The organism is Enterococcus sp. DIV0806c (genome assembly GCF_051710905.1).
Taxonomy (GTDB): domain Bacteria; phylum Bacillota; class Bacilli; order Lactobacillales; family Enterococcaceae; genus Enterococcus_B; species Enterococcus_B mundtii.
The window spans coordinates 1,075,001-1,132,671 of the sequence record NZ_JBIOLO010000001.1; the positions used below are offsets into that span (position 1 = coordinate 1,075,001).

47 protein-coding genes, 2 tRNA genes, 5 pseudogenes and 1 riboswitch (2 of these 55 running past the window's edge) are annotated in these 57,671 nt (G+C 37.6%); of the genes and pseudogenes, 36 read left to right on the plus strand and 18 right to left on the minus strand.

The genetic code is table 11. The features are described from left to right. Window positions 1-37: transfer RNA gene (locus IGK77_RS05095), tRNA-Gln, on the plus strand; it begins 35 nt to the left of the window's first position. A 17-nt stretch (window positions 38-54) separates the two neighbouring features. Next, window positions 55-138: transfer RNA gene (locus tag IGK77_RS05100), tRNA-Leu, on the plus strand. A gap of 169 nt (window positions 139-307) precedes the next feature. Here the strand turns inward: IGK77_RS05100 and IGK77_RS05105 are convergent. Further along, window positions 308-1,819: a helix-turn-helix domain-containing protein gene (locus IGK77_RS05105; RefSeq protein WP_071868038.1), complete on the minus strand. Its 1,512-nt coding sequence runs from the start codon at window positions 1,817-1,819 to the stop codon at window positions 308-310. A gap of 593 nt (window positions 1,820-2,412) precedes the next feature. Here IGK77_RS05105 and IGK77_RS05110 point away from each other — a divergent pair. Both IGK77_RS05110 and IGK77_RS05115 read left to right on the plus strand, forming a co-directional pair. Continuing rightward, window positions 2,413-3,261 carry a discoidin domain-containing protein gene (locus IGK77_RS05110; RefSeq protein ID WP_074801817.1) on the plus strand — a complete coding sequence of 283 codons (849 nt, stop codon included), beginning with the start codon at window positions 2,413-2,415 and terminating at the stop codon, window positions 3,259-3,261. 3 nt (window positions 3,262-3,264) lie between these two features. Next, a complete protein-coding gene (locus IGK77_RS05115; RefSeq protein WP_074801819.1) occupies window positions 3,265-4,938 on the plus strand; it encodes a hypothetical protein in 1,674 nt (557 codons plus the stop codon). Between the two features lie 181 nt (window positions 4,939-5,119). Here the strand turns inward: IGK77_RS05115 and IGK77_RS05120 are convergent, their stop codons facing one another. After that, window positions 5,120-6,175, minus strand: coding sequence for a LacI family DNA-binding transcriptional regulator (locus IGK77_RS05120; RefSeq protein WP_071868035.1), 1,056 nt, complete (start codon window positions 6,173-6,175; stop codon window positions 5,120-5,122). A 545-nt stretch (window positions 6,176-6,720) separates the two neighbouring features. On the opposite strand from IGK77_RS05120, the gene IGK77_RS05125 reads away from it, so the two are divergent. From IGK77_RS05125 to IGK77_RS05150, 6 genes are all read left to right on the plus strand, one after another. Next, window positions 6,721-8,508, plus strand: coding sequence for a DUF2264 domain-containing protein (locus IGK77_RS05125; protein ID WP_074801823.1), 1,788 nt, complete (start codon window positions 6,721-6,723; stop codon window positions 8,506-8,508). A gap of 11 nt (window positions 8,509-8,519) precedes the next feature. Next, on the plus strand, window positions 8,520-9,653 hold the full coding sequence (locus IGK77_RS05130; RefSeq protein WP_143073263.1) for a glycoside hydrolase family 88 protein: 1,134 nt from the start codon (window positions 8,520-8,522) through the stop codon (window positions 9,651-9,653). A 35-nt stretch (window positions 9,654-9,688) separates the two neighbouring features. Further along, window positions 9,689-10,954, plus strand: coding sequence for an ABC transporter substrate-binding protein (locus tag IGK77_RS05135; RefSeq protein ID WP_074801828.1), 1,266 nt, complete (start codon window positions 9,689-9,691; stop codon window positions 10,952-10,954). Between the two features lie 218 nt (window positions 10,955-11,172). Then, window positions 11,173-12,069, plus strand: a complete 897-nt coding sequence (locus IGK77_RS05140) for a carbohydrate ABC transporter permease (protein ID WP_074801831.1) — start codon at window positions 11,173-11,175, stop codon at window positions 12,067-12,069. A gap of 13 nt (window positions 12,070-12,082) precedes the next feature. After that, a complete protein-coding gene (locus IGK77_RS05145; protein ID WP_074801835.1) occupies window positions 12,083-12,919 on the plus strand; it encodes a carbohydrate ABC transporter permease in 837 nt (278 codons plus the stop codon). Between the two features lie 12 nt (window positions 12,920-12,931). Continuing rightward, window positions 12,932-13,600 carry a DUF624 domain-containing protein gene (locus tag IGK77_RS05150; protein WP_071868031.1) on the plus strand — a complete coding sequence of 223 codons (669 nt, stop codon included), beginning with the start codon at window positions 12,932-12,934 and terminating at the stop codon, window positions 13,598-13,600. A gap of 152 nt (window positions 13,601-13,752) precedes the next feature. Here the strand turns inward: IGK77_RS05150 and IGK77_RS05155 are convergent, their stop codons facing one another. After that, entirely contained in the window at window positions 13,753-14,973 is a 1,221-nt protein-coding gene (locus IGK77_RS05155; RefSeq protein ID WP_074801838.1) for an MFS transporter, read from the minus strand. Window positions 14,974-15,463: 490 nt separating this feature from the next. Here IGK77_RS05155 and IGK77_RS05160 point away from each other — a divergent pair, with 490 nt between their 5' ends. The 7 genes and pseudogenes from IGK77_RS05160 (at window position 15,464) to IGK77_RS05190 (ending at window position 19,212) form a co-directional block, all read left to right on the plus strand. Then, entirely contained in the window at window positions 15,464-15,841 is a 378-nt protein-coding gene (locus IGK77_RS05160) for a hypothetical protein (protein ID WP_071868029.1), read from the plus strand. Continuing rightward, window positions 15,838-16,086, plus strand: a pseudogene (locus tag IGK77_RS05165) (lipase); the annotation flags it as partial. The gene IGK77_RS05160 and the pseudogene IGK77_RS05165, both read left to right, overlap by 4 nt. Window positions 16,087-16,111: 25 nt before the next feature. After that, window positions 16,112-16,534, plus strand: coding sequence for a hypothetical protein (locus tag IGK77_RS05170; protein ID WP_074801841.1), 423 nt, complete (start codon window positions 16,112-16,114; stop codon window positions 16,532-16,534). Window positions 16,535-16,592: 58 nt separating this feature from the next. After that, the gene (locus tag IGK77_RS05175; RefSeq protein ID WP_074801843.1) at window positions 16,593-16,994 is read left to right on the plus strand and encodes a hypothetical protein; all 402 of its coding nucleotides are present in this window, start codon (window positions 16,593-16,595) and stop codon (window positions 16,992-16,994) included. Continuing rightward, a complete protein-coding gene (locus IGK77_RS05180) occupies window positions 16,991-18,238 on the plus strand; it encodes a lipase (RefSeq protein ID WP_074801846.1) in 1,248 nt (415 codons plus the stop codon). The genes IGK77_RS05175 and IGK77_RS05180 overlap by 4 nt, the downstream gene beginning before the upstream one ends. Window positions 18,239-18,247: 9 nt before the next feature. Next, a complete protein-coding gene (locus IGK77_RS05185) occupies window positions 18,248-18,553 on the plus strand; it encodes a hypothetical protein (protein ID WP_074801849.1) in 306 nt (101 codons plus the stop codon). Between the two features lie 395 nt (window positions 18,554-18,948). Continuing rightward, a complete protein-coding gene (locus IGK77_RS05190) occupies window positions 18,949-19,212 on the plus strand; it encodes a hypothetical protein (protein ID WP_010735819.1) in 264 nt (87 codons plus the stop codon). Between the two features lie 207 nt (window positions 19,213-19,419). Here IGK77_RS05190 and IGK77_RS05195 read toward each other — a convergent pair whose 3' ends face one another. The 4 genes from IGK77_RS05195 to celB all read right to left on the minus strand — a co-directional run bounded on the left by IGK77_RS05195 (window position 19,420) and on the right by celB (window position 23,570). Beyond that, on the minus strand, window positions 19,420-20,022 hold the full coding sequence (locus tag IGK77_RS05195) for an alpha/beta hydrolase (protein WP_074801852.1): 603 nt from the start codon (window positions 20,020-20,022) through the stop codon (window positions 19,420-19,422). 20 nt (window positions 20,023-20,042) lie between these two features. After that, entirely contained in the window at window positions 20,043-21,020 is a 978-nt protein-coding gene (locus IGK77_RS05200) for a ring-cleaving dioxygenase (protein WP_074801854.1), read from the minus strand. Between the two features lie 252 nt (window positions 21,021-21,272). After that, window positions 21,273-21,995, minus strand: coding sequence for a GntR family transcriptional regulator (locus tag IGK77_RS05205; RefSeq protein WP_023519447.1), 723 nt, complete (start codon window positions 21,993-21,995; stop codon window positions 21,273-21,275). Between the two features lie 303 nt (window positions 21,996-22,298). Then, window positions 22,299-23,570 (minus strand): PTS cellobiose transporter subunit IIC, encoded by a 1,272-nt coding sequence (gene celB / locus IGK77_RS05210; RefSeq protein ID WP_010735815.1) that lies wholly within the window; start codon window positions 23,568-23,570, stop codon window positions 22,299-22,301. A 153-nt stretch (window positions 23,571-23,723) separates the two neighbouring features. Here celB and IGK77_RS05215 point away from each other — a divergent pair, with 153 nt between their 5' ends. Together IGK77_RS05215 and IGK77_RS05220 are read left to right on the plus strand one after the other, a co-directional pair. Beyond that, on the plus strand, window positions 23,724-25,121 hold the full coding sequence (locus IGK77_RS05215; RefSeq protein ID WP_074801858.1) for a glycoside hydrolase family 1 protein: 1,398 nt from the start codon (window positions 23,724-23,726) through the stop codon (window positions 25,119-25,121). 202 nt (window positions 25,122-25,323) lie between these two features. Further along, complete coding sequence (locus tag IGK77_RS05220) at window positions 25,324-25,764, plus strand: universal stress protein (RefSeq protein ID WP_010735813.1); 441 nt, start codon at window positions 25,324-25,326, stop codon at window positions 25,762-25,764. Between the two features lie 173 nt (window positions 25,765-25,937). Here IGK77_RS05220 and IGK77_RS05225 read toward each other — a convergent pair whose 3' ends face one another. After that, window positions 25,938-27,233, minus strand: a complete 1,296-nt coding sequence (locus IGK77_RS05225; protein ID WP_438713035.1) for an ISL3 family transposase — start codon at window positions 27,231-27,233, stop codon at window positions 25,938-25,940. A gap of 202 nt (window positions 27,234-27,435) precedes the next feature. Between IGK77_RS05225 and thiD the strand changes: the two genes are divergently transcribed. The 6 genes from thiD (at window position 27,436) to IGK77_RS05255 (ending at window position 32,015) form a co-directional block, all read left to right on the plus strand. Beyond that, entirely contained in the window at window positions 27,436-28,251 is an 816-nt protein-coding gene (gene thiD / locus IGK77_RS05230) for a bifunctional hydroxymethylpyrimidine kinase/phosphomethylpyrimidine kinase (protein WP_074801230.1), read from the plus strand. A gap of 318 nt (window positions 28,252-28,569) precedes the next feature. After that, on the plus strand, window positions 28,570-29,352 hold the full coding sequence (locus tag IGK77_RS05235) for a hypothetical protein (RefSeq protein WP_074801227.1): 783 nt from the start codon (window positions 28,570-28,572) through the stop codon (window positions 29,350-29,352). Further along, window positions 29,342-30,097, plus strand: a complete 756-nt coding sequence (locus tag IGK77_RS05240) for a hypothetical protein (RefSeq protein WP_074801223.1) — start codon at window positions 29,342-29,344, stop codon at window positions 30,095-30,097. The genes IGK77_RS05235 and IGK77_RS05240 overlap by 11 nt, the downstream gene beginning before the upstream one ends. Beyond that, complete coding sequence (locus IGK77_RS05245) at window positions 30,076-30,819, plus strand: hypothetical protein (protein WP_074801219.1); 744 nt, start codon at window positions 30,076-30,078, stop codon at window positions 30,817-30,819. Before IGK77_RS05240 ends, IGK77_RS05245 begins: the two co-directional genes overlap by 22 nt. Before the next feature lie 10 nt (window positions 30,820-30,829). Beyond that, a complete protein-coding gene (locus IGK77_RS05250) occupies window positions 30,830-31,489 on the plus strand; it encodes an ATP-binding cassette domain-containing protein (protein WP_071866329.1) in 660 nt (219 codons plus the stop codon). Continuing rightward, window positions 31,476-32,015: a DUF4352 domain-containing protein gene (locus tag IGK77_RS05255; RefSeq protein WP_143073255.1), complete on the plus strand. Its 540-nt coding sequence runs from the start codon at window positions 31,476-31,478 to the stop codon at window positions 32,013-32,015. The genes IGK77_RS05250 and IGK77_RS05255 overlap by 14 nt, the downstream gene beginning before the upstream one ends. 183 nt (window positions 32,016-32,198) lie before the next feature. Here the strand turns inward: IGK77_RS05255 and cls are convergent, their stop codons facing one another. Next, on the minus strand, window positions 32,199-33,650 hold the full coding sequence (cls, locus tag IGK77_RS05260) for a cardiolipin synthase (protein ID WP_074801213.1): 1,452 nt from the start codon (window positions 33,648-33,650) through the stop codon (window positions 32,199-32,201). Window positions 33,651-33,986: 336 nt separating this feature from the next. Between cls and IGK77_RS05265 the strand changes: the two genes are divergently transcribed. Together IGK77_RS05265 and IGK77_RS05270 are read left to right on the plus strand one after the other, a co-directional pair. Then, the gene (locus IGK77_RS05265) at window positions 33,987-36,653 is read left to right on the plus strand and encodes a cation-translocating P-type ATPase (RefSeq protein ID WP_010735810.1); all 2,667 of its coding nucleotides are present in this window, start codon (window positions 33,987-33,989) and stop codon (window positions 36,651-36,653) included. 202 nt (window positions 36,654-36,855) lie between these two features. After that, a complete protein-coding gene (locus tag IGK77_RS05270) occupies window positions 36,856-37,578 on the plus strand; it encodes a class I SAM-dependent methyltransferase (RefSeq protein WP_074801210.1) in 723 nt (240 codons plus the stop codon). A 30-nt stretch (window positions 37,579-37,608) separates the two neighbouring features. On the opposite strand, the gene IGK77_RS05275 is transcribed toward IGK77_RS05270, so the two are convergent. Then, window positions 37,609-38,766 carry a hydroxymethylglutaryl-CoA synthase gene (locus IGK77_RS05275; RefSeq protein WP_071866334.1) on the minus strand — a complete coding sequence of 386 codons (1,158 nt, stop codon included), beginning with the start codon at window positions 38,764-38,766 and terminating at the stop codon, window positions 37,609-37,611. 455 nt (window positions 38,767-39,221) lie between these two features. Between IGK77_RS05275 and IGK77_RS05280 the strand changes: the two genes are divergently transcribed. The 4 genes from IGK77_RS05280 to IGK77_RS05295 all read left to right on the plus strand — a co-directional run bounded on the left by IGK77_RS05280 (window position 39,222) and on the right by IGK77_RS05295 (window position 46,202). Then, the gene (locus IGK77_RS05280; protein WP_438713039.1) at window positions 39,222-41,660 is read left to right on the plus strand and encodes a hydroxymethylglutaryl-CoA reductase, degradative; all 2,439 of its coding nucleotides are present in this window, start codon (window positions 39,222-39,224) and stop codon (window positions 41,658-41,660) included. A 393-nt stretch (window positions 41,661-42,053) separates the two neighbouring features. Then, window positions 42,054-42,221, plus strand: a riboswitch (M-box (ykoK) riboswitch). Between the two features lie 84 nt (window positions 42,222-42,305). Continuing rightward, on the plus strand, window positions 42,306-43,451 hold the full coding sequence (locus IGK77_RS05285) for an FtsW/RodA/SpoVE family cell cycle protein (protein ID WP_071866336.1): 1,146 nt from the start codon (window positions 42,306-42,308) through the stop codon (window positions 43,449-43,451). After that, the gene (locus tag IGK77_RS05290; protein ID WP_074801205.1) at window positions 43,441-44,580 is read left to right on the plus strand and encodes an FtsW/RodA/SpoVE family cell cycle protein; all 1,140 of its coding nucleotides are present in this window, start codon (window positions 43,441-43,443) and stop codon (window positions 44,578-44,580) included. The genes IGK77_RS05285 and IGK77_RS05290 overlap by 11 nt, the downstream gene beginning before the upstream one ends. Window positions 44,581-44,600: 20 nt before the next feature. Further along, window positions 44,601-46,202 carry a phosphatase PAP2/LCP family protein gene (locus tag IGK77_RS05295; protein WP_074801202.1) on the plus strand — a complete coding sequence of 534 codons (1,602 nt, stop codon included), beginning with the start codon at window positions 44,601-44,603 and terminating at the stop codon, window positions 46,200-46,202. 122 nt (window positions 46,203-46,324) lie between these two features. Here IGK77_RS05295 and IGK77_RS05300 read toward each other — a convergent pair. The 4 genes and pseudogenes from IGK77_RS05300 to IGK77_RS05315 all read right to left on the minus strand — a co-directional run. Beyond that, a pseudogene (locus IGK77_RS05300) lies at window positions 46,325-46,567 on the minus strand (hypothetical protein); the annotation flags it as partial. A gap of 122 nt (window positions 46,568-46,689) precedes the next feature. Next, a pseudogene (locus tag IGK77_RS05305) lies at window positions 46,690-47,065 on the minus strand (hypothetical protein); the annotation flags it as partial. A gap of 254 nt (window positions 47,066-47,319) precedes the next feature. Next, window positions 47,320-47,565 (minus strand): hypothetical protein, encoded by a 246-nt coding sequence (locus IGK77_RS05310; protein WP_074801196.1) that lies wholly within the window; start codon window positions 47,563-47,565, stop codon window positions 47,320-47,322. A 22-nt stretch (window positions 47,566-47,587) separates the two neighbouring features. Then, on the minus strand, window positions 47,588-48,439 hold the full coding sequence (locus tag IGK77_RS05315) for an aldo/keto reductase (protein ID WP_010735800.1): 852 nt from the start codon (window positions 48,437-48,439) through the stop codon (window positions 47,588-47,590). A gap of 159 nt (window positions 48,440-48,598) precedes the next feature. On the opposite strand from IGK77_RS05315, the gene IGK77_RS05320 reads away from it, so the two are divergent. Further along, complete coding sequence (locus IGK77_RS05320) at window positions 48,599-49,603, plus strand: nucleoid-associated protein (protein ID WP_019723512.1); 1,005 nt, start codon at window positions 48,599-48,601, stop codon at window positions 49,601-49,603. A gap of 129 nt (window positions 49,604-49,732) precedes the next feature. On the opposite strand, the gene IGK77_RS05325 is transcribed toward IGK77_RS05320, so the two are convergent. After that, entirely contained in the window at window positions 49,733-50,089 is a 357-nt protein-coding gene (locus IGK77_RS05325; protein WP_029594083.1) for a YxeA family protein, read from the minus strand. 241 nt (window positions 50,090-50,330) lie between these two features. On the opposite strand from IGK77_RS05325, the gene IGK77_RS05330 reads away from it, so the two are divergent. The 3 genes and pseudogenes from IGK77_RS05330 to IGK77_RS05340 form a co-directional block, all read left to right on the plus strand. Then, complete coding sequence (locus IGK77_RS05330) at window positions 50,331-52,214, plus strand: glycosyltransferase family 2 protein (RefSeq protein ID WP_074801193.1); 1,884 nt, start codon at window positions 50,331-50,333, stop codon at window positions 52,212-52,214. 407 nt (window positions 52,215-52,621) lie between these two features. Continuing rightward, the gene (gene tuf / locus IGK77_RS05335; RefSeq protein ID WP_019723509.1) at window positions 52,622-53,809 is read left to right on the plus strand and encodes an elongation factor Tu; all 1,188 of its coding nucleotides are present in this window, start codon (window positions 52,622-52,624) and stop codon (window positions 53,807-53,809) included. 320 nt (window positions 53,810-54,129) lie between these two features. Then, window positions 54,130-54,519 (plus strand): annotated as a pseudogene (locus IGK77_RS05340) (Fic/DOC family protein); the annotation flags it as partial. A 154-nt stretch (window positions 54,520-54,673) separates the two neighbouring features. Here IGK77_RS05340 and tnpB read toward each other — a convergent pair. Both tnpB and tnpA read right to left on the minus strand, forming a co-directional pair. Next, window positions 54,674-55,816, minus strand: a complete 1,143-nt coding sequence (tnpB, locus tag IGK77_RS05345) for an IS200/IS605 family element RNA-guided endonuclease TnpB (RefSeq protein ID WP_438713041.1) — start codon at window positions 55,814-55,816, stop codon at window positions 54,674-54,676. A 16-nt stretch (window positions 55,817-55,832) separates the two neighbouring features. Continuing rightward, complete coding sequence (gene tnpA / locus IGK77_RS05350; RefSeq protein WP_071866345.1) at window positions 55,833-56,237, minus strand: IS200/IS605 family transposase; 405 nt, start codon at window positions 56,235-56,237, stop codon at window positions 55,833-55,835. Between the two features lie 163 nt (window positions 56,238-56,400). Between tnpA and IGK77_RS05355 the strand changes: the two are divergent. Continuing rightward, window positions 56,401-56,618, plus strand: a pseudogene (locus IGK77_RS05355) (protein adenylyltransferase Fic); the annotation flags it as partial. Between the two features lie 75 nt (window positions 56,619-56,693). Here IGK77_RS05355 and mprF read toward each other — a convergent pair. Further along, window positions 56,694-57,671 carry the end of a bifunctional lysylphosphatidylglycerol flippase/synthetase MprF gene (gene mprF, locus IGK77_RS05360; RefSeq protein WP_071866346.1) on the minus strand. The gene runs 1,608 nt beyond the window's last position, so only the last 978 of its 2,586 coding nucleotides appear in the window; the start codon falls outside the window, past its right edge — the gene reads right to left on this strand; it ends in the stop codon at window positions 56,694-56,696.

A 57,671-nucleotide genomic window follows, 5' to 3' on the forward strand; every position in this document is an offset into this window, starting at 1 on the left:
ACTCCCTCATGCGTTGGTTCGAATCCAGCTACCCCAGTTTTTATCTATTTATTTGCCGGCGTGGCGGAATTGGCAGACGCGCTGGACTCAAAATCCAGTGATCTCACGATCGTGCCGGTTCGACCCCGGCCGCCGGTATTTTGGCACTAACGTAGTCTATACGTTGGTGCTTTTTTCTTTGTTAGACGTTATCGGCATTGAGGCATATATACGAACGGATAATATACGCCAGGAAAAATACCCATTGAATTATTTGAAATCTCAAAATAATTCAATGGGTATTTTTTATAAATAAATATCCAAGTGATTAAAAATAGCCTGTATAGTTTGTTGTGGAAGTGGCTGAATTTAAATGGGTGATTCTATCCATTAGAAGTGTCCAATCCTCTTGTGTAGGAATATTAGGCAAACGGTGAATCGGACATGGGAAATCTTCGTTCACATGTAGATCATAGTTGCAGATGATCAGGTTGGCTTGATGATCATTGATTTCTTTTTTTGTCACTGGTTGTTCAATCAAAAATTTGACTGAGATTTGTCGCAAGAAGAGTAATTCTGCTTCTTGAATAATATAATCGTCCATCGAGGGGCAACTTTGTAGTGCTACGATGACCCTCAGAGGTTGTTGTGACTTGATCCTTAAAATCGTTGCATGGAACGTGGTTAGGCTAGCTGCTAAGTGATCAAGATGTGTGAACTCAAACATCGGATGGACTTTTAATCGCTCTAAATGCTGAAGCCAAAGGTGAAAAAGCTCTGGGTATTTTTCTTTCATTAAATCAATCAAAGCTACAGAAGTCATTTCATATGACGGGCTCATCTTTGAGAGTAATCTTGTATTGATCAAGAAGGCTTCGATTTTGTCTAAAGCACCATTATCCAGCATCTGTTTTGGAAAAACCTGTAATAAAAAACGTTGGACTGCATCGACCACCACTGCATCTTCTTGACAACGGAAGGCGTAGGTTCGTTCTTCATCTAATCCTTGCCCATTTGAATAAGAAACACAATGTAAAAAAACGAGATACAGCCATAGTGATTCTGATTCAGGAATCGTTAGCTTGAAGAGTGAAGAATAATAGGAGGCAATCAGAGGTTCAATCAGTTGGTAGCCTCGATTTTTTTTGACTAAATCAATGGTGCTAGTGTTAAAGTGACAAAAGTTTTTAGACTGCCCTCTAACTTTAGCAATCGATAACCAAAGCGAAAAACGAAAATGGCTAAAATGCAGGAAAGTTATCCCACTTTTTCGACCATGAGCGATAATTGATTGCGCGTGTTGATTGCTATCAGAATCGATGATTTGACTATCACCAAAGCTTGAATAAAAAGAAAAGAGTAAAAAACGAATATCTTCTTCTTTGCCAATAAAAGTGAGCGGGCCGGTTGCTATCGATATGCGATACTCTTTCAGTACTTCATTCATATGACGAATGATATTGAAAATTGAACTACGAGAGATCATCAAGTGGTCTGATAATTGTTCTGTACTATACGTTTTGTTATGAAGCAATAGGTCCATCATCCGATAAATGGTTGTATCTTTAGCTAGTATAGTAATGACTGAATCGACAGAGATTTCTTGAGGATCTATTTGTAAGAATCCTTGTTCATTGTAAGTAATCTGAAAGTCAATCGTAGGTAAGGAATGATTGATAATATCGATATCTTTTCGTAAAGTTGGTTTTGATGTTCCTAACTTTTGTGATAGATCACTAAGGGTTAAATTTTTACTTTGGTGCGTACGTATAAACTGTAGTAAGTTATACTGTCGTTTGAATTGATTATCTAATTGTAATGTCATAGGTAAATTATTCATGAGAGGAACCTTTCTTTAAGACAAATATAGAATTTGAAAATAAGTACACTTTAGAAGATGAAAATATAGTTATTACTAATAGTGTATTAGTTATTTAAAATTTAATCAATCTTTTTATCATTATTTTCACATTTTTATTTAACTGTTGTCTATGAGCGATGATTCAATTGGCTCTTTTATATATTATCTTTGATAATGCTTATTTTTGAGCGATTAAACTCATTTGTAAATTAGATGAAATATTATTTTAAATAGATAAATCGTTATGTTGAATCTCATTTTAATTAAATTTAATAATGAATGTAATTGATTTTATGTAATTTTAGTTAGTGATAAGAAGTTATTTATTTGTTTAATCTAATCTTATTTTAAATAAAACCTTATTTTATGAATGCAAATATGTAGTGAGATATTCAGTTGGTAAGACTGAGTTTTAGTAGTAGCAAGTTTCATTCTGAATTTATTAGAAATGGAAATAGTATTTCTAACTAAATAACGAAAATTAAATTACTAAATATTTAGTAAAATAAATCGTTTTCTTTTCTTACCAGTCACGTTATAATAGATAAAAATGATCACTAGGGGATAGTGAAATGGCGAAGTTAACATTAGCGATTTATGATAAAGAAAGAGTTCCAAGAAAAAGTTTTCAAGGAGAAGAAGAAATAGAAAAAGAGTTGGTTGTGACAGCAGAAAATTTTGTGCATTTGTCTATGAGAAAGTTTGAGTACCAAGAAGGAGATCAAATCGTTGTCGAAATGGATGAGTCTGGGAGGTACTTATGGGTCAAACTAGATGAAACTTTAGAAAGTTCACTGATCTATCTACCGGGAAATAAATGGACCTATGAAGTTTCATTTCATTCCAATCGTATCAAAGCCAGACCGGAGACTCGTTTTTCTGGGGGACGTCATTATATGAGTGTTCGTTGTGCTTCTGAAGAGGAAGTGAAGATGTATCGTAATTTAGCATTGAATCCGCATGATCAAAAAGAAGAAACCGGTGCGTATCCACATGCGAGTGCAAATGTGGAAACGAGGAATGATGCCACTTTCTTTTCGTGTAATGCGATCGATGGCGTATACGCGAATCATTCTCATGGTTCATACCCATTTCAATCTTGGGGCATCAATCAGCAAGCTGATGCAGCTTTGACGATTGATTTTGGTCGAGAAGTTCAATTGGATAAAGTTGGCTTTACATGGCGAGCAGATTTTCCCCATGATAGTTACTGGACGAACGTGACGATTCAGTTTGATGATGGAACAAGTGAAACGTTTGCGACCGAAAAAACAGCTCAACCACAATATTTTTCATTTAGTGCAAGAAAGACCAAAGCTATTCGCTTTTGTGATCTTATTCAAGCGAATGACCCGTCGCCGTTTCCTGCATTGACGCAAATTGAACTGTGGGGCATGAATGACCAGCCGATGAAAGGATAAGCAATGAAAAAATACTTTTTGATGCAACTGTTGGAAGCCAAAAAAGAGTATCTTACGAATAAAGTAGTTCCTGAGTTGCCAGTATCGGGATATAGAGAGTTTTTGACGACTGGAGAGCGATTGGTTTTTGAGAAGGCTTACTTTGCAAGACGTAAACATGCTACTGTCTTGGCGTTGTCCTTATTGCAAAAAAAAGAAGCCAAAGTAGTTGAAGGGTTAGAACAAGTTTTATGGGAGATCTGCAATGAGTATAGTTGGAGTTTACCAGCTCATTTACCAATTGAAGCGAATCACTTTCGTGTGGATGCACCGACATGGATCGATTTATTTGCAGCTGAGACAGGACAAATGTTAGCAGAGATAGTCAAGCTGTTTGAGAAAGAATTATCTGAGCTCTTGACGTTTCGAATCCGGTCGGAAATCGATCGACGACTCTTCGTTCCTTTTGTAACAAACACATGGCCGTTTGAATCATTTGAAAACAATTGGAGTGCGGTTGTAGGTGGTTCGATTGGTATGGCTGCCTTGGATATACAAGAAAAAGGCGATGAATTACAAGCGGAGATATTGAGGAAGGTAGATCGTTGTATGGCCTCTTATTTACGAAGTTTTGGTATGGATGGCGCATGTGAGGAAGGCGTCAGTTATTGGGCATACGGATTTGGTTATTATATTTATTTTGCAGAAAAGTACCAACAAGTTTATGATGATGACCGCTATCTGTTGGGTGATAAAGTGAAAAAAATCGCGGCTTTCCCTAATTATGTGATGCTCGCTGAAACAGAGGCTATACCGTTTTCCGACTACCACCCAGCGGATTTACCAAGTGGATTATTGAGTTTCTGTCAGGAAAGGTTTCATGTCGCCATTCCCGAAGTTGAGAGAATCAATGATTTAGATTTTGATCATTGTTATCGTTTTGCCCCTTTATTACGTAATTTACTCTGGTCAAACCAGCATATTTTGAATGATCAAAACGAAATCATTCATTATTTTGAGGATGTGGCATGGGGCGTTCTTAGATCTCCGAAAGAAAATCTGGTCTTTGCAGCAAAGGGAGGACGAAATGATGAAAGCCATAATCATATAGATATTGGTCATTTCGTATTTGGTACGAGAGAAGACTTATTTCTTACCGATCTTGGGGCGGGAGAATATACAAAAGATTACTTTGATGAAAAAACACGTTATCTTTTCTTAGTGAACAGCGCGCTTGGGCATAGCATACCTATCGTTGCGAACAGTTACCAATTACCTGGAGCTGTTTCAGCGGAAGATACGAGTTTTCAATCAACGAGAACTGGTGGAGTCTTCAAGACCGAATTGGCTTCCACGTATCCTTCGCAGATAGGACTACGCCAGATGGATCGGACAATAGAAGTGGATCGTTCGAAACGACAACTTGTTTTGAGTGATGCATTTACATTCGAAAAAGAAAATCAGTTAGTTATTGAAAATTTTATAACGACAAATCCAGTGGAAGTTATAGGAAAAACGGTATGTATCACAGGAGAAAAAGAAAAGTGTGAGATGTATTTTTCAAAACCTGTGCAGTTGATCAGAGAAAGTTATTTCGATCACTATGGCCAAAAAAATGAAGCTACGCTGATCCAAGCGACTTATCAGTTGCTGAAAGAAGAAACAATCCAGATCGAGATTGTGATCAAAAGTAAATGAGGACACGTGATTATCAGCGATAAGCGTGCGCCTTGTTTAATGGAATAAGGTAGTGACACACACATCCTCGCAACCGAATAAATGGTGTTTCAGAAGCAATTCCTTCGTAAATAAGCTAGAAAACCCAAAAGTTTTAAAAATTCGGGTTTTCTAGCTTATTTATCGGAAGTTCATCTATCTATCATGAGTTCTTTTTATTTGGTGGGGTAGTTGAGCCACGGACGATTAATTCTGTATCTAATAGGATTCGTTTCGCAATACCAGGGGAGTGGATACGTTCGTGTAAAAGATTGATGCCTGTTTCGCCCATTTCCTCTGTATAAGCTCTGACCGTTGAAAGGGGTGGCGTGATGTAGCGAGAAATCGATAAATCATTGATACCCATCACGCTAATGTGTTTAGGTACTTGAATCTGATGAGCATTCAATGTATGGATGATACCGATAGCAAAAGCATCATTTGCGGCTAAAATGGCAGTCGGTAGATCGTCTTGCCATTGTGCTAAGGCTTTTTCTGTCAGTGATTCACTCGTTTTGACGTCAAGAGAACTATTTTCTTTTACGAAAAAATAATTTTCGTCGAATAGCTGATGATGTTTCATCATATCGATATACGTATTAGTCGTTGGTGTTTTGTAGGTTCGATACCCGTAGAGATTGGCACTTTCTTCTGCGCCGATATAGGCAATCTTTTTATGTCCTAAATCTAAGAGATGAGTAAGTGCGACTTCAGTGGCTTGACCAAAATCAGTATTGACACAGTCATAATCGTGAAAAGGAAAATTTGATCCGACGACGCATAGATTTGGCGCAGTAGTATTTAATTCATCAATTTTTTCTTGCGTGAATTTACCGATTGCTAAGATGCCATCGACTGCTTGGATTTGATGTTGTTCGTTTTGGGAAAAGTTAATGACGTGATAGCCAAGTTCCACCGCACGTTTTTCGGCAGCTAAACGAATGGACATGTAATAAATATCTTCTAGTTCTTCGTCACTCGTGCGCCAAGTAATCAAACCAAGGACACCTTTTTTTTTCAACAGTTCATTAGCTGAGTGGGAATTACCATTTTTTTTTGCTTTCTTTTTATATTTAGTGTAGTTCAGCTTTTCTGCAATTTCGAAAACTTTACGTTTGGTTTCTTCTGTTGCTGAGAGTGTATCATCATAATTTAAAACGCGTGAAACAGTAGAAATCGATACGCCTGCTTCCTTTGCGATGTCGGTGATCGTCGCCATAAGCTACCTCCGGATAATAGACTTTATTAATTATAGTATAGGTAATTTCAGTAAAAAGGCAAGTAAAAATATTTATTTTTTACCAAAAAAAATGTTGACTTTTTACTAATTTTAGGTAAAATTTAGTAAAAGAAAACGATTTCATTAGGAGGGGAGCCAAATCAAACGATTTCTCTTCGGATTACAATTCATTTTTATCGTTAGTTTTTGTACAGGATGTCAAATAAATAGCCGACAACAAGAGAAGGCTTTTGAAAATCAAATCAAAGAAGAAATCCAGCAAAAGGCGCGTGTTTTTACTGAAAAAGAATATCAGTCAGCAGAGGTTCCATTGCATCAGTGGGTAAAAATCGAAGGAAAAATTATACGATCAGATGGTCAAGAACAAATAGAAAAAGGCGATCGTTTTATTCTGAGAAGTGGTTCAAGTGATTACCAAGTATTCAATGAACAAGCAACAACAATCAATGTGGGCGATGAAGTGATCGTTTACGGAGAATATTATGGGTTTATCAAAGGATTTTTAATTGAAAGGGAGAATATACATGCAACAATTTCGTACAAAAAAACAATGGCAAGAAAATTTTCGCCAGTTAATGGCACCGTTACGTCCTTATTACAAAAATCAACCGGGGAAATTAAAACTAGGAACACATGGCACCGTCTATTCAGAGGCAACAAGAGAAGTTGAAGCATTTTTACGACCACTCTGGGGATTTGGTCCTTATCTGGTCGACGAAGATGATGCTGAATTAGCATCTGATTATCTGAAAGGAATCGTTGCAGGGACTGATCCACAGAGTGATGAGTATTGGGGGACAATAACAGACTATGACCAGTTGATTGTCGAGATGGCTTCAATAAGTACGACGTTGCTCTTGAATCCTGAAAAAATCTGGGGACGTTTAACTTCGATGGAACAGACGAACTTGGCAGAATGGTTATTCACAGTGAATTCGCGTAAGATACCTAAAAATAATTGGTATTTTTTCCGTATCTTGGTGAATATCGCATTGAAAAAATGTGGCAAATCCTATTCACAGCAACAAATCGATCAAGATTTTGAAGTGATCGAGCATTTTTACAATGACAATGGTTGGTATTTTGATGGGGCAGATACGCAATATGATTACTACGTCTCATTTGCGATCCATTATTACAGCTTAGTATATGCCCATTTTATGGCAGAGGAAGATCCAGTCCGCACAAAACGGATCAAAGAGCGGGCCGTTCTTTTTGCTCAAACATTTAAATATTGGTTTGATGCGAATGGCGAAGCATTACCTTTTGGTCGTAGCTTGACATACCGCTTTGCCCAAGCGAGCTTTTTCAGTGCCTTGGTGTTCGCGGATGTGGAAGCACTCCCTTGGGGTGAGATCAAAGGATTGCTTAGTCGTCATTTAGAAAACTGGATGGATAAAGAGATTTTCTCGACAGATGGGCTTCTAACTGTTGGATATCATTATCAAAATCTAGTGTTTGGAGAAGGGTATAACGGACCGGGTTCTCCTTATTGGGCAATGAAGAGTTTTCTCTTATTGGCTGTACCTGATGATCATCCGTATTGGCAAGCAGAAATATGTCCACTACAAATTGAAGAAAAGACGCTAGCGTTGCCGGAAAGTAAAAATTTTTACCAATACAATCATTCATTGACGCATCTTCAAGCTTTCCCAGCTGGGCAGTTTGTCAATCAGCAAAGCTTCCCACATGCCAAATATAGTAAATTCGTCTATTCGACACGTTTCGGTTTCAGTGTCCCAAAATCTGATTATTGGTATTACGAAGGTGCTTACGACAGTACGTTAGCTTTGGCAAAAGATGGTCATTATTTCCGTCCGAAAGGGTTAGACCTAGATTTTTCTGTTCTACCTGATCGTATCATCCATGAATGGTCTCCGTGGGAAGACGTCAAAATCTATTCCACGATCGTTCCATTGGAAAACTGTCACGTCAGAGTCCATGAAATTGACACAACTGCTCCTATACAAGCACATGATGGAGGTTTTAGTGTCCCTCTCGAACAGACTTTACCAAAAGGAGATGCGTTAAGTATCGAAGCAAAAACAAGTATCGGAATATCGAAGATCGAAGGAATCATCGGATATGAAAAAGCAGATGTCGTGCGAACGGAACCAAATACGAATCTCTTTTACCCACGTACGATGTTACCTTTTGTCTCAGCTGAGATCTCCTCAGGCAAACACTTGCTTGTATCCCTTGTTTCAGGGACTTTACCTGGTGAAACAGTGATCCAGCCAGTTATTGAGCAAAAAGGACAAAAATTACTGATCCAACAAAAGAATCAAACGATCGAACTAACGATTAGATAATGGAGGTAGGAATGACACAATTTGATTGGTTGACACATGAAATTGATTTTGTAACTAATAAAGTCAAAAAAAATCTGACACTTTTTCAAGATACCGTACCACCTGCTGCGAGCGTAGACCTTGTCTACGTTCCAGAGGAGAACACGGATTGGACAGCTAGTTTTTGGATAGGGATGCTCTTCCTAGTAAAAGAACTGACGAATGACCAAGCGGTTGATGCAACGATCGAAAAACAATTGGTATCTTTTCGTCAACGCCTTGAAAATGACATTGCGCTTGAAACGCACGATATCGGTTTTTTGTACACACTCTCAGCAGTCGCTGATTATCAAGTGAACCGACGGGAATCTTCAAAAGAATTAGCAATTCAAGCAGCGGATCGGCTGATGAAGCGTTATGACGTTAATACACAGATCATTCAAGCTTGGGGAGATTTAAAGGATGAGCACCAACGTGGACGTATGATCATCGATTGTCTGATGAACTTACCGCTTCTGTATTTTGCATCTAATATGACGGGAGAGAGCAGTTATAAAGAAGCTGCCTATGCCCATGCCAAACAAACACAACGTTACATCGTTCGTGATAATTTTACGACATACCATACGTATTATTTTGATCCGAAAACTGGCAAAGCAATCGGTGGTAAGACACAACAAGGGTTTTCAGATGATTCTTGTTGGGCGCGTGGGCAAGCATGGGGAATCTATGGCTTTACACTGAGTTATAATCATACAGGTGATTACACGTTTTTAGAAACAGCCAAAAAACTAGCTGACTATTTCATCGACTGCTTACCAGAAGACACTATCTGTTATTGGGATTTAGTATTTCATGATGGCAGTGGTGAAGAAAGAGACACTTCCGCTGCGGCAATCGCAGTGTGTGGTTTATTGGAACTGGCGAAGCAACTGCCATTAAGCGATCCGAAAAAAGAATATTATCAGACTGTTGCTATCGCAATTATGAAAACGTTATCAACTAATTATACAAGTGTGGATTCGCCACAATCGAACGGCTTGTTACTTGAAGGAGTCTATGACAAAAAATCAAATAAAGGAGTGAAGGAGTGCATGATCTGGGGGGATTACTACTATGTAGAAGCCCTGATAAGACTGAAAAAAGTTTGGTACAGTTACTGGTAAAAAACTAAGATGAAAGAAATGGAGGGAATTGGAATATGAAGTTTTGGAAAAAAAGTTTAGTTGCTGGATTACTTGTTAGTGGGGGGCTATGGTTGGGGGCCTGCGGAAATGAAAACCAAGCACAAGATCAAACGGATGGAATGGTGTTGACGGTCAGTACGTGGAATTATGATACTACGCCAGAATTTGACAAACTTTTTCGGGCATTTGAAAAGGAAAATCCAGGGGTAACGGTGAAACCAGTCGATATTGCTTCAGATGATTATGATACGAAATTGACCACGATGTTAGCCAGCGGAGATTCGACAGACGTGTTGACGATGAAAAATCTCTTGTCTTATTCAAATTATGCATTAAGAGATCAATTGGTGGATCTATCTTCACATATCAACGACTTAGACACGGCTCCTGCTGTAGAGACCTATGAGATGTATGACATTGATGGGAAAACGTATGCACAACCTTATCGTACCGATTTTTGGGTACTTTATTATAACAAAAAGTTATTTGATGAAGCAGGGTTACCTTATCCAGATAATTTGACTTGGGAAGAATACGAAGACTTGGCGAAAAAACTTTCAAAACCAGAAGAGCAAGTATACGGTGCTTACCAACATACTTGGCGCTCGACTGTCCAAGCGATTGCTGCTGCGCAAAATAATAAAAATCTGGTCGAGCCAGATTATGGATTTTTAGGTGCGTACTATGACCGTGTATTGCGGATGCAAGAAGACCAAGCACAGATGGACTTTGGTACAGCTAAATCAACGAATGTGACCTATCAATCTCAATTTGAAAACTCCAAGGCAGCCATGATGTACATGGGTTCTTGGTACATGGGCGCATTATTGACAAATATTGATGCTGGAACAACAGATGTGGAGTGGGGGATTTCTCAAATGCCACAAAATGAAAAAGGAAAGGAAATCCAAACATTTGGGTCACCAACAGCCTTTGCGATCAATAAGAACTCGAAACAACAAGAACTAGCGCAAAAGTTCCTTGATTTTTGTTCGGGTGAAGCGGGAGCTAAAGTGTTAGCAGAAGTAGGTGTAGTACCTTCTTATCGCACAGATGCGATCAATGAGTTGTACTTTAGCCGTAAGGGAATGCCAAATGACGAAGTCTCACAAACAGCTTTCACGCCAGAGAAGATCGCCATTGAGTTTCCAGTGGATGAAAACGGACCAGCTATCGATAAGATTTTACAAGAAGAACATGAACTGATTTTAGTAGGAGACGAAACACCAAAAGAAGCAGTTGGTAATATGGAAAAACGAGTAAAACAAGAAAGTGAATAAAAAGGTGTGAGACGATTTGTCTTGAAGGTGTAAGATTTCTTTCATTTTCATATCAAATAAATAAGGGGGATAAATGATTTTCCTCCGCTATCTTGTCAACTATATGCTGAAGGAGCTGTCTCTACGCCTTCAGTATATAGCTAACAGGAATACCTGTAATTGCCTTTAATGAAAGGGGGAGCGTTAAAAGAACCAATTGGTTTTTTTGACATCAAGCTATGGAAGTAACGAAGTCAGCTTCACGTAAATTAAAACGTAAAAATACGATGATTGCTTGGTCATTTATTGCGCCAAATTTTATTGGATTTTTAATTTTTACTTTAGTACCTGTTGTTTTTTCATTGATTTTAGCCTTTATGAAATGGGATTCCTTTAGTACACCCGAATTTGTTGGTATGCAAAATTTCACTCGCATGTTATCGGATGATACATTTTGGATCTCTCTTAAAAATACCTTTTTGTATACGATCGGTGTTGTTCCGTTGACATTGATTTGTTCATTGGGCTTGGCCATATTGTTGAATCAGAAAATAAGAGGAGTCAAATTTTTTCGGACGGCTTTTTTCTTTCCATATGTCACATCATTAGTGGCAATCGCAGTGGTGTGGAGCATGTTGTTCCATCCCACCATGGGACCGATCAACCAGTTTTTACGTATGGTTATCGAAAATCCCCCAGGTTGGTTGTCTAGTTCAGATTGGGCATTGACAGCGATCATTATCGTTAGTGTCTGGCGAGGGATGGGGTACTACATGATTTTATACTTAGCTGGCTTACAAGGGATCTCGAAAGAATTGTACGAAGCAGCTGCAATGGATGGTGCGAATAAATGGAAACAATTCATCCACATCACCGTGCCTGCATTGCGCCCAACAACCTTTTTTGTAACGATCATGTTGGTTATCAACTGCTTCAAGATTTTTGACCTTGTCCAAGTGATGACCGATGGAGGACCGGGGCGTGCGACTAATGTGTTAGTTTACCAAGTTTATAGTGAAGCGTTCGTAAAATTCAATTTCGGCTATGCTTCAGCGATCGCTATGGTCTTGTTTGTCATCGTCCTTGTGATTACAGTTATCCAGTTTAAATGGAATCAGATCCGAGAGAAAGTGTAAAGGAGGAGAACGGATGAATAATCGATCAGAAAAAAATTCATTTCATAAAATTTTAGTATTTACGTTACTTCTAATTTTTTCACTGCTCACTTTGATCCCTTTTATCTGGATGATCTCTGCCTCATTCAAAACGAACAATGATGTCTTTTCGGTTCCGATCCAATGGATACCTAAAACCTGGCATCCAGAAAACTATTCGGTCATTTGGACACGCATTCCATTATTGACCTTTTTCAAAAATACAGCCATTTTAAGTATCGTGATCACGTTGATCCAGTTATTTACATCAAGCTTTGCTGCTTATGGATTTTCCAAAATGCACTTTAAAGGAAGAAACCTCCTTTTTCTTGCATATATTGGTACGATCGCTGTTCCATGGCAATCTTATATGATCCCACAATTTATCATGATGAGACAATTAGGTTTATCAGATACGTTGCTTTCTTTGATTTTGCTACAAGCATTTAGTGCATTTGGGGTATTTTTATTGAAACAATACTATAGTAGTATTCCCGATTCACTTTGCGAAAGTGCAAGAATTGATGGATTATCCGAATGGGGCATCTATCGCAGGATCATCTTACCATTGACTAAACCAGCTTTGGCTAGTTTGACGATCATCACTTTTGTCAATACATGGAATGACTACATGGGACCTTTTATTTATCTGTCATCTACAGAAAATAAAACGATCCAATTAGGATTAAAAATGTTCGTCGGATTGTATGATACGGAATATGCCTTGATCATGGCAGCGTCTGTGTTGTCTGTTTTACCAGTTGCGATTGTCTTTTTAGCCATGCAAAAATATTTTGTTGAAGGTATTGCTTCTTCTGGGGTCAAAGGATAGAAAGGAAAGGCTATGTTTAAAAAGCAAACATTTGAAACGAATGTTTACATGAAGCTGTTTCGTTTAGCATATAGTTTTCTGGCGGGCAATCTATGCTTATTACTGGTGAATCTCCCATTTTTTTTAGTCGTAGTAACTACTGCGATCGATATCAGGAATAGCCTCATTTTCTTAGGAAGTCTGTTTTTTTTCTTACCTGCCGCCATGACAATTTTTGCCTGGTTTGTTGAGGGAATCCAAGAAAACGAAGTTCCAGTCAAAACTTTTTTTCAATTGTATCGCCGGGCATGGAAAAAAAGTATGTACTTAGGTGGTCCAGGATATCTTGTAATCGTGATCTCTTTTGTCGATATCCTGTTTTTCATGCACCAACCAATCGGAAAATGGCTCATTCCTTTCTTTTTCTTATTGATCATCTTAGCTATTAGTCTGATCGCGAATAACTTTTATCTCCAAGTAAGAAATCCAGAAATCTCCATACGAAAAATCTACCACGTCTCTTTCTATTATGTATTGAAAAAGTGGTACATTAGTTTATTGAATACTATTTTGGTGTTTCTTTTGCTGATCGTGATGGTCGTTAAGCCCCAATTTGGTTTCTTACTCACTCCCTGTTTATTTCTAGGCTTGATTTATTTGAACTGTAAGCAGACCTATCGACATTTAAGTCAAAATCAGTAGACGCTAAAGAATAAAAAATTTGAAAAACAACCAGCCCCCAAAAGTGAGACCAAAAATCTAACTTTTGGGGGCTAATCATTTTGAATAATATTCATTTTGAATAATATTCATTGATCAGTGCCACGAAGATATAGGGGAAAGTTTAATAGATACTAGAATCGAAAGCTTTTTCCAACCAATAGCCATAGGACAAGTGGTATCAGGAACAGCCCGCTTGCAGTCATGATCCAATCAATTGAGATGACATCTGCTAATGGACCTAAAATCAACATCGTAGCCGGTGAAGCAATACTGATTGCCATTGTTACTAAACTCATGACACGCCCCATATGGGCATGATCGGTTTTTGCTTGGAAGAATGAAACCATAGCAGTTCGTGAGATGGGCACAACAAAACCAATTGCTACCATCATGGCGAAATACAGCCAGAAATTTGATGTCAGACCTAACAAAATAAAAGGGATGACCAACAATGAATAGCCTAAAGCAATCGTTTTGATTTTATTTTTGAAACCTCCCCAAGTACTCATCACAGATCCTCCAACTAACATCCCAGCAGCAAAACCAATCTCAATGGCTGATAGCTGCCATAGTCCGTCATGAAAATTACGAGTGATTTGTAAAGGCGCTAAATTTGCAGCAGGTGTAGAAAATATACTGCCCATAAAACCAACAAGGATCAGTGCGAGCAGGATTTTATGAGTACGGAGGTATTTGATACCTGAGTTTATTTCGGATAACACGTTTATTTTATTTGTTTCTTGAGATTTCATTGGGGAAACTGTTACTCGAAAAAACAGCATAGTCACACCGATAACCGCTGTCACAAAGTCGATCATCAATATCATCTCTAAAGGTAAAACTGTCAGTAATGTTGCTGCTAATGCAGGACTTGCAAGCATCATCACAGCTTGGATCGTTTGATCAATGCCGTTGATCCGTACTAAGTGCTTTTCTTTGGCAATTTGTGGAATGAGCGAAGAGACAGCAGGCGTTTGAAATCCTTGACCTACAGAGCGAATGAATATCAGTCCCAATAATAAGAAAAGATTATGCTCCATTTCTTTGTTTATCATCAATAAAATCGCCATGAACAAAGAAGCAAGTGCAACGCAGCTATCAGATAAAATAGCGATTTTTTTTCGGTCGTAATGATCAGCAAGTGTTCCTGCAAAAGGCATGACCAGCACCATTGGTAAGATGCCAATAGCGTTCATCAAACCAACCATCGTTCCTGATTGGGTTGATAATGTGACATGCCAAATAATAGCATACTGTACCAACATCGTTCCGATCATTGAGATGGCTTGCGATGTTAGTAAGTATGCTATGTTCGTTTTCCAATTCTTTTCATCATAAATAATTTTTGACATTTGTATTCTCTCCCTTTTGATATAAATCATGTGCTTAACAATTTATATGCCCAAAAGGGTTTTTCGGAGAATGTGTCCTAATTGCTGTCACGAATTTATCATATCTAAAAAAATTTGTAAAGAACAAATAGGAGGGAAGTACTCATGCAAACGATTATGATACTAAAAAGATCTTTTATTAGGAATGTAATAAATAACAATGTAAAAATGATAGGATGAGTTGCGTAATAAATTGATCTAAGAGATAGTAGTGAAATTGAATCCTTAAATATAAAGATGAATCAACCGCATTGATTTTGGATTTTCCAAAAATGAGCAACTATTAAATAACGATTTATTTTGATGGAGAAGTAGCTGATAAATTGTTTAGAGGATGTTTCTCAGTTTTTCGTTTTTTGATTGTCTTTGACGTATCTATTAAATAGAGAAGCGAAACTTTATTTTTGAAAGGAAAAGAGGGAGAGATGAGAAAACGAACAAACAACTTTTAATGGGTATAGTAGTGCTGATCAGTTTGGTAATGATTGGAATCGGCGGGAAAGTATACATGGATAACAGGGAAGAAAGAAAAGCGCAAGAATTGTTAGCAGTCGAGAAGCAATCGGTCCAAGTATTAAAAAATACATTTGCGGATATTGCAGAAGTTAAATTTGAACGTTCTGCTAAAAATGAAATGACAGGTTCATACACCCTATTTGTAACAATCAAAAATAAAAAAGGGGAACGTGACTCATTTTCTTTTTCTTTTTGGAAAGAGAGAAATGAAATTGGTTCATATATTATCAATAATGTAAATGTTCAAAAAGAAGGGATCACAAAAGAACCGATCCATATCGTATTCTCAAATAATATGGAGGGTAAACTATGACATTTAGTGATAAAGAATATCAAGAATTTAGTGATAAAGTATATCGGTTAGATCAAAATGATGATAAGAAATATGATTCAGATATGACAGAGGGAACTATTTTTAAAATAGATAAAAAATATAAAATTTTAAAGATTCAAGAGAACTTTGGTTCAGATGGCACCTAAGCTATGGCAGTCGCTCCGTTGGATGAAAAAGGGAACGTTGATACTTCCCAAGTAGTGATTTCTTATGCAGGAACAAATATATAAGATATTAAGGATATTGAAAATGAATAAACGAATGAAAAGGCAAATATTAATAGGTATCACAGTAATAATCAGTTTGGTAATAATCAGTTTGGTAATAATCATAATTGGAGGGAAAGCATACATAAATAAGAGAGAAGAAACAAAAGTACAAGAATTGTTAGCAGTAGAGAAACAATCGGTGCAAGTATTAAAAAATACATTTGCGGATATTGGAGAAGTGAAATTTGAAAAAACAGGATATAACAGTGTGACAGTTTCATACAGAAAGGTAGTGACTATGAAAAATTCAAAAGGACAATCCGTCTATTTTGATTTTGGATTTGGAAATCATAGTCAAGAAGTTGATGATTATGGAATTGTAGATAGACATGTACAAATTGAAGGGATAACCTATACCCAAGTAAAAGTAACTTATTCCAACGGTCAGGAGGAAGAGGGATGATTTTGGTAAAATAGTAGTTTGGTGTATTGGCGATAGTCTAAAAGCGAGAGGGATACGAATGAATAAACAACTGTTAATAGGCATCACAGCAATAATCAGTTTGATAATGATCGGAATCGGAGGGAAAGTATACATGGATAAGAGAGAAGAAAGAAAAGTGCAAGAATTATTAATCGCAGAAAGAGAATCGGTCCAAGCTTTGAAGAATATATTTGCGGATATTTTAGAGGTGAAAATGGAAGATGCAGGATATGACAATGTTTCCATGACGGGGGCTTATGGCATGCGCGTTACTCTAACAAATACTAAAGGCCAGTCTGTTTGTTTTTCCTATAGTTTTGGAAACCATAGTCGTGAAATTGGTAGCTATGGAGTTATAGATAGAACAGTACAAGTAAAAGGAATTACTAAAAATAAAGTAAAAGTGATTCATTCCAATGGTAAGGTGGATTATGTATGATAATTACAGATAAAAACTATAATCAAATAAGTGAGCAGGTATACTGGCTAGATCCTAAACATCCTAGATATAATATTGATTTAAAGGAATGGATCATTCAAAATTTCGGTGGGGCTGAATTCAAAATACTAAAACTCCGTGAAAACTCGAAAACAGATGGCATGCAAGCTATGGCAGTCGCTCCGCTGGATGAAAAAGGGAATGTTGATACTTCCCAAGTAGTGATTTCTTATGCAGGAACAAATACATCAGATTTTAAGGATATAGAAACAGATATACGAACGATCGGTGGTTTTTTTGATAAAACAGTTAGTCCGGGTTTTTCTATGACACCTAGTCAAGCACGTGTTTCAGGGCAATTGACGTCAGCAACTGAGTTTGCGAAAGAGGTAAAGAATGAGTATAAAGATGCCGAAATTTCTACAACGGGACATTCATTAGGACAGTATCTAGCCTTGTATGTCGCAGCTGAAAACCAATGGAAAAATGTTGGGTTCAATGGACCAGATCCTTACGAACTATTATCTCCAGAAGCAAAAAAATGGATAAAGGAAAATCCGGGGATGTTGACGAATTATCGTAATCGTGGGGATGAATTGCTTGGCAATCTCATGGGAGATGGAACAGGCGCAGAAATAAAAATAAGCATGGAAATGGGGTTAATGAATCCGTTTGATTATCATGGTTTAGATATTTGGAGGTTTGATAAATACGGAAATCTGATCATTCCAGAGAACGACTATAATACGAAAGCAAGTATACAACAGGAAAAACATAAAGCAATGAGTGATTTTTCAAGTCATTTGGGTACGTTGAAAAAATGGCGTGAGAAGTTTACTGCGAGTGGAGGACATTTATCAGCGAATGAGCGAATTTATTTGAATCATAGTCAAACAAAGGTAGTTGTAGAAACAATGGGACGAAAAACTAAAAGTGCAATGGAAGAAGTCATTCGAATCAATCAGAGTAGTATTGAACGAATCGAAATGAATTGGGCAGAAGAGGTACGAAGAGCGGAACATGCTGCACCTTCTTTAAGTGCTTGGGAAGTAAAAGAAACATTGGCATCTGTTGGCGTGACATGGGAAACACACGTAATGACGCCAAAGGAAAAATGTCAACAAAGAATCCAAAAAGCCAGACGAAAAGGCGAACGCTATGACGAATTGGCGAAAGAAATCAAAAATAAAATCGATGATTTAGTCGCACGAGATCAAGAATTAGCCAATCAACTAAAGGGATGAGGGAAGAAAATGACGATTGAAGAGTTGCAAGCAGACTATCAGAGAAAACGAATCAAACTAGAAGAAGAGGAAGACTTGTTGCGATATTTCAACCGAAAAGGAGAAGAAGTAGTTGAACAATCTGAACAACTGTTAAGGCGAAGTCTAAATGGTTTAGCCCGTGATAACGAACCGTTGATGAGAGCAAGGAAACAATATCAAATTGCAGAAGAGAAATATAAGACAGCATTAAATTCAGAACGACGTCAGTTACATCAACGATTCGATGATTTAGAACGAGAGTATCAAGCGGCTTATCGAAAGTTAAGTCAGTGATAAAAGAGCAATCATTACATAAAAACATACCAACATGTCGTTGAATCGGAACAATCGCACGTATCTTCTGATTGAGGGGAAATCATACCTTTTTACGAGTACAATAAACAGCTAAAAGTTAATTCTGCTTTACTCAATGAAAGTGGAGTTTTGAAATTCGAATTTTCTATATTTGGCAATTTTCTCATATAGATTAGTCTATAAAAATGTATCAATCAGAAGAGGAATTTAAGAATGATTGAGGAGCGCTTTCGTTGGTTATAGCGTAAAGTCTCTCAAAAGTAAGAGGTAGATAAGGAGGAAACTAGTTTGTCAAAATATATAATCTCTATAAATTAGATGTTAGATAACTTTATCTTGAGGAACTAATTATAGATTTTTGGCAACGGGAAGTCATGGATGAATTAGAAGATTTGTTAAATGAATTAAGAAAAACTTTAGAGCGATGGAATGTCCAAACTGTGGGAATTGCCATGCAGGGAAATTTAGCGGCAGAAAAGAAAACGACGGATAAAACCCATAAGGATGCGGTAAAGGAAGCGGAAAATTCATTTTCTAGTAGTCGTGATCAGTTAGAAAATTCTTTAAAAGGAGGATTTGCCAAAAAGGTAATAGAAGTATTCGATGAACAAGAAAAAGAATTGAAAGTGTTTGAATAAGTCAGTGTTATCACAAGAATAATAAGTGTTAGTTTGGCGGGCTGTTCACTCTATGTTTCTTTTTATAATTGATTTATCCGAACCCCAAGCTACCTTGTCTAATAAGTGGAGTTAAAATGTAAAAAAGAACTTGAGAAAACGATTTGTTTTCCCAAGTTCTTTTTCGATGTTGGATGATGGATTTCGTTTCAAAAAACACGCTATGCATTAGTCTATAGTATCAAGCCATTGCTTGGCATGGGTCAACTCATCCATTGTCAATTGATGTCCTTGATCTGTGATTTGTGTTGTTACTTTGGCGCCTCGTGAATCAAATTCGCGAACTAATTGACTAAATGAAGTATTAGAAACGATTGGATCTCCTTCGCCAAAGGATAACCAGACAGAAGTGTCAGGGAGTTCTGATTTTTCCTGATAGTCATCTAAGGACATCGGGTGAAAGAAGAGTCCTTTTTTTAGTTCTGTCTGTTGAGCCAACATGATATGAGCGGCAATATTTGCTCCGTTTGAAAAACCGACAACGATCCAATCAGTTAATGGGATATCTTGTAAGTGACTGATTTCCTTGATTTTATTATATAGGTTTGTAGATTCTTCAGCTAAACTATCATAGTCGAATTGGTTCAAGCCGTTTCTTTTGAAAAAACGATTCAAGCCTTGCTCGTTGATGTTCCCTCTAAAGGATAAAAGAGTACTTTCAGGTGCAAGAAACGCTGCAATTTCCAAAAGTGAGTGCTCATCGCCACCAGTTCCATGAAGTAAAATCAATTTTTTTTGTGTTGCTTTTCCTTGTCTATAAAGATACTTCAAATGACTCACTCCTGTCGTCGTTAATCTACCCGTTTTTGGTTCGCATCACGCGTGTCAAAAGGTCGAACATACGCTTCGATTTCTTTTCTTTTTGCTTCCAATAATGGTGGCAAAGCAAGGATCTCTCCAGCTGTTTCAGCGGGTTCATCTCCAAAGAATCCAGGGCCATCGGTGGCTAATTCAAATAAGACATGAGTAGAAGCTAAGAAATACTCAGATTCAAAGTAAAAGCGATCAACAAATCCAGAGCTAGGTAGGGAGGTCTGACTAATTTTATTGATCCAAAACTGCAGTGCTTCATGATTAGCTACACGTAAAGCGAGGTGATGGACATTGCCGTACCCTTCGATGGCTTTGGGTAGATCGGCACGATGTTCGACGATGATACTAGCGCCGTTTCCACCAGCACCGACTTCAAATAAATAAAAATCATCCACTTGTTCGATTTCTTTAAAACCGAGTAAGGCCAGCAATACTGTTCGGATCGGCTCAAGATCACTCACACGTACGATGACTGGACCAAGTCCAGTGATTGCCACGTCTGTCGGTATACTACTGTTTTTCCAGGGAATACCCGCAGGAACGCCGCTATTTTTTTCATCCGAAATCAATTGATACGCTTGTTCATCGAAATCTTCAAATTCAAGATATTTCTTACCAAAACGTTCTTTGATCTCAGAATGAGTGATTTGGTATTTTTCAAAGCGAGCCAACCAATACTCTAATGCTGTATCGGATGGAACACGAAAAGAAGTGCGCGCGATCGTGTCCGTTCCTTTCGTTCCTTTTGGCTGGTTGGGAAAATCAAAAAAGGTCATATCTGTACCGGCAGAGCCATGTTCGTCGGTGAAATATAAGTGGTAAGTTTCAATATCATCTTGATTCACTGTCTTTTTGATCAAACGCATGCCTAAAATGTCTGTAAAGAAGCGATAGATTTTTGCTGCGCTAGATGTCATTGCTGTCACATGGTGGACGCCTCTGATTGTTGTATCCATAATTTATCCTCTTTTCCTTTAACTTACAAAAAGTAAGTAAACGTTATTAAAGTTAGTATAGGACGTTACCAAAAATTTTGCAATAAATATGTCTTACTAGTTGAAAGAGAGGTTGCTTCTGGAATATTGTTCACTCGATTCAATGAGTGTGAGGGGGTGTAATCAGCTAAAACGATATAAAAAAGCAACGCTCACGATAGTAGGATCGTAGACGTTGCTTAGTTGAAATGACGATAGGAAAAGTCATAATACTTACTGATTTCCACGGACATCCAAAAGTGAATAGTTGCGGACATCAAAGCGATTGCGACTTGAGGAATACTCGATCGGTTGACCATCTTTGAGATAGACTACTTGCTGGACTTCAAGAACTGGATCGGTCTCTGCACAATTCAAATATTGTTGATCAAACGCAGAGCTTTTATCTGCTGAGATCGCGCGATAGGCTCCAGCAAAATGGACATTGAGTTCTTTGTGCAAATAATCATAGATCGATGATAGGAGATGCTCTTTCTTTAATCCTGGAACAAGTTGCACTGGCATAAAAGTATGTTCTAGAATATACGGTTCATCATCTAAGATACGTAGGCGATGAATATTATACACAGGCTGTTCCGCATCGATCATCAAGCGTTCTTGAATAAAAGCATTAGGAAACTCAACATCGAATTGAATGATCTGACTTGTCAGCGAGCGTTGTCGGCGTTTCATTTGTAAACTTAATCCTTCGTATTCATTAGCTGGAGAAGTATCTTTGTTTAAATAAGGATGGCTTAAAATCTTAGTTCCAGACCCTCTTTGGGAATAAACGAGTCCTTCCATGGCTAAGATGTTGATGGCTTTTTTGATCGTCATTCGACTAGCATTGAATTCTTCGACTAGATCCACCTGATTTGGTAAAAAACTATTTGGTGGATATTTTTTTGAACGAATTCGATCTCTTAGGACATTTGCGATTTCTTCATATTTTGGCACGTTTTTCACCTCACTTTGAGTATAACGAAAGATCATAGCGCCGACAACCAATAAAAGCATGAGAAGCGCGGATAGCTTTATCAGAGAATTTATTTTTTAATTTTGGTACAGGAAATAGCTGACTGATGTTTTATAGAGGACAGTTGCTCATTGCGATCAATGAAATACCAATTTATGTATGTTTCAAAACTTAAAGAAGCACCCATGAAAATGCAACGAGCAAATTTTCGTGGATGCTTCTTTGATTATTGTTCGTGAATATGATTATTTCAACTTCAAATACTACATTCCTTTAGTATAAGATCAAACAACATCCAAATCAGGTTGTTTATCTAAGATCATCAAGAATGGATACCAGATAACTGCGACGATCACAAAATCGATCACTTGGAGTAAGCCACCTAACCATGAGTTAGTGGCTAAGACACCACTTGCGATGATTGGCACTGTCCATGGAACGGAGACACCAGTTGGCGCTGGTACGATACCTGCTGCCATTACAAGGTAGTTGAACGTTGTTACGACTAATGGTGCGACAACCCAAGGAATCAAAATAGTTGCATTCAATACGATCGGTAAACCAAAAATTGCTGGTTCATTCACGTTGAAGATTCCTGGTGCAAGAGCTAAACGACCGACATCACGATATTGTTTTTTCTTCAAAACAAAGGCCATCAATAATACAACTGCTAAAGTCATACCTGATCCACCGATTCCGACAGTGAATGTTTCCATAAATGGTTTTGTGATGATGTGTGGTAATTCTTGACCATTTTGGTAAGCTTCTAAGTTATCAAGCATTAAGGTGTTCCAAATCGGGTCCATCACAGAGTTGACAATGATTTGACCATGAAGACCAAAGAACCATAAGAATTGTACAAAGAACAAGGCAATTAAAGTTGCAGGTAAACTACTTCCTAAACCAGTCAATGGTTTTTGGATAACTTCGTAAACCACATCATGCAAGTTTGCGTGGAAGACACCAGTCATTACAGCATTGATGATCAAGAAAACGGTCAAAGTAACAACTGCTGGTATCAACGCCGCAAATGATTTTGTCACAGCGGGTGGCACGCTTGCAGGCATTTTGATCTGCCAACCACGTTTAGTGATTCGGCAGTAGATTTCACCTGCGATGAAAGCTGCGATCATCCCGATGAACATCCCTTTTGCACCTAAGCGATCAAGAGTCAACACACCTGATACTTCTTCGCCACCGACAGTTGTCATGACGAAAGGTGTTAAGATCAAGAAGCTGGCAAATGAGACAGCACCTCCAAAAATACCTTCTACATCATATGATTTAGATAAATAATAGCCAATACCAAAAGTAACAAAGACAGACATGATACTCATTGTTGCATTTTGTCCATTTCCAAATAAGCTAGACAACGTTCCTTTAGTCGCATCACTAAAGAAAGGTAAGTTATTGAAAACGACAACAATCGATCCGAACATTGTTAAAGGAAACGACAACATAAATGCATCCCGTAACACTGTCAAGTAACGATTTTGCCCTAGTAGGTTCGCTAAAGGCATGATTTTCTGAGCAAGTTTATCCATAAAACCGTTCATTTTATTCACCTCTATTATAATTTGCAATCGATTACAAAATGAGTATAACTTCAATTTAGATAAATGTCTAGTCATTTATTTAAAAAGTATTGATTTATTTTTAAGGTTTGGTATGATTACGTTATCAAAAGAAAAATAAGCGAGGGACTAAACATGACAAATTATGTATTTCCAGAAAATTTTTGGTGGGGTTCAGCTGCTAGTGGACCACAAACAGAAGGACGTGTAGCAGGAGATGGAAAAGGAGAAAATATTTGGGATCATTGGTACGACTTGGAGCCTGAGAAGTTTTTCAATCAAGTAGGACCAAGCAAGACTTCTCAAGTCTACACGAAGTATAAAGAGGATGTCGCATTGATGAAAGCTACTGGTCATAATACGTTCCGAACATCGATCCAGTGGAGTCGTTTGCTTCCTAATGGTACAGGGAAAGTAAATGAGCAAGCAGTCACTTTCTATCGTACGTACTTTGAAGAACTGATTGAAAATGGTATTGAACCCTTCGTCAATCTCTTCCATTTTGATATGCCGATGCCTTTACAAGAAAAAGGTGGCTGGTTAGCGAGAGAGACTGTTGATGCTTATGCTGAGTATGCCAAAACATGTTTTGAGTTATTCGGCGATCTTGTGAAGAAATGGTTTACGCACAATGAGCCGATCGTCCCTGTAGAAGGTGGCTATCTTTATCAGTTCCACTATCCAAATCATGTGAACTTCAAAGAAGCAGTTCAAGTGGGTTTCCACGAAAACTTAGCAAGTGCAAAGGCGATTCAGATCTACCATGAAACAGGACAAGATGGAGAGATCGGTATTATCTTGAACTTGACACCAAGTTATCCACGTGACGAAAATAATGCGGAGGATGTGAAAGCTGCGGCGATTGCGGATGCCTTTTTCAATCGCTCATTCCTTGATCCAGCAGTAAAAGGTGAATTTCCACAAGAGTTGATCGATATCGTCAAAGAATTGGATATCATGCCTGTAATGGAAGAAGGCGATTTGACGATCATCCAAGAAAATAAAGTGGATCTATTAGGAATCAATTACTATCAACCCCGACGGATCAAAGCGAAAGAAACACCGATCGACAAAGATCGTGCGCCGTTACCAGATGATTATTTCGATAACTACGATATGCCGAATAAAAAAATGAATCCTTATCGTGGTTGGGAAATTTATGAGAAAGGTATCTATGATATCTTGACGAATACGAGAGAAAATTATGGCAATATCAAATGCTTTATCTCTGAAAATGGCATGGGTGTCGAAGGGGAAGAGCGCTACGTGAATGAACAAGGCATGATCGAAGATGATTATCGTATCGAGTTTGTGACAGATCATTTGAAATATGTGCATCAAGCTATTCAAGAAGGAACAAATTGTTTAGGCTATCATATGTGGACATGTATGGATAACTGGTCATGGACAAATGCTTATAAAAATCGTTATGGCTTTATCGCAGTTGATCTAGAACAAGATGGGAAACGGACGATCAAAAAATCAGGACACTGGTTTAAAGAAGTAGCAGCAAATAATGGTTTTGAAGCGTGATCAGTGACTTCGAAAAAAAGAATCAAGTATTTTATAACTAAATGAATGGGATAAATTATTTTGAAATAAGGTGGGGAATCTAACAATCAGATTTTCTGCCTTATTTTTTCTGTTGGAGCCAGGGGCTTTTGAACCATATCCATAAGAATTGTTCTTCGTTTCTAATCGTGCTACACTAAAAGAAAAGAAGGAGGCGGTTTCAATGGTAGACACGTATAAAAATATTTTAGTAGCAATCGACGGTTCAGAAAAATCAGAAAAAGCATTTATTGAAGCAATCGCAACAGCAAAACGAAATCAAGCAAAATTACACATCTTGTATGTAAATGAGGTGTCAGGAAATTATTTTGGTGACTTTGCTTTTGTCACAACAAGTTTACAAGAAGAGTTAGATGAAGTGGCAGACAAACAAATGAAGGAACATCAAAATCTAGCGATCGAAAAAGGTTTGACGGATATTAAAACATATGTGTTATACGGTTATCCTAAAACATTGATCGCAAACTTCAACGAGTCAGAAGAGCCAATTGACTTGATCGTCATGGGGGCGACTGGGTTAAACGCCGTTGAACGTGCATTGGTTGGTTCAACGACTTCTTATGTGGTAAATCACGCGAAATGCAATGTATTAGTAGTAAAATAAAAGATTTTGCTCGAACTATTTACTTTTAACATATAATTTATCCGTTTTTGAGGATGCTGCATGATTCATTGCGCATCCTTTTTTGTTTTTCGGCTCTTTGTCAATAAGGACTGATGAGTTGCGAAAAATTAAATCTGGGTCAGAATGAACCTCATTCTGGCTCAGATTTTTTGTTATCTAACATTGATTAATTGATTGGTCAAAAAGATTCTAATTTTCATGTTCTCAAATGATCTAAAACCGTAGGATACTCGTTTCATCGTTTTTATGTGGGTATTCTTTGCTTCTATTTTTCCATTGGAGTAAGGATAAATCATCGCATTGGCGATGCCTTCTTCGTAGGTCAGAAGGTTTTGAAGTTTCTCACGAAAGCCGTCATCTAACGTTTCGGGAAGTTCTGCCAATAAGGAGAAAAACAAGTCAGGGTCTTTGTCTCGAAAAGCTTCAACTAATTCATGGAAAAAGGGATACGCCTCCTTTAGGGGCGTAGAAAAGCTAAGCAATCGATCAATCATCATTGCTTCAGTAAGAAATGGGTATTTAGGTGCTCGGAAACTTTTCCATGTTTTATACTCATAGTGGTTAATGTTTGCACGATTTTTTAGCAGAAAGCGCCAGTTCTTTTTCAGTTTTTCTGCATGGCTTTTCTGTCCTGCTTTACGCAGTTCATTCATTTCACGGATACGCAACTCATTGAAAGCTTGATTCATGTGTTTGACAATATGAAACCGATCAATCACTACTTTCGCATTTGGCAGAACGCGTTTGGTAAGCTGGAAGTAGGCGGCGTTCATGTCTGTGACTAAGAATTTTACTTCTTCTGGATTGATGCAGCCCAAGAAATAGTTTGTTAATCGAGGTAATTTACGCGTAGGTAAGATATCAATTAAATTACCTGTTTCTCCATCTGCGCAAATAAAGCTCATTTTATCTTCTATGGAAGTGTGCGAACGAAATTCATCAACCATCAATACTTTGGGGAGAATCCTCTTAGTGGGCTTTGGTAAATAGCTTTTAAACTCTTTCAATGTACGAATAACAGTGGTCAAAGATACCTGACAGCTTTTCGCAATAAAAGATAAAGAGACTTTTTCAGTCAGTAAAGAAGCAATTTTATATCTGACATGATCCGCAATTGAATGTCTTGGGCGGACAAAATAGCTTTGAGCAGTCCAATGGGATCGACAGTTTTTACAGGTATAGCGTTGCTTTTTTAAGCGCATAACCATTGGCATATGATTGTATTGTTCAAAGCGGACAATGATTTCCTTCTTCCCATTTTTCACCACAGTTGCTTTCCCGTTTCCATCTACCACAGTAGAACCACAACTTCTACAGGCACGAGGAGTAGGTGAGAGAATGGCATTAATGACCAATGTCTTTTCCTTATGAAAGATCTCGTAAGAGATCTTAGTAATCATCAAATCTTTATCTATTAATCTCAGCATTTTTTTGATAGAATCATTCATATAGCATATCGTCCTCTCAGTTGTTTATTTTGTGGTGATTTAATCATACTAGAGAACGATATGTTTTTTAATACCTAAAATGAAAATGAGACTAAAGAATCAATTTTGATTCATCAGTCCCATAAATTATAGAGCCTGTTTTTCAGCAGAAAATGCGGTAGGATAAACAAGACAAACGTATTTCAAATAGGAGATGGATGAAATGGAACAACAATATGTCCAAGTAATGACGATCGCTGGATCAGATAGCGATGGAAGTGCAGGGATGCAAGCAGACTTGCATACGTTTTTTACAAGAAAGGTCTATGGGGTAGCTGTTTTGACTGCTTGTGTCGCTGGAAATTCTTATGGAATCGGTGCAAGTGTTCCTTTACCTACGGATTTTATCGATAAAGAATTTGAACTGCTTGCAGATGATTACCAAGTCAAAGCAGCAAAGACTGGGATGTTAGCAGATGCGACATTGATCAATACCGTGGTCAAAAATATTCAAAGGTATGATTTCGGTCCCTTGGTCGTTGATCCAGTCATCATGACGAAACATGGCAATCAATTATTGGAAGAAGAAGCATTGACTACATTAAAAACAGCATTACTGCCATTGGCAGAAGTAGTTACTCCTAATTTTTATGAAGCAGAAAAACTGACTGGTCTCAAATTGAGAACAGAAGAAGATTATGAAAAAGCGGCTAAGATCCTCCAAGAGCTGGGACCCAAAAATGTTTTGATCAAAGGACATCATACTAGTGATTCCAATCAACAAACAGTGAGGGATTATGTTCGTTTAGCTTCAGGAAAAACATTTTGGTTAGAAGCACCATTTTATGCAACAGATCGCATCAATGGAACAGGTGATTCTTTATCTGCGTGTATTGCTGCTGAATTAGCAAAAGGAGAAACGGTGGAAGCAGCCATCCGTATTGCGAAACAATATGTCAATCAAGCAATCAAAGAAGAACTTTTTATTGGACATAAATATGGCCCAATCAATCATTGGGCGGCAAGTACGATCGACTAACTGATAGCAAAAATGATTTTAAACAGCACTCCCCTGATAGCTACTAGTGCATCCTAATGGATTCTGGTGGTTCTCAGGGGAGTTTGTTGATTAAGTAGATAACTTTAGAAAAATAAGTAGCTGTTTTTTGAAAAATAGTTAAACACTGTCTGGACTCTAACTAACTCACCTCTAACAAAATAGCCTCATAAAATAACCCGTTTTTCATCTTTATTACATCCTTTGTTAATTTTTTTGTGTTATTATATGCTACGTGGTTAGTATGTCTTGGTTTTTAGAGAGCGCAAACAAAAAATAATTTTTAGTAGGAGAAGGTTTATGAGAGCAATTCTATATCGTGTGCTAAGAAGACGTCAATTTATTTATATGTTAGCTTTTATGGTAGTTCTAGGTTTATCTTGCTTGTTTACATATGGTATCATTGGGCAATACCCATGGAAGGGAGGGTATGACGAACCGACCAGTCTTTATTCATTACATATGCTTGTTATTCCGGCAGTAACTTTAATAACGTTTAAGTTTTCTTTTTCATTGCTTGCAACGATTCCAATCGGGGATATTTTAGCGGAGGATCGCCAGAGTGGTTATATGAAATCGATGGTGTCTCACATCACGTTAAAAAAGTATTTGATCAATCATTTTTTGTTGGCTTTTCTCATTGGTGGGTGCTTAGTGGTTATTCCTGTCCTTGTTAATTTTATTAGCCTCCTGTTTTTTATTCCTGTGACGCCTTTGCATCGATTTTATAGTATGTTTTTGGTCCCTTCTGATGAATTCATGCCCCATTTGTATTATGACCATCCAGGCATCTATTTGTTAGTGCGAAGTGCCTTTCTCTTTTTGTATGGTGGCTGTCTCTCTTTATTTGCTAGTATTTGCGCTTATTTAACACATAATCGTTACCTTGCTATCTTGATTCCAATGTTTTTTGTTTTAGTCAGCGATATGTCGATCAGTGTGTTGCGTGCTGCAAAGTATAGTTTGAGTGATCAATTTATTGGAACAGAAAGTCTTCAGTTGACAGGCGTTTTGTTTGTCATAACTATACTGCTATTTGCAGTCATGACGGTGATCTATGGGGTGAAGAAGAATGAGATTTAAGCAAACTATTTGCTATTATTTGTCGCTTACTTCACATAAGAAAATCTGGGGATGTTTTTTCATAGGGATGATCTTCAGTTTGGGTAATTTAGTTTATCAGTATAATCAGATGGGACAACAATACGACGAGTTAGATTTACTGCTTTATGGACCATACGGTATTTTAAATGGAGGAATAAATGGATTTATCAGTTCTATTTATTTGATGATATGGCTGTTTTTTATCCATAGCTTAGATAAAAAAACAGAAGAAAATTTTTACTTATTACATGTTAAAACAAAGTTGAAACTATTGGTGAGTAAGGATCTAATCATGGTTTTGAGTCTGATCCTCTACATAATTTTCGTTTTCCTGGGATTTATTTTCGCCTACCTCATCATGTACGCTCTCGTTAAGGGAGAATTGGTGGAGGCAGAGCTAACTTTATTGAATGTTGGTAAGATCGCAGCCATCAAGTACTTACAATTTCTATTTATAGGACATCTTTTTCTCTTATTAAATAGAGTAATTAGAAATTATTTAGTCGTTGTATTAATGGTTATGACAGTATTTATTATAAACTTAGTTGACTCATTTCCGGCTTTTAATCTCGTGTTTATCGTTAATCGACAACAAATAACGGCTCAAGGTACATTTATCGCTTGGCTGGGTTTATTGATTTCTCTGAACCTTTTGCTTTTTGCAGCAAAATATACAGTCACTCTACTAAGGAGGTCCAACCAATGGTGCTTACCTCGATCATGATAGTCACTAGACGGATGATCAGTTTTACCTTTACCTATGGGAAAAAATGGTGGATCTCTACTGGGGTGTTTTTGATAGGTTACCTTTTAGCAATTAAGTATATGTATCCTAGGATCCTTTTTGATGGAGAAAGTATCCTTACTTTCTTGTTTCAAGGTCCTTATCCTATTCATAACTATACAGACTATTTACTTCCTTATCTTTGGCTTTTGTTTCATCTGTTCTCATTGCTATTTATCTTTTTCCCGATTATTGAATTATTGGAAACACAAAGTATTTTTTTATTGATCCGGATCAAAAGTAGACGTAAATTGGCAATTTCGATTTTTCTTACGATCATAGTGGATTGTTTTGCCTATCTTCTCATTTTTTTCAGCGCACTTTTTTTAATTTTTTATTCCGCTGATTTTTGGTCATTGGCTGTTATACATTATAGCTTTCTATTATTTTCGACGGTTATCTTGCTTAATTTTTTAGCCGTATTCATTTATTTTATTTATTCAAACGGTATCTTCTCGTTATTGATCTGCATGGGCATGCTGGTTGTTGCAAGTCTAGTCAATTTTAAGTTTATGCCTTATAAATATTCATTGATTCTAACTAATGATATTCATTTCTATTTGACTCATCCTACATTATTCGTGGTTTTAGGAATACAGTTGGGATTATTGTTAGGTTATTTGGTTGGTATTTTATTTTTCATTCGTAGGCACATATTTTAGGAGGGTTTCCATGGCATTTTTAGAAATAAAAGAAGTAACCGTTGAAAGAAAAAAACAACGAATCCTTAATGAGGCAACGATTTCAGCTGAGCTTGGTGACGTTGTAGGTTTCATCGGTCAAAATGGTTCGGGTAAAACAATGCTTTTTAAAGCAATTTGTGGCTTTATTCGTCTTTCAAAAGGAAAGATCAAGGTAGGGGAAGAAACAATCGGCAAAGAAGTAGACTTTCCTTCTCATACAGGAATGTTGATTGAAAATCCTGGATTTATTGGTTCGATGACAGGTTTTGACAATTTATATAGCTTGTCGTTATTGACCGATAATGTCAAAAAAGATGAGATTGTTGAACTATTAACACTCGTAGGTTTATTGGATAAACAGAAAGTTAAGGTTACCAACTATTCTTTAGGGATGAAACAGCGTTTAGGAATTGCGCAAGCGTTGATGGGTGATCCGACGATGATCATTTTAGATGAGCCTTTTAATGGGTTGGATAATCAAGGAATTGAATTGTTGATCGAGATTATTGAAGAATTGAAGTTAAGAAATAAGCTAGTCTTGCTGACAAGTCATCGAAACGAAGATTTGCAAAGAGTTTGCACCAAATTTTATCAAGTTGATCGTGGAAGTTTTTCAAGAATTGAGGTATCGAATGATGAGAAAAAGTAAAATTTTCTTTTTTTGTCTGGGCGGTTCAATAATCTTAGCAGTCGCAGTTGCTCGTATTATCGAAATCAATCGTGGAGTACCCAAATCATTTGCAATTACCACTTACCATTTGAACGACGTAGTCTCTTTAAATGATTTAGAACTCACTGTTTTAAACTATTCTAAAGGAAAGTCCTATCATTATGATGGTGGGAACCCGATGGACCAATATGAGTTTATGCCTGTGACAGTTACAGTAAACGTTAAAAATATATCGCCGGATGCCCAGGATTTGGCAATTTTGAAAGAAAGTCGGTTATTTAGTGGCTACAACTATTACAATACAGGTGATGTTGACTTTCCGCAACAGGTACTAGATCCTCAACAGCAAACGACGCTTACATATGTCTACACGGTCGATGCAGAAAAAGTAGAAGAATCCTTTCAATTTGTGTTAACAACTCAAGCTTTACTTCGATTTGATCAAGCGAATTATCATGCTAATTACGATAAAGGAGTCTATAAAGGTGTAGCTATCCAGCTATGATCGTTCCAATTCAATGGAAATTTTGAAGGGTCTCTTTTTTTCTTAATACTGTAAAGACAGCTCAACAAAAGAAACTCCCTTAGCAGACTCTGAGAAATCTGCTAAGGGAGTTTCTTTCTTGAAATATCCTATCAATGAAATAAGGTTGTCATTACAACTGTTGATTATTGAAGGAAAAATAGGTCACAAAATCGGTGAGAATAGTCTGGAGATTTGTTGTTTGAACAGCAACCAATTAGACATTTCTTTGACTGTTTCAGTAGTCATCGGTTTGCTTGCTTGTTCATCGAGTACAAATTGGTCGGCTAGTTGTTGCAAGAAAGCTGGATCATAAATGATTGCACTACTTTCAAAATTCAAACGATAGCTACGAATATCTTGGTTAGCTGATCCGACTATGCAGATTTCGTCGTCCATGATCAATGTTTTCGCATGTAAAAAGCCATTTTCATAAACTAAGATCTGTACATTTTCTTTGATCAATTGGCGAGCGTAGTACTGAGTTGCTCGGTAGATGAAAGGATGATCTGGTTTGTTAGGGATCATGATTTTCACCTCTACGCCAGAAGCGGCAGCGATTTTTAACGCGGCAATCACACTTTCATCAGGCACTAAATAAGGTGTTTGGATCCATACACGTTTTTTTGCTGAACTGATCAGCTTGATAAAGGATAACTTTATCTGTTCCCGTTCGTTGTTCGGTCCGCTAGACACAAGTTGAATCGATGTTTGGTATAGTTGATCCTGATCTTCTTTCTCTGCTTTAAAGAAATAATCTAAATGATAGCCGACTTTTTTTTGATCTGGAACAGAGACATTCCAATCCATCAAAAAGCGAAGCTGTAATAAAGAGGCAGCGGCCCCATACATACGAATATGCGTGTCTCGCCAATAGCCAAATTTTTTGGTGTGGTTGACATATTGATCGGCAATGTTGAAACCACCTGTGTATCCGATCTTGCCGTCAACAACGATGATTTTCCGATGATCATGATAATTTAGACGAAAGCGTAGAAGTGCCCGTTGCGAAGTGATGAACGTGTGGACATGACCGCCATTTTCGACTAACTTTTTAAAATCTTTTGTTTTTGTGCCATGGGAGCCAAAGGCATCATAGAGTAAACGGACTTCGACACCTTCCGCTGCTTTTTTTTCCAATACTTTCAAGATTTGTTGGCCGATGTTGTCAGTAACGAAGGCATAATATTCGATATGGATCGAATGCTCAGCTGCTTCGATATCTTTCAGGACGGCTGTTAATTTTTCTTGACCGTCTGTCAGTAAAGTGACGGCATTTTTTCGCGTGAGTGGCATTTGATTCAAGGATGAAAAGAAATCAACGAAATGCTGATGATCTTCATTCTGGATGATGGGATCATAATGTTCTAAGGTATCTCCCTTGAAATCCTGGAAATTTTCCAGTTCGGTTAAATCACTCTGACGCAGATAGAATTTTTTCTTGTCGGTCAAGCCACGACCAAAGAAAAGGTAGAGAATAAAACCAAAACCAGGTAAAGCAAATAAAACAAGTAACCATGCCCAGATTGCTGCGACGTCACGAGGTTTGATCAAGATAGTTACAAGAGCAATAAGTGCGTTCAGTACATATAAAAAAGTAATAATACTTCCTACCACGAGTGAATCCTCCTTTATATAATAACACTAGTATAGCATGAGAAAGGAGAGAAGCATATTCACAAGAAAACAAAGGTGGAAATTTTTTGAAAATATCAAGAGGATAAGCGAAAGTTGTTGCAATTTAAAAATAAATCATGTAGGATAAAAGTACAGTTGAATATCTCCTTAGGGGAGTAACCGACAACATTTGTTGTGATAATATCAACAGTAAGTTAACCAATTGGTTTTCTGGTATTGTATGAAATGGTGAGACCTAAGACAAATCCGTATTTGTCTTAGGTCTCTTTTTTTTCAGGCGATAACGGAAACAATAACTAAAATGGGGGATGAAATTTGGAAAACAAGGAACACGCACAATCAACGGTCTACAAAGAATCGATCGACACGTTGATGCAACAAACGCAAAGCTCACCTGATGGGTTGAGTAGTACGCAAGCAAAAGAAAAATTAGAAAGAGACGGCTTGAACCAACTGAAGGAAGCACCGAAGAAGCCAACTTGGAAACTGTTTCTCGAAACTTTTAAAGACGCTATGGTAATTGTGTTATTAGTTGTTGCATTGATTCAAATGGTGATGGGTGACTATATCGAATTTTTCGTTATCTTTGCCGTGTTGATGTTGAACTCAGTGATCAGTGTGATCCAAACGAAAAAAGCAGAAGGTTCACTTGAAGCATTGAAAAACCTTTCTGCACCAGATGCAAAAGTGATTCGTGACGGAAAAGAAATGACGATTCCGGCAAATGAATTAGTGGTTGGGGATATTGTTTTACTTGATGCAGGTGACTATGTACCGGCAGATGGACGTTTGTTAGAAGCTGGTTCATTAAAAGTTGACGAAGGAATGTTAACAGGTGAGTCGACATCAGCAGAAAAAGAAGTAGTAGAAATTACTCAGACTGTGCCGATCGGTGATCGCTTGAATATGGTCTTTAGTGGTACGATCATTACTTACGGTCGTGGGAAATTCTTAGTAACTGCTACAGGAAACAATACAGAAATCGGTGAAGTTGCTGGTTTATTAGAATCAACAACAGAACAAGTGACACCATTACAACGTGGTTTAGATAAATTCAGTAAGAAGTTAAGTTTAGCCATTTTAGGCTTATCATTGGTGATTTTAGGTATCCAATTATTCCGTATCTATATGGGTGGCGGAACAGGAGATATGACGGCAGATATCGTTAGTGCCATCATGTTTGCAGTTGCGGTTGCCGTAGCAGCGATCCCTGAAGCATTGCAGTCGATCGTGACGATCGTCTTGTCACTTGGAACCAATAAAATGGCCAAACGACATGCAATCATCCGTAAACTACCAGCCGTAGAAACGTTAGGCTCAACGAGTATCATTTGTACGGATAAAACTGGTACATTGACACAAAACAAAATGACTGTTGTTGACTATTATTTAGCTAATGGGGCAACTGGTGATTTTTCAAATGATCCAAAAAACTGGTCTGTCGATGAGCGTCGTTTAATTGAGATCAGTGTCTTGGCAAATGATGCGTCAATCAGTGAAGATGGTTCTAAACTAGGTGATCCAACAGAAGTAGCGTTTGTTGACTTCAGTGAAAAAATGAACCAACCTTATCGCGAGATCCGCCAAACGTATCCAAGACAAGCAGAATTACCATTTGACTCGGATCGAAAATTGATGTCAACAGCACATGAAATCGACAATCAACAATTTTTATTTGTCAAAGGTGGACCAGATATCGTGTTTGGTCGCAGTACAAAAGCATTGGTAAATGGTGAAGTCGTGCCAATGACAGATGAGTTAAGAAAAAAATTCCAAGAACAAAACGAAGCATTCTCAAAACGCGCATTGCGTGTATTAGCCTTTGCTTATCGTCCAATCAATAGCCTAGAATTATCATTTGATGATGAAGATGATTTAATCTTGGTTGGGATCATGGCAATGATCGATCCGCCAAGAGATGAAGTAACTCAAGCAGTCAAAGAAGCAAAAAGTGCTGGGATCAAAACGATCATGATCACTGGTGACCACAAAACAACTGCGGTTGCTATTGCAAAAGAAATCGGTATTTTTGCTGAAGGTGATCAAGCCTTGACTGGTACAGAATTAGATGAGCTATCAGAAGATCAATTGAATGAAGTATTGGAAAAAGTAACGGTTTATGCACGTGTATCTCCGGAAAATAAAATCCGTATCGTGCGTGCTTGGCAAACAAAAGGTCATATCTCTGCGATGACAGGTGACGGAGTAAATGATGCACCTGCCTTGAAACAAGCAGATATTGGTATTGCAATGGGTACAGGTACTGACGTAGCCAAAGATGCTGCAGCAATGGTTCTGACAGATGATAATTTCGCATCGATCGTCAGCGCAGTGGAAGTAGGACGTAATGTCTTTGATAATATCAAAAAAGCCATCTCTTACTTGTTCTCAGGAAACTTAGGCGCGATCATCGCGATCATCTTTGCCTTGGTTGCAGATTGGTCAAATCCATTTACAGCTTTACAATTATTGTTCATCAACTTAGTTAACGACTCATTACCAGCAATCGCGTTAGGAACTGAAAAAGCAGAGCCAGCGACAATGAAACGTCCACCAAGAGATCCAAATTCAGGTATCTTTACGGACAAAACATTGATCTCTGTGACATATCGTGGCGTATTGATCGGTATTGCGGTTATTTTTGCTCAATGGTTAGGAATGCAACATTCACCTGAATTTGGCGTGGCGATGTCCTTCACAACGTTGATTTGGTGTCGTACATTGCAAACATTCCCAGCCCGTTCAAATACACAAACAGCGATCCAAGCTGGTTTCTTCTCAAACCGCAGTGTCCTATTAGCAGTTGCTGTATGTAGTGCGCTTTACTGTATTGCGATGATCCCAGGACTAAAAGAAGTCTTCTCGATCCCAGCAGCGTTTGGGTTGACTGAAGTCTTCACTTGTATTGGAATCGCGCTTGTAACGGTTGTATTGATGGAAATCACTAAAATGATTTTGGTACGTGTACAAGGAAACAAATAATTATTAAAGACAAAATAGTTCATCTATCACTTACGAATAACAATAAAATGTGATAGTTTTAAGCCTTTCGAATCAAAAAGAAATCCACGAGAATCGTTTCTTCGATTTTCGTGGATTTTGATTTATACTAAGAAATAAAGCTCATCGTTTCTCTCATAAAAAATTTATTCCGAAAAGTGAAAACGAAAGGAAAATTATCCAAATGGACAAAGAAGAATGGAATACCTTTGCGAAAGACTATTACGAATCACAAAAAGAATCCAGTACGACGATCGTAGAGGATGTCGTTGCTTATCTAAGAAGCGAGGATTTATTACCAGCTGGATCATTCGCAGATGTTGCCGGTGGCGCAGGGCGTTATCTGCCGTTAGCAAAAGAAATAGAACAATACGAGTTGATTGATTTTTCAGAAGAAATGCTTGTGTATGCTGAACATGAAGCGCAAGTACTGGGGCTAATTAACTGCCAATTCATTTTGCAAGATTTTACTAATTTTTTACATGAAGAGAAGACTTATGACCTTGTTTTTTCAGCGGCAAATCCTGCCTTGGTTACTTGTGAACAACTGGAAAAATTGCGTAGCAAAGCGACGAAAGCATGTTTGATTCTAAGAGTAGTCGCCTCAGAAGATAATGTCTTCGTACCTCTTGAAAGGCGTTTAGGAATCGAGGTATCTGATCCTCACACATCGCCGGTTATAATGGACCAATTTGAGAAGTATTTGTCAAAGGAACATCTTCCTTATAAGAGACAGGAATTCGCTTATGATTCACAGGAAGAAGTCACGGCTTCATTTTTGCAGGCTTACTATGAAGAAATGCAAGATGATCCACGTTTCCAGTCAGCTCTCCAAGAATTATTTAAAAACAGTGAGACAATTCAGAGTACAAATAAACTGACCTATCGATTATTGACTATTTATTAGTCAACGATCGAGGTCAGTTTTTTGCATTGATTATTTTTCTTTGTAAAAACGAATATCATTTTCAACTTTATAGATCGAATAAGGTAGATCTGAATGATATTCAGCTGTTTCACCATGTCCAGGTAATGTTTCATTGAAGATTTCTTCATATTGATCAACCGTCAATGCTTCACGGTTATCTAACATCGCTTGATTCTCTTCTTTGAACAAGAAATTTTGATAGTCTTCTTCTAAATACCCAGTGAAAAACTCACTCACAGCACCAGAACCATAGCTGAATAATCCGATACGGTCACCCGATTTCAATGCTTGAGAGTTTTCTAACAGAGAAATCAACCCTAAATAAAGTGAACCAGTGTATAGATTTCCAATTCGTCGACTATAGGTGATGCCTTCTTCATAACGTGCCATCAAACGTTCTTGCGTTGCTTCATCTGTTTCTTCGATCACACTTTGCAACGCTTTTTTTCCCATTTTTGTGTAAGGGATATGGAAGGTAAGTGCGTCATAATCTGCAAGTGTTCGACCTGTTGTTTCTTTATATCTATTCCAGACTTTTTGGAAAGACTCAATATAGGTAGAGTTGGACAATGGTCCATCTACTACAGGATATTGGCTATAGCTTGGACGCCAAAAATCATAAATATCTTCTGTTAAAAAGACACTGTGGTCTTCAAGAGACAGAATCCGAGGGTTTTGTGTGATCATCATAGCGACCGCACCTACACCTTGCGTCACTTCACCACCACTTGCTAAACCATAGCGGGCGATATCGCTCGCAATCACTAAGACTTTACGATCTGGATGATTTTTGACATATTCTTTTGCCATATGCAAAGCTGCTGTTCCCCCGTAACAAGCTTCTTTTACTTCGAATGAACGAGCAAAAGGTTGAACTTTTAACAAATGATGGATGATCACAGCACTTGCCTTTGATTGGTCGATGCCTGATTCGGTACCTACAATGACCATATCGATTTTCTCACGATCTTCTTCTGTGACGATTTTACTCGCTGCATTTGCCCCTAGCGTGACGATGTCTTCATAAACTTGATTGACAGCCATCTGATCTTGACCGATCCCGATATGGTATTTGGCAGGATCATCTCCACGTCTGTTTGCTAATTCAGTCATATCTAAAAATAAATTAGGAATAAAAAAGGAAAGACGATCAATCCCTATTTTCATTTCAACACCTCTTTACTCATGATAAAAAACTTACTTTATTAAAGTATCACAAAATCGCTAAAAGAAATACAAAAAAGCTAATTTTTAAGGATTTGTAAAAAAATATAGCGCTTTTTTTAAAAGGTGTATGATATATTTGTATTTCCGGTAAAGAATGGTATATTTTTGTAGGAGATACTTGACAGTTAGAAAATAATCAACTGTCCATCTTTTATACAATTTAATAAGAAGTGTATTTTAATTTTTACGAAACCATTCAGATTGTTCTATCCATTTGATATAGACAAACGTTTTGAAGAATGTCTCGTCGGTTACAGCGTGATGTTTTTCGCAAATACAAGAGAAATAAGGAGGGAATCCGTTTGCGCAAAAGATTGTAACACCTATAAATTCGTCGCGTTTTTTATAATACGTGGATGAGTAAATTTATAGACTTTGGCAACGGGTGGCTTAACTTGAAGGAAGTCGTTATTATAGATGCTGCACGAACACCGATTGGAAAGTATCGTGGTAGCTTAAGCAGTTATTCTGCTGTTGAGTTGGGAACATTCATCACAACAGAAATCCTTGAACGAACAGGGATAAATAAAGAAGCAATCAATCAAGTCATTTTTGGAAATGTGCTTCAAGCAGGAAATGGGCAAAATGTTGCACGGCAGATTGCGATCAATAGCGGAATCCCTGTTAGTGTTCCGGCAATGACAATCAATGAAGTCTGTGGATCTGGGATGAAATCAGTGATCCTTGCGCGTCAACAAATCCAACTAGGCGAAGCGGACCTGATCATAGCCGGTGGTGTTGAAAGCATGACTAGAGCGCCGATGATCCAAGTGAGCGATCCAGAAAACGAGAAAATCGAAGAAATCTCAAGTATGGTCAATGATGGATTAACCGATGCATTTTCCAATACTCATATGGGACTGACAGCAGAAAATGTGGCAAAACAATTTGCTGTGACGAGGGCAGAGCAAGATCAATATGCACTGGCTTCACAATTAAAAGCAGCACAAGCCAGCGAGTCAGGGATCTTCAAGGAAGAAATCATTCCAATTTCACGTAATGAAGAAGTATTTGCAACGGATGAAGCAGTGCGAGGAAATAGTACATTAGAAAAATTAAGCACCTTACGGACGGTTTTTGCGGAGGACGGCACAGTTACTGCTGGAAATGCTTCACCTTTGAACGATGGTGGCTCTGTACTGATCTTAGCGTCTAAAGACTATGCGATTGCTCATGACTTACCGTATTTAGCTACGATTAAAGGAGTCTCTGAAGTTGGGATCGATCCAAGTATCATGGGGGTAGCTCCAATCAAAGCAATCAATACTTTGATGGAGAAAACAGAGCTTTCCTTGGATGACATCGATCTATTTGAAATTAACGAAGCGTTTGCTGCGTCATCGATCGTTGTGAATCGTGAATTGAATCTCCCATCAGAGAAAGTCAATATTTATGGTGGTGCGATTGCGTTAGGCCATCCGATTGGTGCTAGTGGCGCTCGTATCTTGACTACTTTAGGCTATGCGTTAAGAAGGCAGCACCAACGATACGGCGTAGCTTCATTATGTATTGGTGGCGGTCTTGGATTAGCTGTTCTTTTGGAAGCTAATTTGCAAGAAACTGGTGATAACGAAAAAAAAAAGTTTTATGAACTAACGCCAGAACAACGTAGACAGCGATTAGTTCAAGAAAAAGTGGTTTCTCAAGCAGAAGCAACAGGTTTTAAAGAATCTGTTTTAACAGAAGATATCGCCAACCATTTGATTGAAAATCAAATCAGCCAAGTAGAGATCCCATTAGGTGTCGCATTGAATTTTCAAGTGAACGGTAAAAAAAAATGGATTCCTATGGCAACGGAAGAACCTTCTGTAATTGCTGCAGCGAGCAATGGCGCAAGAATATGTGGCGATATCAGCGTTCAGATACCACAACGATTGATGCGTGGGCAAATCGTCTTGACTGGTCGTTGTGATTATCGAAAAATCAAGGAAGTCATTGAAGCAAGAAAACCAGAATTGGTCACTTGTGCAAACGAAAGTTATCCTTCGATCGTCAATCGTGGTGGAGGCGTTCGAGAAATTTCTACTCGAGAATTTATGGGGAGCGAGCATGCCTATCTTTCACTTGATTTTTTAGTGGATGTCAAAGATGCGATGGGTGCGAATATCATCAACTCGATTTTGGAGGGAGTTGCGGTTCGTATCAAAGAATGGTTCCCTGAAGAAGAAATCTTGTTCAGTATCTTAAGTAATCTGGCGACGGAATCTTTAGCGATCGCGACTTGTATGATTCCTTTTGAGCGATTGGCAAAGGACAAAGAAACGGGTCAGCTGATTGCTGAAAAGATTCGTCAAGCGAGTGAATACGCAAAGTTGGATCCTTATCGGGCAACGACCCACAACAAAGGAATCATGAATGGTATCGAAGCGGTCATCTTAGCTACAGGAAATGATACACGAGCAGCCGCAGCGGCTATTCATGCCTATGCTGCTCGAAATGGTAGTTACCAAGGGTTGACTGACTGGCAAATCAAGGAAAATCATTTGGTAGGGAAATTGACGGTTCCTTTAGCTGTTGCGACAGTAGGGGGCGCTTCCCGCGTCTTACCGAAAGCGAAAGCTTCTTTAGATATGTTAGCAATTGATTCTGCACAAGAATTGGCACAAGTGATTGCAGCTGTTGGTTTAGCACAAAACCTGGCGGCACTGCGTGCACTTGTTAGTGACGGTATTCAAAAAGGACATATGTCCTTACAAGCGAGAGCATTGGCAATCACAGTTGGTGCCAAAGGGGACGAAATCGAGAGAGTTGCCGCAAAGCTTAGAGAATCAGGAACGATCAACCAACAAAGCGCACTAGCTGCCTTAGCAGCTATCCAGGAGAGCAAAAACTAGGAATAATTTGCGAAATAGTCGTAGTAGCTGAGGAAAGGTGACAAATAATTTTCATTATTATAACGTGCCTCTCAAAACACATAAAAAAATACCTATGCTAAGTATGAAGGATCTATAATCTAAAATTTATTTTTTTCATAAATGGTTATCACGTCTTTTTGGCTATTTTCATTTTTTTGTGAAGTTGTATAATATTAAACAAAACGTAACAGACCTTGTAGATTAAAGGTTTTCTGTTACGTTTTTTTACATACTCTGAACTAAAAATTATAGAACGTATATTATTAAATTTTAAAAATAATTTATATAACATTAAAAAAAGCTAAAGTTTTTTAAGCTTATTTGAGGTTCTCTTGTGAATAAATAATCTAACAGGTATACTTTTCCTCAAATAGAATAACTTGTTAGGCGAGACTCCTAAACAAACATAGGCTATTGCGCAGAAACGTCGAAAGACGCCAATGTGTAAAACAGGAATTGTCGGATTAAGGCTCTTCATAAGATAGCTAAGAGAAATCTTTACGTTGTTTAGTGTCAAAACTCACACGATGAGACTGAAAAGCCAATCGTTTTTTTCGTTTGGCTTTTTTTATTCAAGATGGGTAAGTGACGTATCTCCGCTGTAACACAAAGGAGAAATATAGGATGGGTGTAAAAGACATAAGAAAAATAGATTTGTATTTGCTCGTACCATATCTGTTGATCAGTGTAATAGGATTATTAATGATCTATAGTGCGAGTACGTTTCGTTTGATGTCATTCGATCAAAGTACGAATCAACTTTTAGTTCGACAAATGGTATTTGTAGTGCTTAGTTGGGCAATGATTTTTTTCATTTACCGAGTGAAACCTGCATTCATACTCAACCATCGAATCGTAAAAATAATGATGGGGATCGGTATTGTGGGGCTGATCTTGACTAAGGTACCTGGGATTGGTGTCAATATCAGTGGCGCGCAACGATGGATCTCCATTGCAGGTTTTCAATTTCAACCTGCTGAAATTGTCAATGTCGGGATGATTTTTTATTTAGCTTATTATTTTAGAAAACCCAAGCAATCATTGAATGAATTAAAAAAACCCTTTTTTATCATCGCTTTATGTTCTCTGCTGATTTTATTCCAACCAAAAGTAGCTGGTGCGATCTTGTTGATCATCTTAGCTGCAATCATGATCACGACTGTTCAATTACCAGTTCGCTATATTTTATTGTTTTTTGCAGGACTGTTCAGTCTCCTTTTGCTCCTTGGAGGCATCATTTATTTACTAGGCCAAAATGATCTATTACCAAGTATTTTTGCCCATACTTATGATCGCTTGAGCATTGCTTTTAATCCTTTTTTAGATCCTTATGGAAAAGGATTTCAGATGAGTCAATCTTATTATGCCATGTACAACGGTGGGCTTTTTGGATTAGGACTGGGAAATAGTATTACCAAAAAGGGCTATTTACCAGTAGCCGAGACTGATTTTATTTTTTCGATTATTTTAGAAGAGTTAGGCCTGATCGTGGGCTTACTGATTCTAGCAATGTTATTTTCGATTATTTTGCGCTTATTTGTCTTGAGTGCGAATGAACCAAATCAGCAGATCGGGTTGATTTATTTGGGAACAGGGATGCTGTTATTGCTACAGACAAGTATCAATATTGCAAGTATCAGTGGCATGATCCCAATGACAGGTATTCCGCTTCCTTTTATTAGTTATGGAGGATCAAGCTATTTGATTTTATCCATGCTTTTGGGCGTTTGCCTGAAACTGTCCTCACGAGGTAAGCAAAATGAAATTTAAATTTAACGAATTCAACTACGCATTGTTTTTACCGATTTTTCTATTTTATCTATTAAGTGTCGCTGTGCAATATGGGGCAGCGGTATATGACCAAATCCCAGTCAGAGGTGTCGTTTTCAAACAAATCGTCTTTTGTCTGATGTCCTTAGGGCTGTTGTTAGTCACCCAACGTGTGAAAACAGTTGTTTTTTTGAAATACTCCCCTTATTTTTATGGGTTTTCTCTAGTAGTGATGGCATTACTACATCGTTTTTATGATCCTGCGATGTTTCAAATCACAGGAACAAAACGTTGGCTTAGGATCGGTGGTTTTTCTTTCCAACCATCTGAACTAGTAAAATTGACCTTTATTTTAGTCATCGTTTATCTGACATTGATCTATGAACAAAATGTAAAGCAACGGACTGTCAAATCGGATTTACTTTATGTGGGTAAGATTCTACTCGTTAGCGTGCCGACCTTTTTATTGATGTACATGCAAAAAGATTTTGGAACAAGTTTGGTTTTTGTCATATGCTTGGGGGCATTATTCATGATCGCTGGGGTCCATTGGAAGATCATGACGACAATGACTGCGATTCTAGTTATTCTCGGGGCCATTTTGATTGCTTTAGTCTTTACTGAATACGGACACCAGATTTTATATCGTCTGAATTTTAAGACTTATCAGTTAGATCGAGTACGCGCATGGGTTGATCCATTTGCTTATAGCCAATCGATTGGGTATCAACAATCACAAAGTTTGCTTTCCATCGGGGCAGGTGGATTTAGTGGAAGGTCTGAAGCAATCAATCCAATTTACGTTCCTGTTCGCGAATCGGATATGGTATTTACGGTGATTGCTGAAACATTTGGCTTTTTAGGAAGTGTTTCTGTGCTCTTTTTATATTTTTATCTTTTTTATCAAATCATTTATAGTGCAATCGAAACAAATAATAAAGGGAATGTATATTTTGCGATTGTCTTCGTATTTGGTTTGTTATTTCAAGTGTTTGAAAATATTGGAGCTACGATCGGTCTACTCCCGTTAACAGGGATTCCTTTACCATTTTTAAGTCAAGGAGGAACCTCTCTCTTGGTTATTGGCTGTGGTTTAGGCATTATTTTAGGATTTAAAAAGTATGAATGAGAAGTAGAAGGGAAGTTATTATGAAACAGATACCAAAAGGAACATTGGTGGTAGCACTCGTATCATTCGTCTTATTGACGACTTTAACCACACTAGTTATGACAGAAAACACCTTATTCAACCAACTCGATTTAGCCATTTATCGACAGGAGCGATTGATCGCACTCCCAGTATTAACAACATTTTTCAGTTATTTTGCAAAACTAGCAACGATTATTCCTACTTTATTTTTCACAGGATTGCTTGCAATTTTTAGTTGGCGGAAACAGTACCATAAATTAGCCATTTGGCAAGTCTTAATGGTTTTGACAGTTAGTTTGATTGGTTACGTGATGAAACAAGCTATCCAGCGGACACGACCTGATGTGGAGCAATTGATTCCTAGATCTTCTTACTCTTTTCCAAGTGGTCATTCGATTTTGTCTATGACGCTATTCTTAGTATTTTTGATCACCATGTACATTATCTATCGTGAGAAAAGGGTAAATAAACTAGTATGGGTGGGGGCTCTTTATCCCTTATTGATTGCTAGTTCTAGAATTTATTTGAGAGTACATTATCCTAGCGATATCTTAGCAGGTTTTTTACTGAGTTTTTCAGTTGTTTTCTTATGCTATAGTCTGTGTTTCTCTTTTATCACTGAAAAAACAGTAAGAAAAAAGCACCAACAAAAACGAATATTCACTAGAAAACAAAAGGTTTTATTGTCTATTATGGCATTTCTTTTCTTATTAGTAGGTTCTGCAGTTGCATATGGTGTTCGCTTTTACTACGATGCAAGACAGACAGTGACTTCGATGCAACAACCGCTACAAAGAGAAACCGTTCAGCGGGAAAAAGATACGCCAGTCAGCATTTTAGTTTTAGGTATCGCCAATAATTCAATTAGAAAAACGGACTATCGTGCAAATACAATCATGTTGGTTACATTGAATAATCAAAAGAAAACAACGACGATCACGAGTATTCCTCGAGATTCTTTCGTAGAAATTGCCAATATGGATGGATTGGTCGATAAAATCAACCATGCCCATTCTTACGGTGGGATTGATATGATGGTGGATACGGTTGAACAATATCTTGATATACCGATTCATCACTATGTATCGTTGAATATGGACGGATTAGAAGCGTTGATCGATGCTGTGGGAGGAATCACTGTAAATAATGCGTTTGAGTTTACAGCAGAAGACATCCATTATCCAGAAGGTACACTAGAATTAAATGGTTGGGAAGGATTACAGTATGCGCGCATGCGAGCAGAAGATCCTGAGGATGACTATGGGCGACAGAAAAGGCAAAGGGAAGTCGTCAATATTTTAGTCAATGAGTTCTTATCTGTGAAAAGTTTATTCAATTATCGCCAGCTTTTAGAGGTAGTCGGTGAAAATGGGACAACGGATATGTCCTTAGATGAAATGCTCGGAATGATGAATGAATACCATTCGGCATTATCCAATATCACGAACCATCAGTTGAAAGGTGAACAATATATTGGTGATGGCATCTTGGGAGAAGCAGGGATCTACTACGAGAAGATACCCGATGAGGAACGGATGAGAGTGATGCAGTTGGTGCAAGAGCAATTAGAAACAACAGGGAAGAACGCAGCGCAACAATAGGAACAATTGATCTTCTCTTTTTTACATTTATAAATGATAAAAAAAGCAGTTGAAATGAACGATGATCGTCATTTCAGCTGCTTTTTTAGGTAAAAATCATCACGCAATCTATTTGCTTGCGTTTATCTTTCGTTGATCGGTGTAGCGGCAAATTGTTCGATCAATGGCACGAATGTCAATTTCACTTTGTATTTACGTTCTAAAGCTTTTTCGATCGTAAATTCATTGACAGCAGACATAGAGATCTCTGCTAATTTTCGTGTGTCGTCTTTGACTGTTTCATTGATCACTACAGCATCTGCTGTTTTTTCAGCAGTGAACTTCGGATATTCTGCTACTTGTTTTGCAAAATCATCGAAAGTCAAAGAATCTGTCGCTACTTTTTCATCACTTGTTTTCTTGTCAGTTGTTGCTTCTTTACTGACTGATTGAGAAGTTGTCTCAACTTCTTCAACTTCTTTTGTTGGTGTTTCTTTTACGGACGCGTCATTAGTGACTGGTGTCGCCACAGGTTGAGCCGTTGGTTGATCTTTTTTCATGCGTTGATCATTCCAGTAAGAAACGATCTCAATCAATAGGTTGTCACGGAAACGTTCAAAAATCGTTGCTTCACCAGAACGAATACGTTTCAAGACAGCAGTAAAGTTATCGTCGATTGGTACATTGATGCGTGTATCTTCATTTGCTTGTCCTGCTAAGCCAATGATTAAGACTTGACGGTTTTTAGGATCAAGCATGACTTGCAATGGTAGACCATAACGGCGTAAACTTTCTTCTTCCAATGAACGGAATAATTGCGTGCGAATTCCATCTAAAGAAGGACGGAATTGTTTTAATAATTTTTGTTTTTGTTTTTTCTTCATAAATACTCTCCTTCATTCATACCCTTTCGATTATAAGAAAAAAACGAGCAAATGAAAAGGTTTATCAAGAAAAAACTTTTATTACTTCGATGGAAAAACAAAAAATTAAGTGGGATATTCGACTTTTTACATATTCTAAAACCTAATAAACGGTGGGAATAGAAGTCACCTTCTCGGAAATAAGGCTAGATACTTCTGTCCCGACCTCTCAAAAAGGGGAGCAAAAGTCCATTGACTAATGCTCCCTCATCTAGTTATTTTTTTGGCAATAAGGCAAAGGTGACTAGTTCTGGTGAATAGATGACCTCATGTCCTTGCCATTTCATCGTCATCAATGAATGATCCAAGCGTTTTTTTATTTCCGCAATTTTTTCATCCCTTGACCAATTTCGAGCAGGAAAATGCTGGATTTTTTCTGGGCGGATCAAAAAGATGAAATCTGGATCAAATGTCTGTGTCACTTTTTCAGATAAACGATTTAAGCGGTCCACGGGGTTCATAGAATATCACTATCCTTTACCTTTAAAATTGTGTAGTATCTGGATCTTTTGCTTTGCCAACGACACCATCTAATTGGTCGATCGTCTTCATTTCTTCTTCTGATAGCTCAAAATCAAATAATTCAGTGTTCTCCTTGATTCTGCTTGGTGTGACAGATTTTGGTAATGGTAAGAAACCATGTTGTAATGACCAACGTAGCGCTACTTGGGCAACGCTCTTATTGTGTGTGTTGGCAATCTCTTGCATTTCTGTGACGTCGAAGATTTTACCAGTGCCAAGAGGGCTATATGCTTCAAGGACCATATCATGTTTTTTCGCGTACTCAACAACAGGTGGTTGCAATTCGCCAGGAGCAAGAAATACTTGATTGACCATTGGCATGATTTTTGCTGTTTTTGCAAGTTCATCTAAGTGATGTGGTAAGAAGTTGCTGACACCAATGGCTTTGATTTTGCCAGCTTCGTATAACTCTTCAAACGCACGCCATGTTTCGGCATTCGCTTCTTGCCAATTTTCGCGGAAAGAAACTGGATTAGGCCAATGGATCAAGAAAAGATCCACATAGTCTGTTTGTAATTTTTTTAAAGACTCTTCGAAAGAGGACATTGCTAGATCGTAGCTATGGTTTTCGTTCCAAAGTTTAGTCGTTAAGAAAATCTCTTCTCTTGGAACACCACTTTCTTTGATTGCTTGTCCGACACTTTCTTCGTTTTTGTACCCTTGAGCGGTATCAATATGACGATAACCGGCAGCTAATGCTTCTTTAACTGAGGAAACAGCAACGTCTCCGTCAGGGGTTTGCCAAGTACCGAAACCGACAACAGGGATTTCATAGCCATTTGATAAACGATAAGTAGATGTTAGTGAATTCATACTTTCAGCTCCTTTGATTTTAGTACACTTTAAGTGTAGCTTATTTTCTAAAAAAAGAAATGTATTTTGTTTGTTATAAAATATTTTTTTGTTCGTCCCATTTTGTCGCTGGTATTTTTGTTTGATTTTCCGTAAACTAGAGCAGAAAGGAATGAAACGATGGATATCTATTTAAAAAAAGCAATTTTGCATATTATTGATCGAGAAACAGGATCTCCTGTATTTTCACAACAAGAACTAGATCTTACGAAAGATTTTGTCAGGGACTTTCTACAAAAGAAGATCCAAAAAATCTCTTCTGCACAAACTAAAACAGGGCAACTCACTGAAGAAAGCCTATTTTCTCAAAACTTGAAACAGTGTCAAGAAAATTTTGTCGAAGAAAGTGAGCGTTTAGTCCAACGGTGGTTTGACATCTATGCAGAAAGTGAGGAAGCACCTAGTGCAGATGTTTTCGTTGTCTTGTATGAAGTAGACACTGTGATGTATTTAGCTTTATTGAAAGTGAATTATCGTGATGCTTATACCCACTATGTGGAAGCAGATGAAGCCGGTATTGACAACCGTTTGATTTTGAACCGAGCGATCCTTGGCTCAAAATCTCAAAAAGCAGATGAAGCATTAGCAGTCAATCTGACAGATCTGACGTATGAGTTGATTGAAAAACGCTATGAGTTCTCTGGTAAAAAAGAATGGTACTTTTCGGGAAAAGTGATTGAGAGCGTCCCGGCACCTTCTTTGGAAGACAACGTCAAAGTGATAAAAAAAGTGGCGAAGCAGCTAGGCAAGAAGTTTGAAGCAGAAGAGTTCGATATCATGGCGGACTTAAAAGAAGCTGTGTATGATACGATCGAAGAAAAAGGTAGATTGGATCATGAAATGATCGCGGAGAAAGTATTCAAAGAAAATATCACTGCCAAGTTAGCATTCCAAGAAGAAGTCAAAGAACAAGGCTTTATTCCAGAAGCACCACCAGTGAAAGAAGTACAAGAAATCTCAGAGAAAAAATTCGGAAAGCAAAAATTCCGTTTATCAAATGGCATTGAATTGATTGTACCAGTAGACGTTTATCGTAACCCGGATCTGATTGAATTTGTCAATAATCCTGATGGTACGATCTCTGTCATGATTAAAAATGTGGACGAAGTATTGAATCGTCTATAGTTTCTTTTAGATGAATCAAAGAAACCAAATAAAAGTGAATAGTAAAAAAGCAGTCAATATCCACGAAGATCGTTTTTCAAGTCTTGTGGGTGTTGACTGCCTTTTTTGTGTTGTTTATTGTAAACTGGTTCATTGATCTAATTGATCTAACGCTTTGTCCGGCACTTGAGAAGCTGTTACTTCTTCCCAACTGATGACGCCTTTACGTGAATTGACTTTTAGTTTTAAATAAGCATCCATTTTTAAAGGACGTTCTCTCGCTTCACGTAAAGTGACTGCTTTTTCTTCTCCTTGTGCGTTGTAAGCATTTTGGTCGTATACATAAATAGAAACGTCCATGTCATTGTCTGCTGAGTCAACTTCTTTTTCTCCGTTAGTGGTGATTTTTGTATAATAAGTTTCACCGCCATAGAAATAATCATAAGCGATAAAGCTTCCTCCTAGGAAAATTCCCAATACAATCAATAATGCTATCAATTTTTTTATCATTTTTTTCACCTCGGATACTATTATTCAACAAAATCTATTATTCGTCTATCGAAAGTCCAAAATTTATCGTATTTATATATAATAATGGCATATTCGCCGTTTTATGTATAAAATACTTAAGTTTTCTGTGAGAACATTTTTCAAAGTTGAGGTTACGATAATCGAATTTTAGGAGAGCTAGTTGCTTTGCTTAAAAAAACACAAATTATATAATAATGTTATGAAAGGTGGTATTAAAATGGAACTGTATTATTTAGTTGGTTTGTTTGGTATAATTTTTGGACTTTATGTGTTAGCAAAAAGAAACAATAAGATAAAACCATTCTTTTCCAAATTAACTTTAGCATTTTTGGTTGTATACTTGATCTGGCGTCTTTTCTACACGATCCCAAATGATGGCGTGATATCATTAACTTTCGGTCTTATTTTATATGTGGCAGAATTTATTGGTTTATTTGTGTATGGTTTTTTTATTTACTTGTTTTCTAATAAGTTGTCGAAAGACTCCGTGAGAGTTCATTACGATGAGGAGCCATTTCAACCAAGTGTAGCAGCGTTTATATGTACGTATAATGAGGATAATAAATTAGTGATCGCGACTGCTTTGGCTGTCAAAGCGTTACGTTATCCAAATAAGAAAATATATATTTGTGATGATGGTCATCGTGAGGAATTGAAAGAACTTGCAGAAAAATACCATATTGGTTATCTGACAAGAGAAGGTAACGAGAACGCAAAGGCAGGAAATATCAACTATGCACTTTCACAAACAAGTAGCGACTTGATTTTGCTTTTAGATGCTGATTTCATCGTTAAGAAAAATATTATTTACGAGGCTATCGATTATTTTAGAAATCCAAAGGTTGCGTTAATTCAATATCCTCAAACTTTTTATAATAAAGATCCCTTCCAATTATTGAGAAAATCATTTTACAATGAACAGGAATTATTTATGCGTTTTTTAGAACCAGCTCTTTCACGTGAAAATGCGTTGATCCATATCGGGACCAACGCTATCATTCGACGCAGTGCTTTAGAGGAGATAGGTGGCGTCCCAACAAAAAGCATTACTGAAGATATGGCAACAGGGATGTTATTGCAAAATGCTGGTTATGAAACGATTTTCATAAATAAAGCTTATGCTTTGGGAATCACGCCTTATACAGCTCGAGAGCTGTCCTCTCAACGGACACGTTGGGCCCAAGGTACAAAGCAAATATTTGACCATTTTAAACCACGTAAATTTAAAGGGTTATCTCGTATGCAAAAATTGTGTTACTATAATTCTTATTTGTACTGGTTTACTTCATTTCAAAAAATCATTTTTTTATTAGCACCAACTCTTTTTATGGTCTTTGATATATTTATTGTTCGAAGTAACAACAATCAGTTATTATTGTTCTTTTTACCACCGTTTGTCATGATTTCTCTTTCGTTTCGGTTGTATGTTCCTAAAATCAGGAATCTTACTACTTCGCATATCTATGATTGTTTTGTCGCGCCGATCCATACTAGAGCATTGATCAAAGAGTTCTTTCATTCGGAAAAAAAATTCAAAGTGACAAAAAAGGAACTTGTTGACAGTCAATCATTTGATTGGCGAACAGTTTTTCCTCACATGTTACTATTTGGTTGGATCGCTTTCGCATCTATCGTTGCATTGTACCGACTTTATCGAGGAGAAGGATATGAAACAGGCTATATTGTGACACTTCTATGGTCAGTGTATAACCTCTATGGATTATTCTATGCGATTTTGATTGGTAAAAATCGAACAATTGAAAGCGACAGTGAAGCATTGAGCATTGTAACAAAGAAACAACTAAGTTATCTATCCCAATCATTTGAGATGTATCAAATGAGTTATAACGGATTTAGACTTCGTTCCCAAAAATTAGTTACTCCTACTTTTACACCTGGGAAAGCTTATTTATTTATGGATGAGAAAGCTGGACTTAGAATCAATTCGATATGTAAAGAAAATCATGGGAGATATGCGACTTTCTCATTTAACAATTTGACACAAGCTTCTGCAGAAGAACTTGCAAGTTACTACAGTGATCAGTTGAATGCAGCAAAACAATTAGAATTCGATATGGAAACCGATACTTTACAAAGTTGAGAGTATGACCATTACTAATAGAAAACGAACGCTGTCAATAATAACAATAGCGTTATGACAGAGGTCGGCACAGAAGTATTTATGCTCGAGAAATAAGACGACAGTTACGTAAATTGTTCTTCAAATTTTTGTGGCTGCCGTCTTATTTCCGAAGAGTTTACTTCTGTCCCCGCTGTATATTCCCTTTTAGAATATGCGTGAAGACTAATGTCCTACTCACTTTTTATTGAAATAGTGTATCGAAACACTTTAATTGACTTTGACCAATTTTGACGTATAATAGGGTTTGTTCATAACTTACAAAAAGTAAGTGTAGATGATTTTTTTGAGTTTATGCTGAAAAAAATGTTATGGACGATGAGCTGAAATCATTCAGTGCATAAGACTATTTAGGAGGTTTGTTAATTATGGCAAAAGAACATTTTGATAGAAGTAAACCACACGTAAACATCGGAACCATTGGGCACGTTGACCATGGGAAGACCACATTGACTGCTGCAATCACGACAGTATTAGGGAAAAAAGGCTTAGCAAATCCTCAAGATTATGCAAGCATTGATGCAGCTCCAGAAGAACGTGAACGTGGGATCACCATCAACACAGCACACGTAGAATATGAAACAGATAAACGTCACTATGCGCATATCGATGCACCAGGACATGCGGATTATGTGAAGAACATGATCACAGGTGCAGCTCAAATGGACGGTGCGATCTTAGTTGTTTCTGCGACAGACGGACCAATGCCTCAAACTCGCGAGCATATCCTTTTGTCACGTCAAGTTGGTGTAAAATATTTGATTGTATTTTTGAATAAAGTTGATTTGGTCGATGATGAAGAATTGATCGATCTTGTAGAAATGGAAGTTCGTGAATTACTAAATGAATATGGTTTCCCAGGTGATGACACACCCGTCATCAAAGGCTCTGCATTGAAAGCATTGCAAGGTGACCCTGAAGCAGAAGCTGCGATCAATGAATTGATGGAAACAGTGGATGACTATATCCCAACCCCAGAACGTGATACCGACAAACCATTGCTTTTACCAGTTGAAGATGTTTTCTCAATCACTGGTCGCGGCACTGTAGCATCTGGTCGGATCGACCGTGGAGCTGTTCGTGTCGGTGATGAAATCGAGATCATCGGAATCAAACCTGAAACGAAAAAAGCGGTTGTGACAGGGGTAGAGATGTTCCGTAAAACGTTAGATTATGGCGAAGCTGGAGATAACGTAGGAATCTTGTTACGTGGTATTCAAAGAGAAGATATTGAACGTGGCCAAGTGATTGCGAAACCTGGTTCAATCACACCACATACAAAATTCAAAGCGGAAGTCTATGTGTTGACGAAAGAAGAAGGCGGACGTCATACACCGTTCTTCAATAACTACCGCCCACAATTTTATTTCCGCACAACAGATGTAACAGGTACGATTGTGTTGCCAGAAGGAACAGAAATGGTCATGCCTGGTGACAATGTAACAATCGAGGTAGAGTTGATCCATCCAGTGGCAATCGAACAAGGAACAACTTTCTCTATTCGTGAAGGTGGTCGAACTGTCGGTTCAGGAATGGTAACAGAAATCGAAGCGTAAGTATTTTTATAAAAAAAATATAAAACCTGTGGACAAGGTATTTACTTGAATATCTTGTCCAATGGTTGTAATAGAAGTGTTAAGCACCGATAAATAAGCGAGCAAACTCGAAAATTTTTTTATATTTTTGGGTTTCTCGCTTTTTTTTTTGTGGGGGAATCTTCGAACAACATTTTATGAGAATTTAGTAGGTGCAATACGACTAGTATCCTTGCTGCTTGTTTCCATCGATTTTTCTTGTTTTACCATGTCTATAAATTAGTTATAATAAATTTATCTGTGTTTCTAAAAACTATGACAAAAAGTTAAGAGGGGATTCAATGATTTTAGAAAATAAGTTAGGCTTGACCAGTCAAGTTGAGTTGGCAAAAGCGGAAGAAAAAATCAGTAAGCAAAAAGCAAAAAAATTATATGATTCTGGAAGAATAGATGAATTAGAAATTGGAACGTTCAAAGGGTTAAGCGAAATCCATGACTATTTGTTTTCTGAAATCTATGATTTTGCTGGGGAAATTCGCTCAGTAAATAGTGCAAAGGGGAATTTTCGGTTTGCGCCGGTCATGTATTTGGAGTATTCTCTAAAAAATATTGACCAAATGCCACAGTCTACTTTTGAAGAAATCATCAAAAAATACGTAGAGATGAACATCGCTCATCCTTTTCGTGAAGGAACCGGTAGGAGTACTAGAATTTGGTTAGATCTCATTGTGAACTACTCACCACTTAGCTAAACCTACCGGTTTTTAACGCTTGAAGTGGGAGCTTCTTGGGAATAGAGCATACTTGATAGTGTATTTCTTTACTAACAGCGGTGTCTCTTATTTGCCAAGCTATCCCCGTAGTTCCTACGGTTCTTGATTTTATCTAAGCTAATTGTTTTATTCGGAGACCTTCGATCAGAATATTGATGCTTGCGTTTATATCACGGTCATGATGAGCATGACAAACCGGACAAGTCCATTCTCGTATTTCGAGCGTTTTCTTGCCATCTTGATGACCACAATCCGAACAGAGTTGACTAGATGGGAACCATTTATCTACTTTGATGATTTCACATCCATACCAGTCAGCTTTGTATTGTAGTTTAGTTACAAAACTAGACCACGATACATCAGAAATACTTTTAGCTAATTTATGATTGCGTAACATACCTTTTGCATTTAAGTCTTCAATACAGATAGTATCGTGATTTTTGATAATCTCTGTACTTAACTTGTTTAGAAAGTCGTTGCGCTGATTCATTACTTTTTCATGTAGCCGCGCTACTTTTCGTTTTTGTTTTTGATAGTTTTTGGCTTCAAAGAGATTGACACCTTTCTTTTTAGCTAATAATGCACGTCTTGACAACTTACGTTGTTCACGTTTTAGTTTCTTTTCCATTTTTGACGTGAACTTATTATTATCAATCTTTTGACCGTCAGAAAGAATGGCAAAATCAGTTATACCAAGATCAATTCCAATAGAAGAATCGTTTTTAGGAAGTTCAACTATTTCTTCTTTACACAACAAAGAAATATGGTAATTACCACTTGGATGACGTGAGATTGTGGCAGATTTGATAATTCCTTTAGGTTGTCTATGGAGTTTAATCTTGACTAAAGACTTCAACTTAGGAACTTTGATGAATTTATTATCAATCAAAGCTACTGTTCCTTTTTGGTTGTTAGTAGTATAGCTTTGTACAGGATTCTTCTTACTTTTGAATCGAGGAAACCCAACGGATTTATCTCTAAAAAAATTCTTATATGCCTTATCTAAATTAAGTTGTGCATTCGCTAGAGTCAGGCTATCTACTTCCTTCAAAAACGGAAATTCTTCCTTATATTGAGCTGGTGTTGGAAAATTCATTTTTATAGAAGAATCATTTTTAGTTTCTTCATAATTTTTCATTCGGTCATCAAGCATTAGATTGTAGACCTTACGGACACAACCAAAAGACTTAGCAAAGAACATTTCCTGCTCTTCTGTTGGATAAATTCTGAATTTATATGCTTTTAGTCGCTCCATAAGACTCACCTACTCTCTATTTGTGGTTATTACCTTGATTCTGAATATACTTTTTGATGACATCAATTGGTGCGCCACCAGTTGTCAACAGGCAGAAACTTTTAGACCAAAACATTTCTTTCCAAAGATATTGTTTTACTCTAGGATAGTCACGCTTTATCAAGCGTGAACTCGCGCTTTTATAAGCGTTGATGAACTTCGTCAGCTCTGTTTTTGGCTGTGCTTTGAACATAATATGAACATGATCTTTATCATGATTCCACTCAACGAGAGTGATGTGATATGACTCTGCAATTCGTACAAAAGTTATTTTAGCAAATTCAGATATTTCATCATCAATCACTTGTCTACGGTATTTAGTTACCAGTACAAGATGATAATAGAGAAGAAACACTGAATGATTATTAGTATCTAGTTCCATTGTTATATCAGCTCATTTCTTATATAGACTGATTATAACATAGTACAAAATAAAAAGGCAATATGCATTACATGTCGGTTTTCGAGTTACCAACGGTAACCCTCATACCGAACGGCATTCATCACCCACCTATAGAGGATGGGCGACTTCTGCCTGAATTAAGTTAAAATCGGAGATACAGAAAGTGGTTGACTGGAATCTAATTGACAAGTCGGATTATTTATCTGCAATGGAACGTAGTCCGATCAATGACTTAGAAATCAGCTATTTGATTTCTAACGCGTTGACAGATAAGATTTCCGATCGTGAACTTTATATGAAAGGGATCGATGTGAGTTATTTTATGAAGGTTACTCTGAATATACGATCGATGATCTATAACAGAAGGAAAAAATGTTTTATGAATAAACAAAGTACGCCTGATTTTGACTAAAACAGCAAAATCAGGCGTTTTTTTTATTTACGGAACCATTTTTTTAAGCCATTCAAAGGTTTTGTTTTTTGATCAACGGGCGCATTGTCAATGATCAATAACGTGATCATTACATAAGCGATCCAACTATCCCTTGAATAAAGTGTATAGCGAGATCTCCAGTTGGTGGCATATTTATCTTTGTATTCTCTTAACCCTTGGAATGAATAAAAATGTGACCCAAATTCATAAACCAAGTACGCAATCCGTTCTTGGATAAAACTTTTTCTTGAGGTCCCCACATTAGACAAAGGAGCCATACCCAAATTGAACCATTGGATATTTTCCTCCTTCATATATTCAAAAAGATGGATGAATAAATAGTCCATGCTACCGGAAGGGGCAGTATCTGGATCATAGCGCATCAAATCAATCGTTCCGATCTTATCATTCGTATAAGTCGGCATGATCGAAGCGAAAGCGACCAACTCACCTTGATCGTTTTTGACGACTGCAATCGGTGCTCGCTGTAAATAGTCTTCTGAGAAGAAACCTAATGAGAAGCCTTTTTCTTTGCGACTGCCTAGCCAACGATCAGAAATGGTTTTAAGCTCAGCCATTTGTCGGGATGAAAATGGGGGCTGAAGTACCTCAAACGTGAATCCTTCTCGTTCGATGCGATTCAGTATCGCACGTGTGCCTTTCATTTTTTTCCCAGAAGTCGTGAAGTCGGCTAACGAAACATGGCCTTCTTCGCCCATTTTGATAAAATCATAGCCAAATTCATGAAGGATCATAACCAGTTCTTCGCTCGTTTCATAAAAGACTGGCAAGTAGCATAAGCGATCTGTTTCTGCGATAAAGGCTTCGATCGCTTCTGGAAAATCTTCTTTTTTGCCTGAGGGATCGCCCATCACCACACACTTATTGTTATAACTAGCAAATTGTAACAAGACGGTTGCTTCCCCGTCTTTTTCATAGGTAAACATCCGTTTATCTTTCAAAAATATCAGTTGACTATC

Bases quoted from the DNA above. Each gene is read 5' to 3' on its own strand.
- IGK77_RS05105 (WP_071868038.1), bottom strand. From the start codon at position 1,819: ATGAATAATTTACCTATGACATTACAATTAGATAATCAATTCAAACGA.
- IGK77_RS05110 (WP_074801817.1), top strand. From the start codon at position 2,413: ATGGCGAAGTTAACATTAGCGATTTATGATAAAGAAAGAGTTCCAAGA.
- IGK77_RS05115 (WP_074801819.1), top strand. From the start codon at position 3,265: ATGAAAAAATACTTTTTGATGCAACTGTTGGAAGCCAAAAAAGAGTAT.
- IGK77_RS05120 (WP_071868035.1), bottom strand. From the start codon at position 6,175: ATGGCGACGATCACCGACATCGCAAAGGAAGCAGGCGTATCGATTTCT.
- IGK77_RS05125 (WP_074801823.1), top strand. From the start codon at position 6,721: ATGCAACAATTTCGTACAAAAAAACAATGGCAAGAAAATTTTCGCCAG.
- IGK77_RS05130 (WP_143073263.1), top strand. From the start codon at position 8,520: ATGACACAATTTGATTGGTTGACACATGAAATTGATTTTGTAACTAAT.
- IGK77_RS05135 (WP_074801828.1), top strand. From the start codon at position 9,689: ATGAAGTTTTGGAAAAAAAGTTTAGTTGCTGGATTACTTGTTAGTGGG.
- IGK77_RS05140 (WP_074801831.1), top strand. From the start codon at position 11,173: ATGGAAGTAACGAAGTCAGCTTCACGTAAATTAAAACGTAAAAATACG.
- IGK77_RS05145 (WP_074801835.1), top strand. From the start codon at position 12,083: ATGAATAATCGATCAGAAAAAAATTCATTTCATAAAATTTTAGTATTT.
- IGK77_RS05150 (WP_071868031.1), top strand. From the start codon at position 12,932: ATGTTTAAAAAGCAAACATTTGAAACGAATGTTTACATGAAGCTGTTT.
- IGK77_RS05155 (WP_074801838.1), bottom strand. From the start codon at position 14,973: ATGTCAAAAATTATTTATGATGAAAAGAATTGGAAAACGAACATAGCA.
- IGK77_RS05160 (WP_071868029.1), top strand. From the start codon at position 15,464: ATGGGTATAGTAGTGCTGATCAGTTTGGTAATGATTGGAATCGGCGGG.
- IGK77_RS05170 (WP_074801841.1), top strand. From the start codon at position 16,112: ATGAATAAACGAATGAAAAGGCAAATATTAATAGGTATCACAGTAATA.
- IGK77_RS05175 (WP_074801843.1), top strand. From the start codon at position 16,593: ATGAATAAACAACTGTTAATAGGCATCACAGCAATAATCAGTTTGATA.
- IGK77_RS05180 (WP_074801846.1), top strand. From the start codon at position 16,991: ATGATAATTACAGATAAAAACTATAATCAAATAAGTGAGCAGGTATAC.
- IGK77_RS05185 (WP_074801849.1), top strand. From the start codon at position 18,248: ATGACGATTGAAGAGTTGCAAGCAGACTATCAGAGAAAACGAATCAAA.
- IGK77_RS05190 (WP_010735819.1), top strand. From the start codon at position 18,949: ATGGATGAATTAGAAGATTTGTTAAATGAATTAAGAAAAACTTTAGAG.
- IGK77_RS05200 (WP_074801854.1), bottom strand. From the start codon at position 21,020: ATGGATACAACAATCAGAGGCGTCCACCATGTGACAGCAATGACATCT.
- celB (WP_010735815.1), bottom strand. From the start codon at position 23,570: ATGAACGGTTTTATGGATAAACTTGCTCAGAAAATCATGCCTTTAGCG.
- IGK77_RS05215 (WP_074801858.1), top strand. From the start codon at position 23,724: ATGACAAATTATGTATTTCCAGAAAATTTTTGGTGGGGTTCAGCTGCT.
- IGK77_RS05220 (WP_010735813.1), top strand. From the start codon at position 25,324: ATGGTAGACACGTATAAAAATATTTTAGTAGCAATCGACGGTTCAGAA.
- IGK77_RS05225 (WP_438713035.1), bottom strand. From the start codon at position 27,233: ATGAATGATTCTATCAAAAAAATGCTGAGATTAATAGATAAAGATTTG.
- thiD (WP_074801230.1), top strand. From the start codon at position 27,436: ATGGAACAACAATATGTCCAAGTAATGACGATCGCTGGATCAGATAGC.
- IGK77_RS05235 (WP_074801227.1), top strand. From the start codon at position 28,570: ATGAGAGCAATTCTATATCGTGTGCTAAGAAGACGTCAATTTATTTAT.
- IGK77_RS05240 (WP_074801223.1), top strand. From the start codon at position 29,342: ATGAGATTTAAGCAAACTATTTGCTATTATTTGTCGCTTACTTCACAT.
- IGK77_RS05245 (WP_074801219.1), top strand. From the start codon at position 30,076: ATGGTGCTTACCTCGATCATGATAGTCACTAGACGGATGATCAGTTTT.
- IGK77_RS05250 (WP_071866329.1), top strand. From the start codon at position 30,830: ATGGCATTTTTAGAAATAAAAGAAGTAACCGTTGAAAGAAAAAAACAA.
- IGK77_RS05255 (WP_143073255.1), top strand. From the start codon at position 31,476: ATGAGAAAAAGTAAAATTTTCTTTTTTTGTCTGGGCGGTTCAATAATC.
- IGK77_RS05270 (WP_074801210.1), top strand. From the start codon at position 36,856: ATGGACAAAGAAGAATGGAATACCTTTGCGAAAGACTATTACGAATCA.
- IGK77_RS05275 (WP_071866334.1), bottom strand. From the start codon at position 38,766: ATGAAAATAGGGATTGATCGTCTTTCCTTTTTTATTCCTAATTTATTT.
- IGK77_RS05285 (WP_071866336.1), top strand. From the start codon at position 42,306: ATGGGTGTAAAAGACATAAGAAAAATAGATTTGTATTTGCTCGTACCA.
- IGK77_RS05290 (WP_074801205.1), top strand. From the start codon at position 43,441: ATGAAATTTAAATTTAACGAATTCAACTACGCATTGTTTTTACCGATT.
- IGK77_RS05295 (WP_074801202.1), top strand. From the start codon at position 44,601: ATGAAACAGATACCAAAAGGAACATTGGTGGTAGCACTCGTATCATTC.
- IGK77_RS05310 (WP_074801196.1), bottom strand. From the start codon at position 47,565: ATGAACCCCGTGGACCGCTTAAATCGTTTATCTGAAAAAGTGACACAG.
- IGK77_RS05315 (WP_010735800.1), bottom strand. From the start codon at position 48,439: ATGAATTCACTAACATCTACTTATCGTTTATCAAATGGCTATGAAATC.
- IGK77_RS05320 (WP_019723512.1), top strand. From the start codon at position 48,599: ATGGATATCTATTTAAAAAAAGCAATTTTGCATATTATTGATCGAGAA.
- IGK77_RS05330 (WP_074801193.1), top strand. From the start codon at position 50,331: ATGGAACTGTATTATTTAGTTGGTTTGTTTGGTATAATTTTTGGACTT.
- tuf (WP_019723509.1), top strand. From the start codon at position 52,622: ATGGCAAAAGAACATTTTGATAGAAGTAAACCACACGTAAACATCGGA.
- tnpB (WP_438713041.1), bottom strand. From the start codon at position 55,816: ATGGAGCGACTAAAAGCATATAAATTCAGAATTTATCCAACAGAAGAG.
- tnpA (WP_071866345.1), bottom strand. From the start codon at position 56,237: ATGGAACTAGATACTAATAATCATTCAGTGTTTCTTCTCTATTATCAT.